This window comes from Erysipelatoclostridium sp. An15 (assembly GCF_002160675.1).
Taxonomy (GTDB): Bacteria; Bacillota_I; Bacilli_A; order Erysipelotrichales; family Coprobacillaceae; genus Thomasclavelia; species Thomasclavelia merdavium.
Window position 1 is genome coordinate 1 of the sequence record NZ_NFLA01000014.1, and the last position, 57,671, is coordinate 57,671.

At 28.6% G+C, this 57,671-nt stretch carries 49 protein-coding genes (1 of these 49 running past the window's edge); 10 read left to right on the plus strand and 39 right to left on the minus strand.

Annotated features, from left to right (window positions below; translation table 11 throughout):
• The 6 genes from B5E92_RS06170 to B5E92_RS06195 form a co-directional block, all read right to left on the minus strand.
• Positions 1–1,088 (minus strand): relaxase/mobilization nuclease domain-containing protein (locus B5E92_RS06170; protein ID WP_239406414.1); only part of this gene is annotated, 1,088 nt, incomplete at its 3' end.
• On the minus strand, positions 1,081–1,395 hold the full coding sequence (locus B5E92_RS06175) for a plasmid mobilization protein (protein WP_087300257.1): 315 nt from the start codon (positions 1,393–1,395) through the stop codon (positions 1,081–1,083). The genes B5E92_RS06170 and B5E92_RS06175, both read right to left, overlap by 8 nt.
• A gap of 344 nt (positions 1,396–1,739) precedes the next feature.
• Entirely contained in the window at positions 1,740–3,506 is a 1,767-nt protein-coding gene (locus B5E92_RS06180) for a bifunctional DNA primase/polymerase (protein WP_087300259.1), read from the minus strand.
• An 8-nt stretch (positions 3,507–3,514) separates the two neighbouring features.
• The gene (locus B5E92_RS06185) at positions 3,515–3,892 is read right to left on the minus strand and encodes a plasmid mobilization protein (RefSeq protein ID WP_087300261.1); all 378 of its coding nucleotides are present in this window, start codon (positions 3,890–3,892) and stop codon (positions 3,515–3,517) included.
• Between the two features lies 1 nt (position 3,893).
• Positions 3,894–4,961 carry a site-specific integrase gene (locus B5E92_RS06190; protein ID WP_087300263.1) on the minus strand — a complete coding sequence of 356 codons (1,068 nt, stop codon included), beginning with the start codon at positions 4,959–4,961 and terminating at the stop codon, positions 3,894–3,896.
• 20 nt (positions 4,962–4,981) lie between these two features.
• Positions 4,982–5,170 carry a helix-turn-helix domain-containing protein gene (locus B5E92_RS06195; RefSeq protein ID WP_087300265.1) on the minus strand — a complete coding sequence of 63 codons (189 nt, stop codon included), beginning with the start codon at positions 5,168–5,170 and terminating at the stop codon, positions 4,982–4,984.
• A gap of 222 nt (positions 5,171–5,392) precedes the next feature.
• On the opposite strand from B5E92_RS06195, the gene B5E92_RS06200 reads away from it, so the two are divergent.
• Entirely contained in the window at positions 5,393–5,989 is a 597-nt protein-coding gene (locus B5E92_RS06200; RefSeq protein ID WP_087300266.1) for a helix-turn-helix domain-containing protein, read from the plus strand.
• Positions 5,990–6,116: 127 nt separating this feature from the next.
• On the opposite strand, the gene guaA is transcribed toward B5E92_RS06200, so the two are convergent.
• From guaA to B5E92_RS06240, 8 genes are all read right to left on the minus strand, one after another.
• Positions 6,117–7,664, minus strand: coding sequence for a glutamine-hydrolyzing GMP synthase (guaA, locus tag B5E92_RS06205; RefSeq protein WP_087300268.1), 1,548 nt, complete (start codon positions 7,662–7,664; stop codon positions 6,117–6,119).
• A 12-nt stretch (positions 7,665–7,676) separates the two neighbouring features.
• Complete coding sequence (locus B5E92_RS06210) at positions 7,677–8,954, minus strand: adenylosuccinate synthase (RefSeq protein ID WP_087300270.1); 1,278 nt, start codon at positions 8,952–8,954, stop codon at positions 7,677–7,679.
• 233 nt (positions 8,955–9,187) lie between these two features.
• Positions 9,188–9,697 carry a signal peptidase I gene (locus B5E92_RS06215; protein WP_087300272.1) on the minus strand — a complete coding sequence of 170 codons (510 nt, stop codon included), beginning with the start codon at positions 9,695–9,697 and terminating at the stop codon, positions 9,188–9,190.
• Complete coding sequence (locus B5E92_RS06220) at positions 9,690–10,619, minus strand: hypothetical protein (protein ID WP_087300274.1); 930 nt, start codon at positions 10,617–10,619, stop codon at positions 9,690–9,692. Before B5E92_RS06220 ends, B5E92_RS06215 begins: the two co-directional genes overlap by 8 nt.
• Positions 10,612–11,394: a hypothetical protein gene (locus B5E92_RS06225; protein WP_087300276.1), complete on the minus strand. Its 783-nt coding sequence runs from the start codon at positions 11,392–11,394 to the stop codon at positions 10,612–10,614. Before B5E92_RS06225 ends, B5E92_RS06220 begins: the two co-directional genes overlap by 8 nt.
• A complete protein-coding gene (locus tag B5E92_RS06230; RefSeq protein WP_087300278.1) occupies positions 11,394–12,182 on the minus strand; it encodes a hypothetical protein in 789 nt (262 codons plus the stop codon). Before B5E92_RS06230 ends, B5E92_RS06225 begins: the two co-directional genes overlap by 1 nt.
• A complete protein-coding gene (locus B5E92_RS06235; protein WP_087300280.1) occupies positions 12,182–12,715 on the minus strand; it encodes a hypothetical protein in 534 nt (177 codons plus the stop codon). Before B5E92_RS06235 ends, B5E92_RS06230 begins: the two co-directional genes overlap by 1 nt.
• Positions 12,712–17,571, minus strand: coding sequence for a SpaA isopeptide-forming pilin-related protein (locus B5E92_RS06240; protein ID WP_087300282.1), 4,860 nt, complete (start codon positions 17,569–17,571; stop codon positions 12,712–12,714). Before B5E92_RS06240 ends, B5E92_RS06235 begins: the two co-directional genes overlap by 4 nt.
• A 265-nt stretch (positions 17,572–17,836) precedes the next feature.
• Between B5E92_RS06240 and B5E92_RS06245 the strand changes: the two genes are divergently transcribed.
• From B5E92_RS06245 to B5E92_RS06255, 3 genes are all read left to right on the plus strand, one after another.
• Positions 17,837–18,730: a LysR family transcriptional regulator gene (locus B5E92_RS06245; protein WP_087300284.1), complete on the plus strand. Its 894-nt coding sequence runs from the start codon at positions 17,837–17,839 to the stop codon at positions 18,728–18,730.
• A 70-nt stretch (positions 18,731–18,800) separates the two neighbouring features.
• Complete coding sequence (locus tag B5E92_RS06250) at positions 18,801–20,594, plus strand: flavin reductase (protein ID WP_087300286.1); 1,794 nt, start codon at positions 18,801–18,803, stop codon at positions 20,592–20,594.
• Positions 20,595–20,726: 132 nt separating this feature from the next.
• On the plus strand, positions 20,727–21,626 hold the full coding sequence (locus tag B5E92_RS06255; RefSeq protein ID WP_087300288.1) for a restriction endonuclease: 900 nt from the start codon (positions 20,727–20,729) through the stop codon (positions 21,624–21,626).
• A 520-nt stretch (positions 21,627–22,146) separates the two neighbouring features.
• Here the strand turns inward: B5E92_RS06255 and B5E92_RS06260 are convergent.
• From B5E92_RS06260 to pyrF, 10 genes are all read right to left on the minus strand, one after another.
• The gene (locus B5E92_RS06260) at positions 22,147–23,214 is read right to left on the minus strand and encodes a molybdopterin-binding protein (protein ID WP_087300289.1); all 1,068 of its coding nucleotides are present in this window, start codon (positions 23,212–23,214) and stop codon (positions 22,147–22,149) included.
• A gap of 103 nt (positions 23,215–23,317) precedes the next feature.
• The gene (locus B5E92_RS06265) at positions 23,318–24,157 is read right to left on the minus strand and encodes a DUF368 domain-containing protein (RefSeq protein ID WP_087300291.1); all 840 of its coding nucleotides are present in this window, start codon (positions 24,155–24,157) and stop codon (positions 23,318–23,320) included.
• A gap of 78 nt (positions 24,158–24,235) precedes the next feature.
• Positions 24,236–25,558 carry a replication-associated recombination protein A gene (locus tag B5E92_RS06270; protein ID WP_087300293.1) on the minus strand — a complete coding sequence of 441 codons (1,323 nt, stop codon included), beginning with the start codon at positions 25,556–25,558 and terminating at the stop codon, positions 24,236–24,238.
• 79 nt (positions 25,559–25,637) lie between these two features.
• Positions 25,638–27,482, minus strand: a complete 1,845-nt coding sequence (locus tag B5E92_RS06275) for an ABC transporter ATP-binding protein (RefSeq protein WP_087300295.1) — start codon at positions 27,480–27,482, stop codon at positions 25,638–25,640.
• Complete coding sequence (locus B5E92_RS06280) at positions 27,475–29,703, minus strand: ABC transporter ATP-binding protein (protein WP_087300297.1); 2,229 nt, start codon at positions 29,701–29,703, stop codon at positions 27,475–27,477. The genes B5E92_RS06275 and B5E92_RS06280 overlap by 8 nt, the downstream gene beginning before the upstream one ends.
• Positions 29,703–30,155 carry a MarR family winged helix-turn-helix transcriptional regulator gene (locus B5E92_RS06285; RefSeq protein ID WP_087300299.1) on the minus strand — a complete coding sequence of 151 codons (453 nt, stop codon included), beginning with the start codon at positions 30,153–30,155 and terminating at the stop codon, positions 29,703–29,705. The genes B5E92_RS06280 and B5E92_RS06285 overlap by 1 nt, the downstream gene beginning before the upstream one ends.
• 157 nt (positions 30,156–30,312) lie before the next feature.
• Positions 30,313–31,539, minus strand: a complete 1,227-nt coding sequence (locus tag B5E92_RS06290) for a glutamate-5-semialdehyde dehydrogenase (RefSeq protein ID WP_087300301.1) — start codon at positions 31,537–31,539, stop codon at positions 30,313–30,315.
• Positions 31,539–32,672, minus strand: a complete 1,134-nt coding sequence (gene proB / locus B5E92_RS06295; protein WP_087300303.1) for a glutamate 5-kinase — start codon at positions 32,670–32,672, stop codon at positions 31,539–31,541. The genes B5E92_RS06290 and proB overlap by 1 nt, the downstream gene beginning before the upstream one ends.
• Before the next feature lie 109 nt (positions 32,673–32,781).
• Positions 32,782–33,414 carry an orotate phosphoribosyltransferase gene (pyrE, locus tag B5E92_RS06300; protein WP_087300352.1) on the minus strand — a complete coding sequence of 211 codons (633 nt, stop codon included), beginning with the start codon at positions 33,412–33,414 and terminating at the stop codon, positions 32,782–32,784.
• Between the two features lie 16 nt (positions 33,415–33,430).
• The gene (pyrF, locus tag B5E92_RS06305; protein WP_087300305.1) at positions 33,431–34,138 is read right to left on the minus strand and encodes an orotidine-5'-phosphate decarboxylase; all 708 of its coding nucleotides are present in this window, start codon (positions 34,136–34,138) and stop codon (positions 33,431–33,433) included.
• 176 nt (positions 34,139–34,314) lie between these two features.
• On the opposite strand from pyrF, the gene B5E92_RS06310 reads away from it, so the two are divergent.
• Entirely contained in the window at positions 34,315–36,078 is a 1,764-nt protein-coding gene (locus B5E92_RS06310; protein ID WP_087300307.1) for a glycoside hydrolase family 2 protein, read from the plus strand.
• A gap of 547 nt (positions 36,079–36,625) precedes the next feature.
• Here B5E92_RS06310 and rpsD read toward each other — a convergent pair.
• The 6 genes from rpsD to B5E92_RS06340 all read right to left on the minus strand — a co-directional run bounded on the left by rpsD (position 36,626) and on the right by B5E92_RS06340 (position 44,706).
• Positions 36,626–37,231, minus strand: coding sequence for a 30S ribosomal protein S4 (rpsD, locus tag B5E92_RS06315; protein ID WP_087300309.1), 606 nt, complete (start codon positions 37,229–37,231; stop codon positions 36,626–36,628).
• Positions 37,232–37,424: 193 nt separating this feature from the next.
• Positions 37,425–38,633: a Wadjet anti-phage system protein JetD domain-containing protein gene (locus B5E92_RS06320; RefSeq protein ID WP_087300311.1), complete on the minus strand. Its 1,209-nt coding sequence runs from the start codon at positions 38,631–38,633 to the stop codon at positions 37,425–37,427.
• Positions 38,626–41,835 carry an ATP-binding protein gene (locus B5E92_RS06325; RefSeq protein ID WP_087300313.1) on the minus strand — a complete coding sequence of 1,070 codons (3,210 nt, stop codon included), beginning with the start codon at positions 41,833–41,835 and terminating at the stop codon, positions 38,626–38,628. Before B5E92_RS06325 ends, B5E92_RS06320 begins: the two co-directional genes overlap by 8 nt.
• Positions 41,813–42,445, minus strand: coding sequence for a DUF4194 domain-containing protein (locus B5E92_RS06330; protein ID WP_087300315.1), 633 nt, complete (start codon positions 42,443–42,445; stop codon positions 41,813–41,815). Before B5E92_RS06330 ends, B5E92_RS06325 begins: the two co-directional genes overlap by 23 nt.
• Positions 42,438–43,796 carry a Wadjet anti-phage system protein JetA family protein gene (locus B5E92_RS06335; RefSeq protein ID WP_087300317.1) on the minus strand — a complete coding sequence of 453 codons (1,359 nt, stop codon included), beginning with the start codon at positions 43,794–43,796 and terminating at the stop codon, positions 42,438–42,440. The genes B5E92_RS06330 and B5E92_RS06335 overlap by 8 nt, the downstream gene beginning before the upstream one ends.
• A gap of 490 nt (positions 43,797–44,286) precedes the next feature.
• Entirely contained in the window at positions 44,287–44,706 is a 420-nt protein-coding gene (locus tag B5E92_RS06340; protein WP_087300319.1) for a very short patch repair endonuclease, read from the minus strand.
• Positions 44,707–44,805: 99 nt separating this feature from the next.
• Between B5E92_RS06340 and B5E92_RS06345 the strand changes: the two genes are divergently transcribed.
• The 3 genes from B5E92_RS06345 to B5E92_RS06355 all read left to right on the plus strand — a co-directional run bounded on the left by B5E92_RS06345 (position 44,806) and on the right by B5E92_RS06355 (position 49,928).
• Entirely contained in the window at positions 44,806–47,637 is a 2,832-nt protein-coding gene (locus B5E92_RS06345; protein WP_087300321.1) for a DEAD/DEAH box helicase, read from the plus strand.
• An 81-nt stretch (positions 47,638–47,718) separates the two neighbouring features.
• Positions 47,719–49,449: a M3 family oligoendopeptidase gene (locus B5E92_RS06350; RefSeq protein WP_087300323.1), complete on the plus strand. Its 1,731-nt coding sequence runs from the start codon at positions 47,719–47,721 to the stop codon at positions 49,447–49,449.
• 95 nt (positions 49,450–49,544) lie between these two features.
• Positions 49,545–49,928 carry a CoA-binding protein gene (locus B5E92_RS06355; protein ID WP_087300325.1) on the plus strand — a complete coding sequence of 128 codons (384 nt, stop codon included), beginning with the start codon at positions 49,545–49,547 and terminating at the stop codon, positions 49,926–49,928.
• 255 nt (positions 49,929–50,183) lie between these two features.
• Here the strand turns inward: B5E92_RS06355 and B5E92_RS06360 are convergent, their stop codons facing one another.
• On the minus strand, positions 50,184–50,939 hold the full coding sequence (locus B5E92_RS06360) for an exodeoxyribonuclease III (RefSeq protein WP_087300327.1): 756 nt from the start codon (positions 50,937–50,939) through the stop codon (positions 50,184–50,186).
• A 140-nt stretch (positions 50,940–51,079) separates the two neighbouring features.
• Here B5E92_RS06360 and B5E92_RS06365 point away from each other — a divergent pair, with 140 nt between their 5' ends.
• Positions 51,080–51,550, plus strand: a complete 471-nt coding sequence (locus tag B5E92_RS06365) for a TspO/MBR family protein (protein ID WP_204215253.1) — start codon at positions 51,080–51,082, stop codon at positions 51,548–51,550.
• 34 nt (positions 51,551–51,584) lie between these two features.
• Here B5E92_RS06365 and B5E92_RS06370 read toward each other — a convergent pair whose 3' ends face one another.
• From B5E92_RS06370 to B5E92_RS06395, 6 genes are all read right to left on the minus strand, one after another.
• A complete protein-coding gene (locus tag B5E92_RS06370; RefSeq protein WP_087300331.1) occupies positions 51,585–51,992 on the minus strand; it encodes an MG284/MPN403 family protein in 408 nt (135 codons plus the stop codon).
• 105 nt (positions 51,993–52,097) lie between these two features.
• On the minus strand, positions 52,098–52,832 hold the full coding sequence (locus B5E92_RS06375; protein ID WP_087300333.1) for a tyrosine-protein phosphatase: 735 nt from the start codon (positions 52,830–52,832) through the stop codon (positions 52,098–52,100).
• Positions 52,833–52,888: 56 nt separating this feature from the next.
• Positions 52,889–53,533, minus strand: coding sequence for a TatD family nuclease-associated radical SAM protein (locus B5E92_RS06380; RefSeq protein ID WP_087300335.1), 645 nt, complete (start codon positions 53,531–53,533; stop codon positions 52,889–52,891).
• 14 nt (positions 53,534–53,547) lie between these two features.
• The gene (locus B5E92_RS06385) at positions 53,548–54,360 is read right to left on the minus strand and encodes a pyridoxamine kinase (protein ID WP_087300337.1); all 813 of its coding nucleotides are present in this window, start codon (positions 54,358–54,360) and stop codon (positions 53,548–53,550) included.
• 195 nt (positions 54,361–54,555) lie between these two features.
• Complete coding sequence (locus tag B5E92_RS06390; protein WP_087300339.1) at positions 54,556–55,041, minus strand: hypothetical protein; 486 nt, start codon at positions 55,039–55,041, stop codon at positions 54,556–54,558.
• 5 nt (positions 55,042–55,046) lie between these two features.
• Positions 55,047–55,535 (minus strand): Panacea domain-containing protein, encoded by a 489-nt coding sequence (locus B5E92_RS06395; protein WP_239404276.1) that lies wholly within the window; start codon positions 55,533–55,535, stop codon positions 55,047–55,049.
• A gap of 467 nt (positions 55,536–56,002) precedes the next feature.
• On the opposite strand from B5E92_RS06395, the gene B5E92_RS06400 reads away from it, so the two are divergent.
• Positions 56,003–56,626, plus strand: coding sequence for a peptidylprolyl isomerase (locus B5E92_RS06400; RefSeq protein WP_087300343.1), 624 nt, complete (start codon positions 56,003–56,005; stop codon positions 56,624–56,626).
• Positions 56,627–56,673: 47 nt separating this feature from the next.
• Here the strand turns inward: B5E92_RS06400 and B5E92_RS06405 are convergent, their stop codons facing one another.
• The gene (locus B5E92_RS06405; protein ID WP_087300345.1) at positions 56,674–57,567 is read right to left on the minus strand and encodes a PEP phosphonomutase; all 894 of its coding nucleotides are present in this window, start codon (positions 57,565–57,567) and stop codon (positions 56,674–56,676) included.
• 69 nt (positions 57,568–57,636) lie between these two features.
• Positions 57,637–57,671 carry the final stretch of an MATE family efflux transporter gene (locus B5E92_RS06410; RefSeq protein ID WP_087300347.1) on the minus strand. The gene runs 1,306 nt beyond the window's last position, so the window shows 35 of its 1,341 coding nt (coding positions 1,307–1,341); its start codon lies beyond the right edge, outside the window; it ends in the stop codon at positions 57,637–57,639.

The window sequence follows — 57,671 nt, forward strand, 5'->3', positions numbered from 1 at the left end:
CGATAATAACAGTATTTTCTTTCTTTGATTAGTTTATCTAATTCATTCTGTTTTACTTGTTGATAGTCATCCAATTGGTTTATATCTTCAATTTTGTTATGATATAACAATTCAATTTCTTTCACAAACATATCCAGTTTTCTTAATGCTTGCCTTGCTTCCTTTGATAATTTTTGTTTACGAGTTGGTAAAACATTTAATGAAATAAGATAAGCTACTCTTATTCCTGCAGGTCCAGTGAGTTGTTTTTTCTTATACTTTTTATAATATTCTTTGCACTGATAATAACTTTTTGTATGTTCAGTTTCTTGTGGAAGTATTCTTTTATCGATTAATCTGTCTTCAATATTTTCATAATGGTATTGTTCCCCTAACGTTTTTAGAAAGATTGGTTCTGAATAATACGGATGATAAATGGCATATTCTTCTCCAATTCTTTCGAGAGCATATCCTTTTTTCTTCATGTTATCCCAAAACACATCCACAAAACTACTTTGTTCAACTAGAATATCCATATCTTTTTTGATGTCCTTCATATAAGAATTTAATACATGATAGTTGACTTTTTTTGACTTGTACTGAGGATTTTTAATGACAAATAAACCATATTCCAAGCATAATTTATCAGAGGTTTCCTGCATTTTTCTGTAATCTTTTTTCGTATTACAGAAGCGTTTCCCATCAACAAATGATGTTGAGTTTAAGAGAATATGATTATGAACATGCTTCTTATCTAGGTGTGTAGCAACGATAACTTCAAATCGATCTGCATATAATTCCTGAGCTAACCTTACACCAATTTCGTGTGCAACATCAGCAGTCACCTCTCCAATTTTGAAAGACTGGTAACCATGATATGCAACAATTGGTTTTGTATCATCGAACATTTTCTTTGTAGTGCTCATAGATTTTTGTGGTTGAAATGCATCACAATTGAGATAAGTTGCATATTTTTGGCCATCTGTTTTCTCATCATTGCTGATATAGTCAAAGGCTTTTTCAATTGTCTTTTCATCATCTTCTACATACTTAATGGCATTATCCAAACGATCTCTTATCGCCCAAATTGCAGTTACTGCTTTAATCACCCCTTACCTTTTCATCCAAATTTTTAATCATATTTCTTAATTCTTCAATCGTAACCTCAACAAGAAATGATGAATTATCCTGTCTACTATTTAAAGATTTAGCGATTTGATTGAGATTATTTCCTATATGATTGAACTCATTTAATAACTTATAATAATCCAAATGAGGTGGTTCTTTGACTGATTTTTTCAAAATACATTGACGAATAAACTTCTCTCTGCTGAGTTTTGATTTACGAACTTTTTCCGTCAGCTGTTCAAATTCTTTTTCGTTAAATCGAATCTTGATTTCATGATTTCGTTTCATTATTCCACATCCTTTCGTTGTTGGCACCGTCCAACTTGATTGTATTTTGGGGACAAAATACGTTGCTTGCTAATACATATATCGTGAATTTTAAATACCTTTAATTCACTAATTATGCTCCAGCAAATTGCATAGCAAATTTGCATATTTCATTTTGCTTAAAGCTCTTATTTACAAGGACATTTGAAGCAAAATAGCAAATTTCATTAAAATACGTGACCTTCGTAATTCTCTACAAAAATTTATGGTTCGTGATGTTTCATCCATTTTGCTATTTTGCTCATTAATCCCTTTATTTATCTTAGGATAAGCAAATTGTATTTTTATAGTTTACTTACTGTTTGCTAACAATTTTCTGTTAGATAATAAATCGTTTCTTGTTTATCACCATCTCTATTTGATCCATCTTTTCTAAAATCAATCAGTTTCTCTTTTCTTAATTCTCGTCGAGCACGGTCTATGACACTTGGTGTATATCCAACTCCTCTTAATACATTTTCAATGTCCTTACTTCGTTGCTCTCCATTCTTTAATAGACTTAGGATATCTTCTTTAGCTAATGACAACGAAGACTCATTACGTTGATTTTTCAACTTCTCATTTTGAAAATCAAAATCTCTTTTATCACTAACTCCCTTAAATTCAATTTTATTTTTCCCAACACTAAAGAGATATGTTTTTTGAAGTTCTGCATAATTGTTTTTTTCATTTGATAGATAGCGTAGATCATCTTTCAACACACCGACAAAGATGAAGCTTCTTGCAATATCCCATATATCAGCACTATCTGCTGCCCTTTCTCTTGGTCCAGCATTTGGTTTCTTATTTGTATGACAAGTAACGAGAAAACTAACTTGATATTTTCTGCCTAGGTATAATAAGTTTCCTAATGCATCACGCATCTGATTACGTGCAGACATATTTGTATGTGCCGGAAGAAAACTTTGTAAAGGATCAAAGATGATAACATCTGGTCGATTATCTTGAATGATATTTTCGAGAAAACGACTACCAAAACGTACATGACTTAAGCGTTCATCGCCCAATTCAATTGTACGGATTCTTTTCATATCTCCTTCACTCTCAAGAATTTTTTTCTTAAGAACAACATCAGTTGGATCTTCTCCAGAAAAATAAACAATATTCATTGGTTTACGGCCTGTTTCTTTTTCAAAGAATAATGGTTGCCCTGTGCTAAGCCTTGCGGCAATATGCGCCCACACTGAAGTTTTTCCTACACCACCATCACCAGCTAGGATTGTAATTTGATTTTTTGGTATCAATCCTTCAATAACCCATTCCATTTCCTGTTGTTTAATTTCATCGACAGATTTTAAAACTGTACTGATTTCATCATCAGGATGTCGATTCAAGGATTTATCTCTACAAGCAAATCGTTTCTCAACACTGGAGCATATCGTTAACACTTCCTTTTCATCTAATGGTGGAATGCATTTTAGTTGGTTTTCTTCCTTCATTGCCGCAACTATAGAAAGATAATTCAAACCTTTAGCTTTTAATGCTGTAGCTTCTTTAAAGATACGATCATTTCTTTCTCCTTCATAAATATAATCACTAGATTGGGTATCTTCGTGTCCGTATTCTTTCTCTAATTTATATCCACCTTCCAAGAAGCGATAAACTGCTTCATTAGCTTCAGCAATACGGGCTCCACCATCCATCTTGTATTCTTTTCCATTAATGACACTCCCTACTCCTACAACATAACCTCCATCTCCTCTTATATCTATTCCTTCATATAAATTTACTTTGCATCGAATTTCCCTATCAACTTTATAATAAATGTGTATACCATCATTCGGTGTTCTTACAATTCTAGTTTTGGGAAATTCATCTAAAAATTTTTCAATCACTTTATTACCATTTTTACCATTTTTGTTATCAACATCAATGACTATATAGCCATTCCCTGTTTTTACTCCTAAATTATAGTTTGGATTTTTATGCCACCATAAAGCTACTTGTTCTTTATCTCTTGTAGCTTCATTAATCCAAGAAGAGACCACTTGACCATCTTTTGTATTTTCCTTTAGTGGAAAAACTGAAAAGCCTAAATAGATATAGTTATTTGCAGCTTGGACAATAAACATGCAAACCTCTATATAATTTCTTCATCCATAAAGAAGTCATCAAACTCAATAGGCTCTTCTTCTTTTTCTTGTTTTTCAGGCAAAGGGAAAAATGGTTTCAATTCTTCTAATAATGTTTTGCATTCATTTAAAGCATCGTTAATATCTTCATGATCTTCCATGTTTTCTAGTAAATTTCTTAGACGTTTGAATTCTAAACTTAAACGATCGCTTTCAAACTTTCCAAGTGATACATATATTTTCTGCTTTTGAAATGTTTGAATGAAGTATTTTCCCCTTGGAAGTCCACTAATTTTAATTCTTTCATTGATGTGATTGGCTTCGGCTTGTGATACACGAAACGCAAGTGTAATAGGTCTTTTTCTATTTTTATTTAATCCTGGCATTTTATGATTCCTCCCCAAACTTTTCATTTAATTTATCAGCAATTAATTGTTGTTTATTTGGATATAAATGTCCGTATGTTTGTAATGTCGTTTGAATTTTCTCATGTCCCAAGCGATTAGAAATAGCTAAAATAGGAAATCCCATTTCAATAAGAAGTGCTACATGAGAATGGCGTAAATCATGAATACGAATTTGTTCAAGTCCAGCCGCTTTGGCTCCTCTAGCTATTTCTTTTTCCAAAAATGACTTGGTAACTCTAAATAATCTCTTATGAGGATCTGGATTATACAGCGAATCCATATATGCTTTTATATCTTTCAGTAAAAAATCAGGAACAGTAATTTCTCGTTTACTCTTAGGAGTTTTCGGATCAGTAATGATATCTTCCCCATCTAAGAATTGATAGGATTTATTGACTATGATACATTTCTTATCAAAATCAATATCAGAAGGAGTTAATGCTAATAACTCCCCCAATCTCATTCCTGTCCAAAAGAAAATCTTAAATATAGTATAAGAAACCTGTTTGTTCATTAATTGATCAGCAAACTGAGTAAATTCATCCTTAGTCCAAAATTTCATTTCTTCAGAATGACTTTTCCCCATACTACCAGCTTTTTTACAAGGATTATCCTTTAAGCCATGAAATTGTACTGCATAGTTAAAAATAGCACTTAATTGATTGTTCATGGTCTTTAAATAAGTAGGTTTATAATCCTTCTTTATCATTTCATTTTGCCATTTACGTATAGTTGCAGGCGTAATTTCATTCATCTTCATATTTCCAAAATAAGGTAATAACTTTTTATTTATTGTAATTTTCTTTGTTTTCATCGTATTCAATTTCAATCGATGACTAGCATCTTCCATATAAATCTCAACAAATTCAGAAAATTTCATATTAAAATTCATCTCTTGTTGAAGTCTAAAATCTAGAGCAGCTTGCTCTGCTTCTTTCTTCGTATTAAATCCTCGGCGAGTAGTTTTTTTACTATTGCCAAATGAATCTTTATAACGAATTTGTATATCCCATTTATTTGTTACTGGATTTTTCTTAGGTACCGCCATAATTCATCTCTCCTTTCTAATTAACCGTTGTTCTTACTGGAATAGAATATATCATTGAAGTATTCTACGGGCAGTTTTCCAGCAATCGTTAGCTTATGCATCTTTTGCAAGTTTTCATTGCCTTCTTTAATAATCTTATATGCCTTGCTTTTAGATACACCTAGAATCTCAGCAATATCACTTGCACTTAATAAGACTTTCTTTTCCATTGATAATCACCACACTTTCTATGTAAATCTCTTTTCTGCCTCTTTAATGTGATTATCATTTTATATATTTATATGAAATTCTTATATTTCATATTTTAGAGAGTATTGTAAGAATTGTCAATATTTATTTCATATATTTATATAATTTACTTATATTTTTAATATTTGCTTATTTTTATATGAAATCATGATATAATAAAATAAAAAAAGGTGGAAATAGATATGAGTTTTGGTACAAGACTACAACAATTAAGAAAAGATATGAATATGACACAAAAGGAGTTTGCTGAATTATTGGAAATACCTCAACCTTCCGTATCTGCTTACGAAAATAATAAGAATACACCAACCATGGATATCCTTGTTACGATTGCTAATAGATGTAATGTATCTTTAGATTGGCTTTGCGAGGTATCTTATAACAAACAAAGAATTACTTCTATGGATGATGTCATAGATGTATTGTTTGAATTATTTGAAACGAATGAATTTGGATTTGATGTAGAAATACATAGAAGAGCTGAACAGGATACGGAAACCGAGAACGATCGTGCTTATGCACGTCTAACAGTATTTGCTACTGATCCGTATAGCGATAATGAAACTTTATGCGATGTTATATGGAAAGTTCATGACATCTATGAAAAGCATTTAAATTACTTTACGGATGATAGTTATTATCAGAATCAAAAACAGGCACTAAAAGAGAGTTATCAATTAAAATTGACAAAAGAAAAGCTTCCTGAATTGTCTTTAGAAGAACAATCCAAGAAGCAATTAGAATACTTACAAAACGTTATAAAAAAGAACAAAATGTAATAAAAAACAAGGAATACACAACTCCTACAGAGTAGTATACTACAATTCAAATGTACTCAAAATGTACTCATCATAAATAAAACATCAAAAAAACGCCCTATTTAAGGGCGTAATTTGTTATTGTACACTATTCGAACTCAATTGTTCCTGGTGGTTTTGAAGTAATATCATACATTACTCTGTTTACCCCACGAACTTCATTAATGATTCGAGACATAACTTTATTTAATACTTCATATGGGATTTGAGCAGCTTCAGCTGTCATGAAATCAATTGTGTTTACTGCACGTAAAGCAATTGCATAATCATATGTTCTTTCATCACCCATAACCCCTACTGAACGCATATTTGTAAGAGCTGCAAAGTATTGACCAATTGTTTTATCAAGACCGGCATTTGCAATTTCTTCACGATAGATTGCATCAGCATCCTGAACAATTTCAACTTTTTCTTCAGTAACCTCACCAATAATTCTGATACCTAAACCTGGTCCAGGGAATGGTTGTCTAAATACTAAGTATTCAGGAATTCCAAGTTCTAAACCAACTTTACGTACTTCATCTTTGAATAAATCACGTAATGGTTCAATGATTTCTTTAAAATCAACAGCATCTGGTAAACCACCAACATTATGATGAGATTTAATAACTGCAGATTCTCCACCTAATCCACTTTCAACAACATCTGGATAGATAGTTCCTTGAACTAAGAAATCAACAGCACCGATTTTTTTCGCTTCTTCTTCAAAAACACGAATAAATTCTTCACCAATGATTTTACGTTTAGCTTCTGGTTCAGTTACTCCTTTTAATTTATTATAATATCTTTGTTGCGCATTTACTCTAATGAAGTTTAATTCATAATGTCCTTCAGGACCAAATACCGCTTCAACTTCATCACCTTCATTTTTACGAAGTAACCCATGATCAACAAATACACAAGTTAATTGATTACCAATTGCTTTTGAAAGTAAAACTGCAGCAACTGATGAATCAACCCCACCAGATAAAGCACATAATACTTTACCATTTCCAACTTTTTCTCTAATTGCTTTAATTTGTTCTTCAACAAATGAATCCATACGCCAATCACCAGAACAGTTACATACATCCATTACGAAATTAGATAAAATATTTTTACCATATTCAGTATGTAATACTTCTGGATGGAATTGAATTGCATATAATTTTTGCTCTTCATTTTCACAAGATGCCACTGGACAATCTTTAGTATAAGATGTAATTTCAAAACCTGGAGCAATCTTCGAAATATAATCAAAATGACTCATCCAGCAAATACTTTCTTTTGGCACATCTTTAAATAATTTAGATTCAGGTTTGCTAATAATAAGATTAGATTTACCATACTCTCTTACATCAGCACGTTCTACTTTACCACCTAAAACATGTTGCATTAACTGAGCACCATAGCATAATCCAAGTACTGGAATACCTAATTCAAATAATTCTTTTTGATATGTAGGAGAATCTTCTAAATAACAACTATTAGGACCACCAGTTAAAATGATACCTTTAGGGTTCATTTTTTTTATTGTTTCTAAATCAGTTTTATATGAATAAATTTCACAATAAACATTACATTCACGAACTCTTCGAGCTACTAATTGATTGTATTGTCCACCAAAGTCAATAACAATAACTAACTCTCTTTTCACACACTAACCTCCTTAAAATTTAATATCTTTTAATACTACTGTTTGTTCACGATCAGGACCAACTGAGAACATTACAATTGGACAATGAATTAATTCTTCAATTCTTCTAATATAATTTTGACAATTAACAGGTAATTCATCAAAAGATTTTACATTAGTAATATCTTCTTCCCATCCTGGCATTTCTTCATAAACAGGTTCTACTTCTTCAATACCTTTAATAGTTGAAGGTAATCCATGAATAATTTCACCTTTATATTTATAAGCAGTACAAATCTTTAAAGTTTCAAAACCACTTAAAACATCTAATAACATCAAACTAATCCCTGTCAAAGATGACATTCTTCTAGATTGATTAACTACAACAGCATCAAACCATCCAGTTCTTCTAGCACGCTTAGTAACGGTACCATATTCATGACCTCTTTCACGAATTAAATCTCCAATTTCATCATGTAATTCAGTTGGGAAAGGTCCAGCACCTACTCTAGTTGTATATGATTTAATGATACCAATTGCTTCTTTAATATATAAAGGTCCAATTCCTGTTCCTTCACTTACACCATTAGCACCTGGATGTGAACTTGTTACGAAAGGATATGTACCATAATCAATATCTAACATTGCTCCTTGAGCACCTTCAAATAATACTTTTTTATCTTCTTGTAAATATTGATCTAATAACATTCCTGTATCACATACTAAAGGTTTAATTTCTTTGGCATATTCTTTATATTCATTATAAATACTTTCTACTGTAAATTTACCTTCTAATTCAGGATATTCTAATAATTTCATTGGGAAAGTTTCTTTTAATCTTTCTAAGAATAATTCTTCATCAATAAACTCACCCATTCTAATACCAATACGGCTATATTTATCAGTATAACAAGGCCCAATTCCTTTTTTAGTTGTTCCAATACTATTAGCACCTTTACGCTCTTCTTGAATAGCATCAATTTCTAAATGATATGGTAAAATAACATGACAACGATCACTTACTTTAATTTTGCTTGTATCAATTCCCGCATCATTTAAATACTTAACTTCTTCTAAAAATGCTTTTGGATTAACAACCATTCCATTAGCCATAATTACTTCATGGCCACTAAAAATACCTGAAGGAATCAATTTCAATGCAAATTTCTTTCCATCATAAACAATCGTATGTCCAGCATTATTTCCACCAGCATAACGAACTACTACATCAGCTTTTTGGGCAAGGTAATCAGTTACTTTTCCTTTACCTTCATCGCCCCACATACTTCCAACTACGACTACTCCAGCCATTAAATTCACACCTCTCTTATTTACTCTTACATTATATACAATAAACAAATAAATTGCATTAAAAATTAATCATAATCTAAGAGTTTATCTACTTTACTAACTAATTATATTATAGTCTTAGCTATTAGTAAAATTAATATATCATATTTATGATATAAGTAATGCTTATGTATGTGTTACTAGCTATTACAATAACAAACTCTTTCAATCTAAAAATTATTTTATTAAAAATATCATTTAACTATTTCTCTTATAATAAAACAAAAAACAACAATTATAATTACTAAAATCTTACCAAACAAACTACTTATAAAACTAACATAATATCCTAAATATGGTATTGTAAAAAATACCTTACCAATAATATTACGATAAGCCACCGGTTGTAAATCAACCTGAACATTATTATCACCTTTAGTAATTATCTCTTGAGCATTAATATCATTTCTTACAACACGATGAGTGATAATACCTTTATTACTTGTATAAGTAATTATATCACCTGCTACTAAATCCTGCGGTTTTGTTTCTTGAACATAAATTAAACTATTAACTTTAATTGCTGGTTCCATCGAACCACTAATAACATCAAAAACCTGATAGCTAAAAATTGGAGGAACAAATATAATCATATTTATTATAATTATTATTACAATCATTAAAGTAGTAACCTTTGACAATATAAATGGTAAAACTCTAATCTTTCGATTAGAGTTATTAGTCTTAAAAATCTTTTTATTCATAATTACCAGCTTTTCTCTTACGATATAATAAAGCAATTATTATAACTATTAAAAATACTATTCCTGCACCAATAGTTGTATAACTAATTGTCTGATTAGCAGCTTCTTGACTTTCATTACCAGCTAATGGAGTTTGTTCCTCATCTAAATCAATAATTTCTTCAGGCTCAGATACTTCTTGATTTAAAGTTTGATCTTCTTGATTAGTTACTTCATTATCTTCATTTATTGGCTGTGAGTTTTGATTACTAGTTTCATTATCATCAGTAACACTTGTTCCTGGAATAACGGTAACTTCACCATTTTCACTTGTTAAACTTGAAATCGGACTATAAACAAACGTATAAATATTTTCACTAGCATTATCAGTTAAAGTTTTTCCTAAATTATAGGCTTGTGGTAAATAACCATCAACATATTTATAACCTGCAATCGTGTATTCACCAATTGTTCCATAATATGTTTCTGGGTCCTTTAGCTGATTACCATCTTGATCTACATAATAAGTTGTATATTCAATTTGATCACCTGGAATACCATAAGCAACAACATAGTTATTATCTTTAGTTACCGAATACCATCTTTGAATATATTCATTTTCATTATCACGCCCACCAGTTTTGATTCCTTTAGCATAATATTTTTCATTTGTTACAGTTATTTGGCTTGTTTCAATAGCAATACGATCATTTGCTTTTAGATTTGTAACTACCAATTGTCTTTGATCTTCACTTAACATAATATTTGGGGATGAATTAGTGTCACTAGAATCAATTATTACTGCATCAACGCTATTAAATAAACCATAACTGCCAGCATAAATTGTAACTTGATAATTATATAATTCAACAGCATTTATTTTAGAAATCGAGAAAGTAAGCATTAAAGCAATTATTAATCCATGTAATGATTTTTTAACCATTGTTTTTACTTCCCCTTTCATTTTTTTGTTGATGATATAAATACAGTAAACCCATTAACAAGACAAACGATACTCCTGTCATTACACCATAAAATAGTGGATTACTATCATCACCTGTTTTAGTTGTTGCTGTAACACTAGAAGTAATCGGTTCATCATTTGTAATATTACGATCTTCACAGGCAAAATTCATCTGAACAACAGCTGAGGTATTTTGATAATCATTATTTAACGTTTCACCATCAAGGGTAATCTCTAATACTAGTAAACCTGATTCACCAGGTGCAAAACTATCTAAATAGAAATAATTTTCTAAAGCACTTGTAGCTTGATGTAATCCATCGGTTTGATCACCACCAACTAATTCACTATCATAAATCACTCTTGCATTAGTTTCATTCATCCAGTTTTCATTATCATAATAATATAACTTATAAGTATAACCACCATTATCAGCATTAGTTAAACCAGGATTTTGATCTCTGCCATCATCTCGTTTAGTTTCATAAGTTTTTAAAACTTCATTAGTCATATACCAGTCTTCATTTCCAGTTGTATTGATAACCTGCAAACGAATTGTCCAGGTATCTCCTGGCTGTAAATCTTTACCAACTTCATCAATATCTTCTTGGCTAAAGTTTTGGATCATCTCTTGATCTTTAAATTCAACATACCAGCCATCAGTAACATAGTCCTCACCATTTACACCAGTAACAGTGTTAACAAAGATAGAAATAACTAAGATCATTGATAATAATAATTTAGTGATTTTCATTATTTACCACCTCCTAAAGATAATGTTTTATCTTCATTGATCGTAACGTCAACACCCCAGGCACTTAAAATTGCATCTTTTGCATTATGAGTTTGAACAGCATCAACTTCTACATATATTTCAAATTTATAATCATCATATAGATAAGTTGTTATAATTGTTCCATCATCTGCTTCTGTTGTTTCAGTTTTAACTTCTTTAACTATCGCTGGATCGATTCTAATTGTATTAGCGAATAACTCACTTTCTTCATTGGCTTTTAAAATATGATGATAATAGAAAACTCGCTGTTCTTTAGTAGCTTGACTAGTATCTTCAATCCAGTAATCATCATTGATATTAACAAAATTTAAATCAATAAAATCAGGATTTAATGTTGTATCTGCCAGTTCACTAACGCTACCATCTTCATCTACTTTTAACCAGCGTTTATGAACAATAACTCGAACATATTGATCAATTCCAGCATTTTGATCACTTAAATTACCACCACAGTTTTTAACCTTAAGCTCTTCTTTATATGTTTTCCCTAACTGTAAATCGTTTTCAGGAATTTCTGGAATAAATAATGTAACTTGATCATCATCATAACGAGATACTTCAACATCATTTTCAATTAAAGATACCCCAATTTGATACATTTCAGTTCCAGAAACATAGCTGTCACTATAATATGTCAACATCGCTCTTGTAAAATTAACACCACTAAATACAATTACAACTAAACAAACTACAATTAATACTTTTATCATTCTAGTTGATGAGGTGAGTTTTTTGATTAATTTCATTACTCATTACCTCCCTGCAATCCATATTCCCAGCTTAAATCCATATTGCCACTGCCATCTTCATTATAAAGAGCAGTAACATATTCATGAATAACAATAACTTCTAAAGAACTAGTCATACCTTCTTCAATTTCAGCTTCAACATTAGCTTTTAATATCTCAGTTGATTCTTGTGGAGATAATGGTTTAGTATAATACCAATATTCATCACTTTCATTGTAAGACCAGTAATTATCTGTTCCTAAATCTTCAACAGATACTGTTAAACGAGGATCATCTGCAAAAAATATTTTAACTCTAGTATAAATATCAATAGCTTCACTAGTGTTCTTGATTGAAATTTCTTTGTTGTTATCAACTATGTCCTCGTTTAATTCAGTAGTTCTGCTTAATGAAAGTGTTTTACTACCCCAAGCATCACAATAAGCGGTAAAATATGCTAATGATTGATTAATGGTAATTCCAAAAATCATTATTACAAGTAACGTAAGAATCGCTAAACTAGTTTTCTTTTTTAAAATCTTTTTAATCATTGATCTGTACCTCTATTTCTATAAAAAATCTGTTCAACTGATTCTACGCCATAAATATTGATAACACCGCCACCACCAGTTGTAGTACCATCATAATCATTTTCAAATGCTGCTGTTAAAACAATTTCACCATTAGCAATTTTATAAGCTTCGATATCTTCCATTGTATTTAATGAGATAACAACAGTATCCTGGACTGGTCGATAAGCACTACCGCTATAAATTTCTTTAACTGTATATGTTATACCAGGTTCAATTGGTAAATCGGTTAAACGATTAGTAGTAAAAGTGCCACTATTATTGACAACCATACCTATAACACCATTATAAATTTCTATTGTTTCACCACTGCTATTTACTTTAGTACTAGTAACATCAAATACAAAAGTACCACCATTTAAAGTTTGATTATAGTTTTTTAGAATTTTAGTAATCGACATTGATCCAGTTTGGTTATAGTATTCATATGAGTTAGTAATTGTAATCATATTAACCTGTCCATTTGTAAGCTCTATTAACTGGTCATCTTCATCGCCACTATCATCTTGATAATCAGTAGTTAAACGATAACCTTCTACCGTTGCTTCTGTTTCTTCAACTATATATTTACCGGCTGGTAAACTTGTAAATGTTATCTCACTTTCACCTTTAAGAGTTAATACTGCCTCACCATTATTAAATGTTATCGTTGTTATACCGTCATTAGCAACATAACTACTTCCATCAGGTATCTTCTTATTAGTTATTTTAAATGTATAAAGCTTATTAACCGCTTCTTCATATTGATTAGTATTTTCATCAATATCTTTTTTGATTGTTAAAGCAGTATCTTCAAGGGTTAGATTATTAATAAATTTAGCAATATTAGCATCATTATAATTATCTAAATTAAGTTCAATTACAATTCCTTGACCACCTTGAGTTATTGAGATATTTCGATCAGATAAACCTTCACTATTTTCAGTAATTGTATAAGTTCCTAACTGTAAATCTGTTAATTTAATACTATTTAATGCTTTGCCATCTAGTATTTCAATTGTTTTAACTTCTTGATAACCATTAGGCCCTATAATAGTAAATGAATATACCCCATCTACTAACTGACTACTTTCAGGATCATTACCATTAATTGTTACATCTTTAGTAATTTCTAAACTACCAGTAACAATCTTATTATTGGTAAAAGATACTAGCGAAACCTCAGCATCCTTACCACCAGCAACATAAACATTTTTAACAAAGGATTCACTTTCATTAAGTACTAAAGTCATGTCATCAGGTAGATTGATTTCTTCAATTGCATATTCACCTGGCTCTAAATCAGTTAATACTACATTATTACTAACGCCATCTTTAATTTTAATACTTACTTCTTTACTATAATCATTTGGTCCAGTTACTTTAAAATTATAAGTACCATCTGCTATATCAGTTGTCGTTGTCTCTCCATTAACTAAAACATTTTTAGTAATTTTTAAACTACCAAGATTTTTATTATTAGTAAAATCTACGGTTTCAATTTGGATATCACCACTAGTATTTTCATCAATCACAATTGTTGCAGTATTTTCATTTACACTACCACTACTAGTAACATCGATTAACTGTAAACCATTGTTTTCAACTTCTTCAATTGTATAAGTTCCCGGTTTTAATCCTGATACTGTAACACTATTAGATTTTCCATCTTCAATAGTAATTTCTTTAGTGGTTACAAGATTACCAGTGCTATCTTTTATTGCAAATTTATAAGTACCATCGGCTTTTGTTGTAGTTGTTTTTTCTTGGTTTACTAAAACATGTTTAGTAATTTTTAATTTTCCTTCGGTTACATTATTAGTAAATACTGCTGAAGGGATATCAGTTGTATTATTTGCTTTAACTTCTACTTTAGTATTTTTACTATCTACTAAAGTAGCATCGTTATTTGGTATTTCTTCAACTGTATAAATCCCTGGTTTTAAATTTTCTACGATTACATTATTACTTTGACCATTAGTAATCTTAATGCTTCTAGTAGCTACCGTTGTATTAGAAGCATCTTTTACTACAAATGTATATAAGCCATCTGCTTTTGTTGAAGATGTTTGTTTACCATTATAAGTTACATTTTTTTCAATTTTTAAGCTTCCTGTTTTAATTTCGACATTGTTAGTAAACTCAGCAGTTTGGATTGTTGTAACATTATTGGCAGTTATTTTTATTTTCGTATTTTTTGAACTTAATAATTTGGCATCTTCATTAGTAGAACCAATTTCTTCAATAGTATATGTTCCTGGTAATAACCCTTCAACTCTTACTGTATTGCTATTACCATTAGTAATGGTTATTTCTTTTGTCGCAATAATATCATTATCACCATTTTTTACTGCAAATTGATATGTTCCATCAGCTAAAGTACTACCTACTGCAGATTTTTCATTTACAGTAACCTTTTTAGTAATATCTAAACTTCCTCTTACAATACTATTAGTAAACTCTGCTGTTTGAATGCCATTTATATCATTTGGTGATACAATAACCTGAACATTATTAGCAGTTAATAATTTCATATTATCAGGAATATCTACCTCTTCAACTGTATAAGTTCCTGGCTTTAATCCATCGACAGTTACTATTTCACTTTGACCGTTAGTAATATTTACTATTACTTGTTTAATAACATTATTAGCTGAATCTTTGATATTAAATTTATAATCACCATCACCAAGATTACTTGTAATGGCCTCGCCATTATCAACAACATTCTTTTTAATAATCAAGCTGCCAGTAGTATCTTTATTATTAGTAAATGAAACAACTGGAATTGAACTAATGTTATTAGCACTTATTGTTATTTCTTGATTATTTTCAACAACTGAAAGATTGTTTTCTATAAAACCTTCTGTATTTTCAGTTACAATGTATGTGCCAGGAATAATATTATCGATTTGTACTGTTTTAGACTTACCATTTTCAATTACTATTTCTTCATTATAGACAATTGTACTATCCTCTTTATTAGTTAAAGTAAATTGGTAAATACCATCAAGTTCATTAGAATTAGTTACATCACCATTTAATGTAACATTCTTTTTAATAATTACACTTCCTACATCAATATTATTTACAAATTTAGCTACTGGTAAATCTTCTGTATTATTAGCTTTAACAACCACTTTAATATCATTACTTCCAGTCAATGACATTCCCTTTGGTAAATTATCAGTTTTTTCACTAACAAGATAAGTTCCTGCTTCTAAACCACTAACTGTTACTTCATTACTTTTACCATTAGAAATAACTACTTCAACATTTGATCTTACAAGATTAGTTTTACTTTCATCATAAATATCAAACACATATGTTCCATCTACAAGACTTGTATTATCTTTTGATGGTTCGCTGCCATTTACTGTTACATCTTTTTTGATTTTTAAACCGCCAATATTACTAGGATCATTAATAACATCAACACTCATATTTGTTTCTTCAGTAACAGTTGTTTCTGATAATTTGATATGATGGATTTCACAACTTGGATGATCAACAGTATTACCAATTACAGAACCGTTTGTAGAAGCAGTACATGAAACTGTAGCTTTAGGTGCTAGTAAAGTTCCTAGTCCACCTTCATATATTATTTTTCCATCAAAACTTGAATAATTATTGCCATCACTAGTATAAAAATTCCAAATAACTCTATTTGCAATCTTATTCCAATTCATAGCATCATTATTATCAATTTTACAACCCCTTAATGAAAACTGATTGTTATTATTACTAGCATTAGTACAATCAACATTAATAACTAAAAACTTACCGTCAGTAGTTAAACCATAATTATTCCAGTCATTAAAATCTTTAATATTAGAAACTTGTGTGCCACCAGAAGTAATTTGACTATAATCAATTCCTTGACCATTATCAGTTAACTTAATATTTATTACCTTTACTGTATCTGTATTAGCTGTTGTTGCTAGTTTGGAAGAAATATTAGCTAAATTAGTTAATTCACTATCAAAATCAATTGGAAACTGTCCATTAACTAGATTTACATTGACATTCGGTCCTAATTTATAATTTGTACCATCTACACCGGTAATAATATTTTGATTATTATTTACTGATGAATATTGATTATCTTTACCAGCAATTACACTAGCTTTTTCCTTATTATTTGATTGAAATAATTCAATTCCTTCATTACCATTATAAAAATTTTCTATATATGATACGTTACTTACTCCAGATGAAGGTGTTTCAATGACATTTGAATCTATGGACGTAGTAACACTAACTGTATACTCTTGTCCATTAATTATTCCCGTATTTGAAGTAATGGGTTGACCATTATCATCAATTTCAAAGAAATAATATTCCATCCCTGGTATCAATCCAGTTGTATCTAAAACAGCTGATCCATTCCCTGATAAATCAGTTGTAATATCGACTGTTTTAATCAAAGTATAACTACCATCACTATTTTTTAAATAAGCCCCTATCTTAAATGTCTGTGCAGTCGTGATTTGACCACCTAAAGTTTTGGTAATTTTTATATTAAACACTGATTGTTCGGTATATATATAAACATTATCCGTATTTCCCAAATTACTAGAAGCACCTAATAGATTTTCTACAGCAATGCTTCCTTCCATATGATTATTATTAGTGAAATTTTTTGCAAAAACCGCAAAATTATTTGCTTGCCCTAATGATTTAATAATTTCATCCTGGCTATAAGTTTTTACATTTCCACTACTGCCATGTGTTGCATGTGTAAGTCCAGCACCGGCAAAAATAGCAAAGAGTAAAATAAACACTGCAATTTGTTTTACATACTTTGTCATTTTTAATGACTTAAATATTTTTTTCATCTCCTTTTTTCCTTTCGATAAATACTATATTTTTTGTTTAATACTACAATAATTAAATAATGATAGTTACACCATATTATTAATTACACCGCAATTATAACAGAGTTTTGTCACAACAACATCACATATGCTTAAAAAATAATTGAGTAGTTGCTTTTTCTTTAAAAAAGATAAAATTTATAAAAATTGGCATTTTAATTTATAATATGTAAAATAATAATGTAGATCATTAAATATTAACACATCGTTATTAAGGAGAACTAAAATGTATATCAAATTAGAACAGTATAAAATTTTTAACGAAGCTGCTACTACCCTATCATTTTCCATTGCCGCTAGAAATCTATTCATTTCACAATCTGCTGTCTCGCAAACTATCAGCAGTATCGAAAAAGAATTACAAACCCAATTATTTATCAGGCATTCTAAAGGAGTTAGTTTAACCAAAGAAGGTAAGCTGCTTCATCAACAGATCGATAAAGCACTAGCGATTATTACTGGCGTTGAAAATCAGATATCTAATTTTCATGAGTTAAAAGATGGTCAATTAACAATCGGTGCTGGAGATACTTTTAGTGAATATTTCTTAACTGATTATATTGTAAAATTTAAACAGCTATATCCCGGAGTTAAAATTAAAGTTATAAATCGGACTAGTTTAGAAACACGGGAATTATTAAAAACAGACCAAATCGATCTAGGTTTTTTAAATCTACCAATCAAAGATGATGCATTGATCATTAAAGAGTGTTTTCAAGTTCAAGATATCTTTGTTTCCAATCAAAAAGATCCGCATATATATACATTTGAAGAACTTGCGAAAAAATCACTAATTCTTTTTGAAAAATCATCAAATACTAGAAACCGGATTGATAACTTCTTTGCGAAAAAAGGAATATTATTAAACCCTTCTATTGAATTAGGTGCTCATAACTTATTATTAGATTTTGCTAAAGCTGGCTTAGGAATTTCTTGTGTTATAAAAGAATTTTCTCAAGAATATTTAAATCAAAATATTCTTCATGAAGTTAAAACAATTTCCAGCTTACCAAGACGATCAATTGGTTATGCATATTTAAAAAGAAGGACTCAATCAGTTGCGACCAATAAGTTCATTGAACTTATTGCAAATGATAATCAAAACAATATTAATTACTAATATTATTTATTTGATTTAAATATACTAATATACTATAATTTTATTGACGGAAAAAGAAAGGAAGTTGAATATGGAAATTACAAAGGATATTCGTTATGTAGGTGTTAATGACCATCAGGTCGATTTATTTGAGGGACAATATGTTGTTCCTAATGGAATGGCTTATAATTCGTATGTTATTATGGATGAAAAAATTGCAGTTATGGATACTGTAGATATTCATTTTACTCATGAATGGTTAGATAATTTAGCTGATGTTTTAGGTGATAGAAAACCTGATTATTTAATCGTACAACATATGGAACCAGATCATTCTGCAAATATTCAAAATTTCATCAAAACGTATCCAGAAACAACTATTGTTGCTAATGCTAAAACTTTTACAATGATGGATCAATTTTTTGATTTAGATCCTAATGTAAAGAAATTACAAGTAAAAAATGGTGAATCTTTAACTTTAGGTTCACATACTTTAACATTTGTTTTTGCACCAATGGTTCATTGGCCAGAAGTTATGGTAACTTATGATAATAAAGATAAAGTTTTATTTTCAGCTGACGGTTTTGGAAAATTTGGTGCTAATGATGTTGAAGAAGATTGGGCTTGCGAAGCTAGACGTTATTATATCGGAATTGTTGGTAAATACGGTGCTCAAGTTCAAGCTTTATTAAAGAAAGCTGCTGGTTTAGATATCGAAATCATCTGTCCTTTACATGGACCAGTATTAAAAGAAAATTTAGGATACTATATTAATTTGTATGATATCTGGTCTTCTTACAGTGTTGAAAGCGAAGGAATTGTTATTGCTTATACATCAGTTTATGGAAATACCAAAAAAGCTGTTGAGTTATTAGCTAATAAATTAACTGAAAGAGGATGCCCAAAAGTATCAGTATTTGATTTAGCTCGTTGTGATATGGCAGAAGCTGTAGAAGATGCTTTCCGTTATGGAAAGTTAGTTTTAGCAACTACAACATATAATGCTGATGTTTTCCCATTCATGAAAGAATTCATCAATCACTTAACTGAAAGAAATTACCAAAAACGTACTATAGCTTTAATTGAAAATGGAACATGGTCTCCACTAGCTGCTAAAGTAATGAAAGAAATGCTTTCTGGATGTAAAAATTTAACATTTACTGACACAACAGTAACTATCAAATCAGCAGTAAAAAGCGACACTATTGAAGCACTAGATAATTTAGCTGATGAATTATGTCGTGATTATATTGCTCAATCTGATGACAAAGCTAACAAACATGATATGTCAGCATTGTTTAAAATCGGTTATGGTTTATATGTAGTAACAAGTAATGATGGTAAAAAAGATAATGGTTTAATTGTTAATACAGTAACTCAAGTTAGTGACTCACCTAATCGAATTGCAGTAAATATAAATAAACAAAACTATTCACATCACGTAATTAAACAAACAGGTAAGTTGAATGTTAACTGTCTTTCTGTTGAAGCACCATTCAGTATTTTTGAACGTTTTGGTTTCCAAAGCGGAAGAACAGCAGATAAATTTGCTGATTTCAAACCATTACATTCAGATAACGGTCTAGCATTCTTACCACGTTACATTAATGCATTTATTTCATTAGAAGTAGAAAATTATGTTGATTTAGGTTCTCATGGTATGTTTATTTGTAAAGTAACTGAAGCTAGAGTAATGTCAGATAAAGAAACAATGACATATACATATTATCAAGATCATGTAAAACCAAAACCTAATACAGAAGGTAAAAAAGGATGGGTATGTAAAATCTGTGGTTATATCTACGAAGGTGATACATTACCAGATGATTATATTTGCCCACTTTGTAAACATGGTGTTGCTGATTTTGAACCAATTGAAAATTAAGTATTATAGTACCTACTAGAATCCAATTCTAGTAGGTTTTCTTATTTTATAAATAATTTGTGATAATTTTATAACAACTCTTCTTATTTTTAAGATATAATAATAGTAAACTATATTATAAGGAGACTTACTATGATACCTAAATATAACGAAATGTACAATGAAGTTCTAAAGGTTTTAAATAATCATAATGAAATGCGCTTAAAAGATATTGTTAGCGAAGTATCTGATGTATTAAATTTATCAATTGAAGATAGAAATTTAATGTTAGATAATAACAAATCAACAATTATATACTATCGTTTAGGATGGACTAAAACATATTTAGTCAAAGCAGGTTTATTAGAAACAATAAAAAGAGGAGTTTTCAAAATCACTCCTGAAGGTAAGTCAGTTTTACAATCCGGAATAAAAATAACTGATGAATACCTAATGAAATATGATAATTTTGTTGAATTTTTTCAACGGTATAAAGAAATGTCTGAGCGAAATTCTAATAAAGAGAATATCACCCCACTTGAAAATATTGACATGTCACTAAAAATGATATCATCTCGTTTAAGTGACGAATTATTAGAACTAATTTTTTCTAAAGAACCAATTTTCTTTGAAAAACTTGTCTTAGATTTATTAGAAAAAATGGGATATGCTTTTGATACCGAATCAATAATACGCACTAGATATGGTAACGATGAAGGAATTGATGGAATTGTAAAGGAAGATAAATTTGGATTTAGAAATATTTATGTCCAAGCTAAACGTTGGAATAATAGTGTTGGAAGACCAGAAATACAAAAGTTTTTAGGAGCTGTCGCTGGTCAAGGTGGTACTAAAGGGTTGTTTATAACTACTTCTACATTTACTAACGAAGCTTTAGAATATGCAAAAAAGCAACTTCAAGTTAAACTTGTTTTAGTTGATGGAAAAATGTTAACCAATCTAATGATCCAATACAATTTAGGAGTAAGTGTTGTTAAAACATATGAAATAAAACAAATAGATGTTGATTATTTTAATAATGATCTTGTCTAATTATCTACTATTATTTTAAGATTCCAACTTAATACTATTAAATTATAAAAAACCTATGATCTATAGTTATACAACTAATTATCATAGGTTTCATTTACTTTAAACTAAGATTTAATTATTTTTCCCAAATCTAAACCTGCAATTTGTTATTAATTTACATTTCATATAATAATTAAATTTATAACATCTTTCTCTATGTCGTTTTCATCAAAAACTATAACATTTACATTTCATCAAATGATCAGATTAATAACCCGTTTTTTCCTAACAGCTTTAATGAAGTTTAATAAGAATTTACAAATAAATATATTTATTCTATCATCATTTAGCAATAACCATAATAGTATTTGTATTATTTCATAGTACACACAGTCGAACTCCGGCTTTATTTACATAATAGACATCGACAAATAGTTTTTGATATATTAATATTTTAACATATAAATATTATTAAAGAAAATTTTTGTAAATAATATAGTAAAATTATTTAATAAGTATCTTTAAACAATCTAAAAATATATTAATTTAATTTTTGTGTTAATAAACAATAAACACGTTCAATTATTTTAGATTCTAATTTATTGTATGATAATGTCGGATCATTTAATAATGGTACTTTAAAGTAATCAACTTGATCATGATATTCTAATTTGATTTTAATAATAGTTCCTAATTGATGTTTATCAGTGTCAATATAAATATTCATCAAATCATTTCTAGCACCATGACCCAAACTAAATCCATCACGTAATTTAAAATCATCACAATCATAATATATAAAATATGTTGGCATAATCTTAGCTAATGCTTCTTTTAAATTCTTTTCTTTAATAATGAAATTACCAAGCGCCTTTTCTATTTCAATTTTGATTGGTTCCATCTTTTTATCAGCATTCTCTTGATTACTAGCCTTACATCCCAAACGAATTCTTACTGTTTCTTCTGAAGCATATAATGCGATACTTACATCACTTTGATGATCTATTAAATCTGCTAGTATTTCATCAACTTTGCTTTCACCAATTCCCATAGTTAAAATATCTACAGTATAAATAATATCTTGTTTATATTTGCTTAAATAATCTTTTAAAACATGATCAACAACAAACTTCATCTCTTTTGGTGGCCCTGGCAAATTGATAATCATTTTTTTATCTTTTGACATGACACAACCATTAGCAGTTCCAACTTCATTTTCTAAGACAAAGCAATTTTCAGGAAAATAAGCTTGTTTAAAATTATTGTCTGGTACATCATCATTTCCATTAACAAAGCGACATTTTTCATAAACTTTGCTTGCTTCATCTTCTAAATATATTAACTCTAATCCTAAATATTCAGCTGACAATTCCTTAGTTAAGTCATCTTGGGTTGGTCCTAATCCACCTGTTGTGATTACACAATCAGCACCTCTTTTAAAAGCAATATCTAAGCATTCTTTAAAACGATCATGATTATCACCAACTGTAGTTTGAAAATATACATTAAAACCAAGCTCCTTACACATTTTTTGAATATAAGTAGCATTTGTATTAACAATTTCTCCTAATAAAAGTTCTGTTCCGACATTAATTATTTCTACGTTCATTTGCTAACCTCCTGGAATAACAATTATATTATAATTCTTTTTATATATTTTTCCACCATTAATCATTATAAAACAAAAGATTGCTACGAGTAGCAATCTTTCATTATTGAATTTTTGATAAACCAAATACAATTATACCACCAAAAAGTGCTGCTAATAATGATGTTAAAATCAAATTAAAATCATAACTAACATCAAAAGGAATCAATACCAATGAAGAAGCAATAATTAAACCTAAAATTAAACTTAAGAATCCTGCTTTATGTGTTCTAGTAAAATATTGACATAATTTAGCACTAACAACAATTCCAAAAGCAATTCCAATTGCCATAAAACCTAACGGCATAATTACATCAAGACTAAAACTTGTTACATGAGCTAAATATGACTTAAATAAATAGTATTCACCTAAAATCAATAACACCATACTACCACTAACACCAGGCATAATCATTGTTGCTCCTGATATTGCTCCAATAATTACCATTTTAATAAAAAGTCCAGAACTAAGTGGTGGAAAATCAGGATTAACAACTGTATTTCCTTCACCAGGATTTAAAAATTCTAATCCAAAAATTATTGCTAGACCGCAAACAAAAGGAACAATAGCCAGTTTTTCACCTTTCATTTCTCCTTTTACAAATAATGGGATACTAAAAGCAATTAAACCAATAAACCAATAAATTGTTTGGGTAGGATAGTATTCGAATAATATTTCTAATATTTTTGCAAAACCAACAATCCCGATTGCTGCTCCAACTAATACTTGAAATATAAAGATAATATCATCCTTACGATTAGGATTTACTCGTTTAAAAATTCCACTTATCGCTTCCATCATTCGATTAAAGATTCCTAATATTACCATCATTGTTCCCCCACTGACACCAGGGATGACATTGGCAATACCAATAGCAATACCACCAATAATATTTTTTATCATTTTAACCTTCCCTTCTCGATACCTGCTTAATTATAATAAAATAATGGCTTTATCACAAGTTATTTTTAAGAAATTAAACTATCTATCTTTAAAATGTTTTTTTAAATAAGCAATCTGTTCCAATCTTTTTATTACTTTAGCTTCAGTTCCCTGATTGGTTGGATAATAGTAGCGATGAGTTTTTATATTATCTGGCAAACATTGCATATCAGTAATTTTATTACTATAATCATGAGCATACTGATAGCCTTTTCCATAATTTAATTCCTTCATTAATTTTGTTGGAGCATTACGAATATGCAAAGGTACTGGATCTGCAATTGTTTTTAAAGCATCTTGTTTAGCTTTTTCATAAGCAATATATAAGGCATTTGATTTTGGTGCTAAAGCTAAATAAGTAACACAATGTGCTAAATTTACATTACATTCAGGCATACCAATGTAATGACATGCTTGATAAGTAGCGACCGCAATTTCTAAAGCCCGACTATCCGCCATTCCAATATCTTCTGAAGCAAATCGAATTAATCTGCGGGCAACATATAAAGGATCCTCTCCTGCTTCAATCATTCTTGACATCCAATAAATTGAAGCATCTACATCACTATTACGCATTGATTTATGTAATGCGCTTATTATATTGTAGTGTTCTTCTCCTTTTTTATCATATAATAATGATTTTTGATTAATGCATTGTTCAATAATTTCTTTATTTATAAATGTTTGATTATCTTCAAATGTTCCATTAAAAACTGCCATCTCTAATGTATTTAAAGCTACTCTAGCATCGCCATTGGCAAAACCAGCAATCATATATAATAGATCATCATCAATATTTACATTCAATGATTTTAATCCTTTAGGACTAATCAATGCATATTTTAGTAACTTCATAATATCATCAACATTTAATGATTTTAAAACAAATACTTTACATCTAGATAGTAACGCTGAATTAACTTCAAATGAAGGATTTTCAGTCGTTGCCCCAATTAGAATAATACTACCTCTTTCTACATAAGGTAAAAAGGCATCTTGTTGAGCTTTATTGAAACGATGAATTTCATCAACAAAGACAATTGTTTTTTGTCCAGTATCTTGCAATTCCTGAGCCTCTTTCATTACTTTTCTAATATCTTTGATACCACTTGTTACAGCACTAAAATTAATAAACTTTGCCTTGGTTTGATTGGCAATAATCCTTGCCAATGTTGTTTTCCCAACTCCCGGTGGACCCCAGAAAATCATTGAGGGAACAATATCACTATTTATTAATTGATATAATATTTTTCCTTTACCAATTAAATGTTGTTGACCAACATATTCTTCTAGGGTTTCTGGTCGTAATCGATTAGCTAAAGGTTCTTTTGACATATCTTCAAATAACGATTTTTGTTTCACATTTTTCACTTCCATTCAACAATATTATAACCAATATAATTATCAATGGCAAAAAAAGAAACAGCTTAATAGCCGTTTCTTATTGTGATACACCTTCAAATTGAGAACGATATAATGAAGCATAGAAGCCGTTTTTAGCAATTAAATCATCGTGATTTCCAAGTTCAACGATATCGCCATCTTTCATAACGATAATTGTATCAGCATCTCTGATTGTTGATAAACGATGGGCAATAACGAAGCTTGTTCTTCCTTCCATTAATTTTTCCATTCCTTTTTGAATCAAGACTTCTGTTCTAGTATCAACTGAAGATGTTGCTTCATCAAGAATTAAAATTTTCGGATTTTTTAAAAATGCTCTAGCAATTGTTAAAAGCTGTTTTTGTCCTTGAGAAATATTAGATGATTCTTCATCAATAATTGTTTCATAACCATTTTCCAATGTCTGAACAAAATGATCAACATAAGCTATCTTACATGCTTCTTGAATTTCTTCATCGCTAGCATCTAATTTACCATAAACTAAATTTTCTTTAATTGTTCCATTAAATAACCATGTATCTTGCAATACCATACCAAATAAAGAACGTAAATCATGGCGGCTAAAATCACGAATATCTTTACCATCAATCATTATGCTACCTTTATTTAATTCATAGAATCGCATTAATAATTTTACAATTGTTGTTTTACCAGCACCAGTAGGTCCAACAATCGCAACAGTTTGTCCAGAATGAACATGTAAACTAAAATTATGAATAATTGTTTGATCTTTTAAATAACCAAAGTTTACATCAGCAAAAGTTACTGAACCTTCAATATTACTAACTTCTTCACTAGTAATTTTAGGTGTTTCTTGTGCTAATTCTTCTTCATCTAAGAATTCAAAAACACGTTCAGCAGCTGCTGCTGTACTTTGTAACATATTCATTGTTTGTGCTAATTGAGTAATTGGTTGGTTAAATTGTCTTACATATTGGATAAATGCTTGAATATCACCAATAGTAATCGTATTTCCACCAGCTAACATTCCACCTAGTAAACATACTGCAACATAACCAACATTTCCGACAAATCCTGTAATTGGCTGCATTAAACCAGAGAAAAATTGTGATTTCCAGGCACTTTCATATAAAACATCATTATATTCATTAAACTGTTTAACTGATGCTTCTTCACCATTAAACGCTTTAACGACATTATGGCCACCATACATTTCTTCAATATGACCATTAACATCACCTAAAGCAGCTTGCTGTCTAGCAAAATATTTTTGTGAATGTTTCATTACAAAACCAATCAAGATTATTGATACTGGTAAAACACATACTGCAATTAATGTCATAATTGGCGAAATGGTTAACATCATTATAAAAATACCAACAACTGTAACTGATGAAGTAATTACTTGTGACATACTTTGGTTTAATGATTGAGCAATTGTATCAATATCATTTGTAACCCTACTTAAAATATCACCACTTGTATGTCGATCAAAATAACTTAATGGCATGCGATCCATTTTCTTTGATATAGATGTTCTTAAGTCAAAAGCAACCCGCTGTGATACTGTTGAAGTTATAAATCCTTGGATATAACTAAATAAAGCACTTACCAAATACAAACATACTAATATAAAAATGATATGTCCAATATATTCAAAATCAATACCGCCAGTACCAGCAACTTTAGCTAAAACACCTTCACTTAACTTATCAGTAGCTTTAGCTAATATTTTAGGACCAACAATAGAAAATACGGTTGAAGCTGCTGCAAATAAAATTACAACAACTAATTTAAAATAATATGGTCTTAGATATTTAAATAATTTTGTTAAAGTACCCTTAAAATCTTTAGCTTTTTCATTATTACCACGCATACCTCCGTGTCCGAATTTAGGGCCATTTCTTTTTTGATTACTCATGTCCTAATTCCTCCTTTGATAATTGTGAATAAGCAATTTCTTGATATACTTCACATGTATTCATTAACTCTTCGTGAGTTCCTTTCCCAACAATTTTTCCTTCATCTAAAACAATGATTTGTTGAGCATTCATAATTGAAGCAATTCGTTGTCCAACAATTAAAACAGTATTTTTAGTCTTTTTGATCATTTCATTTAATTCCTGTCTTAATTTTGCATCAGTTTTAAAGTCTAAGGCTGAAAAACTATCATCAAAAATAAAGATTTCTGGGTTTTTAGCAATCGCTCTTGCAATCGCTAAACGTTGTTTTTGACCACCTGAAACGTTAGTTCCACCTTGAGAGATTTCACTATCAACACCGTCTTCTTTTTGATCGATAAATTCTTTAGCTTGAGCAACTCTAATTGCTTCTTCTAATTGCTCATCACTAATATCAGGAGCACCATATTTTAAATTAGATTTGATTGTTCCTGAAAATAATAATCCTTTTTGTGGTACTAAACCAATTTTTTCTCTTAAATCATGTTGTTTAACATCACGGATGTCAACACCATCAACTTTAATACTTCCTTCAGTCACTTCATAGAAACGAGGAATTAGATTAATTAAAGTACTTTTTCCAGAACCAGTTGAACCAATAAAGGCTGTTGTTTCTCCTGGCTTAGCTGTAAAACTAATATTTTCTAATACCGCTTCATTAGCTCCAGGATATTTAAAAGAAACATTATTAAACTCTACTAATCCTTTTTTAGTTTCATCAAAAGATTTTGGATTTTCTGGATCTAAAATTCTTGGTTTCATTGATAAAACTTCGTAAATACGATCAGCAGCTACACTAGCACGTGGTAACATGATTGCAATCATTGCAATCATTAAAAATGACATAATTATTTGCATTGCATATTGCATAAATGCCATCATTTGTCCAATTGCAATATTACCTAAATCTACTTGTTTAGCACCATAGTATACGATTAATAGTGTAACAACATTAAAAATAAACATCATAATTGGCATTAAAGCTGACATAGTTCTATTAACAAATAAATTAACTCGTGTTAAATCACGATTAGCTTTTTCAAATCTTTTTTCACTGTGTTCTTCATTACCAAACGCTCTAATTACTAACATTCCTGATAAGTTTTCACGCATTGTTAGATTTAAGCGGTCAATTAAAGATTGCACAATTTTGAATTTTGGCATTACGATTGCAAAAGCAACCCCAATAATACCAAAAATAACAATTAAAACTAGTCCAATAATCCATGTCATTGATGGAGTATTACTAAATGCTTTAATCAATGCTCCAATACCCATCATAGGCGCAAAACAAACTATTCTAATGAACATTACTACTACCATTTGAACTTGAGTAATATCATTAGTCGTTCTTGTAATTAATGATGCAGTTGAAAATTTATTAAATTCCTCATTAGAGAAACTTTCTACCTTTTTAAAGACTTCACTTCTTAGAATTCTTGATACCCCTGCACCAACTTTACTAGCTAAAAAACCACATGCAACAGCACAGATAGTACCCGCTAAAGCTACTCCTAGCATCTTAACACCAGTTTGTAAAATATATTCATTTTGAACTGTAGCACTATCACAGCCAAGTTTTTCATATTCTGCTTTAACACCATTTCCAGCTGCAATCTTTAAAGTAGATTCACCCATTGTTTCCATTTGGGCATCAATTTGACTAAACATCTGCTCTTTAGTAGCTTCATCCATTATTGCAATTGCATCATAAGGTGTCATTCCTGCAGGCAATGAACCAAACTGTTTTTGATATTCTTCACTGTTTACATCCATACTATCAATTGAAGTTACCATCAACATTGGTTTTACCATAATATCTTCTAAGTCTTCAAACTCATCTGAATCTAAATCTTTTAATTCATAGATGCCTTGTTTTTGAGCTTGAGGAAATTTTTCTTTAGTATCTTCATCTAAATCAGCACTTTCAACAAAACGATAAGCATCCTCAAATTCCTTTTGATCATCTTCATCCATCATTACATATAAATGATTATAAGTTTCAATACTTAAAACATCACTTACAGCACTATCAAATCCACCAGCCTGGATTCCTACTGAAACAATATCAGACATATAATCTGGCAATGCTAATTCTGATTGTGACTGTAAAAATAATAATCCAACACAAAGTAAAATTGGAGCCCAAAACTTTTTAAAATAATGTTTTAATTTTAGCATTATTGTTCTCCTTTACATCTTTCAATATTTTTTTTCATGATGTCAATAACATCATTAATAACCATTATTTGTTCTTTAGAAACGCCATCAAAAATACTCATAGCTTTTTTCTGCATTACTTTTGTTGCTGCTTGAAAAAAGATTTCTCCATTTTCAGTAATATTTATAATATAGTTTCGTTTATCTTTTTTATCTTGAGTTTTGCTTACATAACCCATCTTTTCAAGTCTTTGTAAACGCACTGATAACGTTGCTTTAGTAATATTTAATTTTTTCGCTAGAACTTTTTGTGTTATGTTTTGATGACTTTTTAAAATCAATAATAATCTTGTTTGTTCAGGTGACATTCCAAATTCTTCAGTTTCTTTCATTAAAGTATAATGTATAGTTTTATTTAAACTTTTAAACTTTACTATTATTGCTTGAATATCATCAAAACTCAAATCAGTCATAACTCTCCTCCTTTCTCCTACACCACTAACAATTAGTTAGTATACTAATGATTATAGTTAGTGTACTAACTATTGTCAACACTAATTATTTACCATATTTTTACATAAATATTAAATAAAAATAAGATCCGCTAAAAAAAGCAGATCTTATCAAAATTTATCTAATTTGGCCATTTCCAAAAATCAAATATTTTGTTGATGTCATTTCTGGTAATCCAATTGGTCCTCGAGCATGAAGTTTTTGAGTACTAATCCCCACTTCAGCTCCAAAACCAAATTCACCACCATCAGTAAAACGAGTTGAAGCATTATGATAAACACAAGCTGAATCTAATGATTCCATAAAATATTTTGCAGTATCATTATTTGTAGTAATAATACTTTCAGAATGTTTTGTTGAATAATTATAAATGTGTTCGATTGCTTCATCAATATTTTTTACAACTTTAATATTACAGATGTAGTCATCATATTCAGTTGCATAATTCTTTTCATTAGCAATAGTACCATCAATATATTTTAAAGATTCCTCATCACCAAATACTTTAATTTGCTTAAACCGTGGTTTTAATGCTGTTAAAAATTCACCTGCTACATCTTGATGAACCAAAATTGTTTCAATAGCATTACATACAGAAGGACGCGAAATTTTAGCATTAACTGCAATATCTACAGCCATCTTTAAATCAGCCTGACTATCGACATATAAATGACAAATGCCCGCTCCTGTTTCAATAACAGGTACTGTAGCATTTTTAACTACATGTTGAATTAATCCTGCCCCACCTCGTGGAATAATAACATCAACATAATCATTAGCACATATTAATTCAGTTACTACTTGACGATCATTATTTTCAATCAAATTAACAACATGATCAGGTAAAATATCTTCGATTGCTTCATTAATAACTTTTATTAAAGCAATATTAGAATTAATAGCTTCTTTACCACCCTTTAAAACACATACATTATTTGTTTTAATGCAAATAGAAGCAATATCAACTGTTACATTTGGTCTTGATTCATATACTACAGCCACTACCCCAATTGGGATTCTAACCTGTTTAATTAATAGACCATTAGGGCGTTTAATCTCCCGAATTACTTCACCAATACAATCATCTAAATCAGCAATTTTTAAAACATCCCTAGCAATACTTTCAATTCTTTCTTTAGTTAATAATAAACGATCAACCATTGCATCACTAATACCATTTTCTTTAGCATTAGCAATATCTTTTTTATTTTCATTTATAATATAATCAACATTACTTAATAAATTACTACTTATTTTTTGTAATGCCTTTATCTTAATTTGACTATCAATATTTTGCATTTTTAAACAAGCTCTTTTAGCCTGTTTTAATTGTTTTTCAATCATTATTTATTCACCTCTTTTACTAAAACTAAATTATTAGCATGAACCACTTCATCATAATCTTTATAATGAAGAACTGTTTCAATTTCACTACTATTTAAGCCCTTGATTAATCTAATTTCATCACTAGAATAATTAGCAATACCACGAGCAATTAAATCATTATTACAATCAACAATATCAACAATCTGTGACATTAAAAAATTTCCTTCTACATTAACTATCCCTTTAGGTAACAGACTAGTATGCTTATTAACTAAAGCTAATCGAGCACCATCATCAACAATAATTTTACCTTTAGGCATGCTTCGATACATAATCCAATGTTGTCTTGAACTTAAATGACGTACTGGAGTGCTATCAAAATAAGTCCCTACTTCCTTACCTTCTAACAAATCAATTAATACATTAGACTGGTTACCATTAACGATTGCTAGATCACAGCCAAATTCGTTACATATTTTCGCTGCTTTAATTTTAGTAATCATGCCACCAGTTCCTACTTTACTAGAAGCATCTTTAGCCATATTTTCAATTGTTTTGGTTATACCAGCAACATTAGATATCAATTTAGCATCTTTATTTGTATGAGGATTGTCATCATATAATCCATCAATATCACTTACGATAATAACTAAATCAGCATTAACAGCAGGAACGATCATCGATGCTAATGTATCGTTATCTCCAACTTTAATTTCATCTACTGCTAAAGTATCATTTTCATTAATAATTGGAACAACATCATAATCAATTATCGCCTGCATTGCGTTATTAAAATTCATTAATCGTTTTCGATCATCGAAATCATCATGATTTAATAATATCTGGGCACATTTTAATTTAAATAAACTAAATAAATCCTCATATATTTGCATCAACGAAGCTTGACCAATAGCTGCTAAAGCCTGTTTTTGGGGTATTGTATCGGGTCGTTGTTTTAAATTCATAATATGGACACCAGCATTAATGGCACCACTACTAACTAATGTAATTTTTATGTTCTTTCTTTTAATATATGCTATTTGTTGAATCAAATTTAAAATCTTTTCTTTATCAATATTTCCGTTTTGATCACATAAAGAAGATGACCCAATTTTAACAATTATATTTTTTACTTTTTCTAAATTTCGCAATTTACATACCCCCGTAATTATTTTCTTAATTATACTAGGTTTAACATTTCATCTCAATAAAAAAACACCGAAAAGGAACATTTCCGGTGTTTATTAGTAAATAAAATTATTATTTTTCCATCCAGCTTTCATCATTTGGATCTTTTTTCCAAGCTTTTAATTTTTCCATATCAGCTTCTTTAATATAATCATGTTCTTTAGCAACTTCGATCAATGTATCATAATCAGTGATTGTTGCAAATTTGCAATTTGCTGCTTCAAAGTTTGTTGTTGCTTTTGGTAATCCATAAGTAAAGATAGCTACTAAACCGATTACTTCGCATCCAGCTTCACGTAAAGCTTCAACACATTCTAATGAACTTCCACCAGTTGAAATTAAATCTTCAACTACTACTACTTTCATTCCAGGTTCAATTTTACCTTCAATACGGTTATTACGTCCATGGCTTTTAGCACCACCACGAACATATCCCATTGGTAAATCTAAAATTTCAGCTGTTAATGCTGCATGAGCAATTCCTGCAGTAGCAGTTCCCATTAAGCATTGTGCATCAGGGAAGTTTTCTTGAATTAATTTTGCAAGTCCGTTTTCTACATCTTTACGAACTTTTGGATATGATAATGTTAAACGATTATCACAATAAATTGGTGATTTGATTCCACTTGCCCAAGTAAATGGTTCATTTGGTCTTAAAAAAACTGCTTTAATATCTAATAAATCTTTAGCAATTAACTTTTTCATTATTAATAAATCTCCTTTACCCTTGAAAATCTTGATATACTTTTTTGTATGTTGCATATGGATCACTTGATCTAGTGATTGTTCTTCCTACAACGATATAGCTTGATGTAAGTTCTCTAGCCATTGCTGGTGTAGTAACTCGTTTTTGATCATTAACACTATCATCAGCTAAACGAATACCAGGAGTGACTGTTAAAAAATCTGTTCCTAAATTTTCGTGAATAATTTTTGATTCTAATGGTGAACAAACTACACCATCTAAACCAGCAGCTTTAGCATTAGTTGCCCATTTTAAAACAACATTTTCTAATTTTTCATTAATTAATAATTCATTATCTAAAACATCTTGATCTAATGATGTTAAGCAAGTAACCGCGATACAAAGTGGTCTTTTATCACCAGTTTTCCCTTCTTCTAAACCTTCTAGTGCTGCTTTCATCATTGCAATACTTCCAGATGCATGAACATTAATCATATCAACATCTAATTTAGCTAATTGTTTCATAGCACTTTTTACAGTGTTAGGAATATCATGTAATTTTAAATCTAAGAAAATGTTATGACCCATTTCTTTGATCATCTTTACCATTTCAATTCCTTCGCCATAGAATAATTCCATCCCGATTTTTACATATAGTTTTTCATCACCGAATTTTTCTAAAAATTCTTTTACTTCTTCTTTAGTTTGAAAATCTAAAGCAATACATATTCTACTATCTGTCATAATTACCTCCATGTTATTATGATTATAACAAATTATTTGAATTAATCCATTATTTTTGTATAAATTTCTAGTATTTCCTTTATCTTAGATAAAATTTAACAATCTAAAAAATAATTATCTTTCAATATTAATAAATCTCATTGTATAATATAAATAGAATATTAAGGAGGTATTTTATGAAATTACTCAATGCAATTAAAACTATTAACATATTTCAAAAAAAAGAACCTCTAATACCGCTCTATACAAAATGGGGAAAAGAAATCGATTATCGTCATGTTCTTGAAGAATATCCCCGTCCCTATTTAAAAAGAGACAATTATTTAAATTTAAATGGTTTTTGGCAATACTCGATTACAACAACAAAATGTTATCCACAATATTTTCACAATAAAATATTAGTACCATTTTCTCCAGAATCATTATTATCACAAGTAAATAAACAATTAAAGCCTGATGAATACTTATGGTATCAACGATTCGTTATTTTAGAGAAAAAGCCTAATACCCGTCTTATTTTGCATTTTGGAGCAGTTGATCAAATTGCAGAAATATATGTTAATCATGAAAAAATATATTGTCACGTTGGTGGTTATCTACCCTTTGAAGTAGATATAACTAAATATATTAATAATGGTATAAATGATTTTACTGTTTGTGTCCAAGATAAATCAGATCATAGTTACCATGCTAAAGGAAAACAACGTCTTAAACGTGGTGGGATGTATTACACTGCTCAAAGCGGTATATGGCAAACAGTATGGTTAGAAGAAGTACCAGAAGTATATATTAAAGATGTAAAAATTGTACCTGATTTTGATAATGATGAAATTTCAATGACTATTATTTTTAATCAAGCAAGTGATCAATTGATAAAGGTAAAAATTGAAGATGAAGAAGAAATCTCTTTTTCTTCAACCGGAAAAATAATTGATAAAAAAATTAAAATCACTAATAAAAAACCATGGTCACCAGATACCCCTTATCTTTATACTTTAACAATCACTACCAATAATGATAAAGTAGATAGTTATTTTGCAATGCGAACATTCACAATTGAAAATGACAAAGATAATATTCCTAGAGTCTGTTTAAATCACAAACCTATTTTTATGCATGGTGTATTAGATCAAGGTTATTGGTCTGACGGTCTTTATACAGCACCAAGTGATAAAGCCTTAGTTTATGATATTGAAACTATCAAAAAACTTGGATTCAATACAATTAGAAAACATATAAAAATAGAAACAGCCCGCTGGTATTATCACTGTGATCGTTTAGGAATAATCGTCTGGCAAGATATGGTAAATAGCGGTTCTCCTTATCATCCATTGATTGTTACTTATTTGCCAACTTTGTTCAAAAGTCTTAGAAAACGTACTTCTGATAAACATCACTATCTGCTTGCAAGAAACGATAAAACCAATCGGCAAGAGTTTATTAATGAATGCAAAGAGACTATCAATTATTTATCTCATTTTCCATGTATATCAACATGGGTTTTATTCAATGAAGGCTGGGGTCAATTTGATACAGTTGAATTAACAAAGTATCTTCGCACGCTAGATCCAACACGACTAATTGATTCAGCTAGTGGCTGGTTTGATCAAAATTGTGGCGATTTTAGAAGTGAACATTATTATTTTGATAAACCAAAAATAATTCCTGATAAGCGGGCATTTGTAATCTCTGAATATGGCGGATACGCTTATCAAGTTAAAGATCATGTTAGTACCAAAAATATTTATGGTTATCAAAACTATGATTCTAAAGAACAATTTCAAAAAGAATATCAAGAACTTTTAAACTCTACAATTTTCCCACTAATCGAAAAAGGTTTGTGTGGAGCTATCTATACTCAACTATCTGATATTGAAGATGAAATCAATGGTTTATTAACATATGATCGCGAAGTTTGTAAACTAGATATTGATAAATAGATATTATAATATATTGAAATATACAAAAAAGGTATATCATAGCTACAATGTTATGATATACCTTTTAATATTTAATTTATTACGCCTTACGGTTGTGTGCCATACCTTTAACTCCATACTCTAGAGCCATTTTTTTAATGATAAAACATTTTTGGCACTTTATAATATCTTCTAATTCATTTTATCTTATTTTTATAAAAAAGCGTTACGAGTTCTTGACCTAGACCTACTCGAAACGCTACTAATTAAATTAATATCCGTAATTGGTTGGATATTAATACTAATCCATGTATTGAAAGGGTAATACCTCTCTCTACATAAAATATTATAAATCTACTTTTCAAAAATTACAATGAAAAAGATATTATTAAAAATTATTGAAATCATTGGATTAATTACATTCTTAATTGCTATGATTCAATTATTCTAATGAAAACACTCTTTATAATATAATAAAAAGCCTACATTAGTTGTGATTTTTTAGATAATAACAAAAAAGGTATACCATAGCTGCAATGTTATGATATACCTTTTAATATTTAATTCATTACCCTTTACGGTTGTAATATTCAACGATTAATGATTCGTTAACTTCTTGATTTAATTCAGATCTTTCTGGTAAACGAGTAAGTTTTCCAGTTAATTTAGTATCATCTACTTCAACGAAAGCAGGTGTGAAAGTTCTACCTTCTAATGTTGATTTAATAATAGCTAAGTTTTTAGATTTTTCTTTAACTTCAATTACATCACCAACTTTTACAGTGAATGATGGGATATCAGTTTTAACTCCATTTACTAAGAAATGTCCGTGGTTTACTAATTGTCTTGCAGCACGTCTAGTTGGTGCAAAACCTAATCTGTAAACTACGTTATCTAATCTACTTTCTAATAAGCATAAGAAATTGTAACCATGGATACCATCCATTTTACCAGCTTTTTTGAAAGTGTTATGGAATTGTTTTTCATTTACTCCATACATATGTCTTACTTTTTGTTTTTCAGCTAATTGTAATCCATATTCTGTTTGTTTTTTTCTTTTTTGACCATGTTGACCTGGTGCATATGGTCTTTTGTTTAATTCTTTACCATTTTCTAATGTAGAAAATCCTAAACGACGAGAGATTTTCCATTGTGGTCCTGTGTAACGTGACATTAATTTTCCTCCATTTATTGTTTTATTTGCATAAAACAATAACATTGCATAGATTAATTGAACTGTGTTTATATTAAGTATTTCACTTTGCAGCTAGCTACTTTACAAACAAAAGTTATAAACGCAACTTTCAAAACTCTATGTGCTGCTATCATTCGTTGCCTATTAAATATACACTTTTTTTGCCTATTAGTCAATCTTTTTTTGTAATATAATCAATTTCAACAATCTCTTGTTCAAGTTTACAATCATTTTTAAGCATATAGTCTATCACTGGTAAATTTAATTTTTCTTTTAAATTATTCAATCTTTTTCTATCGTTTTGAGTCAACTTCTTTGTATAAATCTGATATTTTTGTATTGTTTCTATATCCATTGCAACCGTCTGAAATGGTATCTTTGTTTTTTCTGTTAAATGCAAATAGATATAGAAGCCTCCTGCATCAATATCACCGAAATGAAAATAATCTAACTTCGGTGCAAAATTATAGATTTTTAATAAAATTTTACGTCTTAAACTGTTATGATAACCACCTAAATAAATAACTAAAGTATCTTTTAAAATAGTATCATAAAATGATGTTAAATTTTCAATGGTAAGAACATTTATGTCATCTATTTTTAGTATTTCTAACTTAGCAATATTTTCAGTAGTTAAAGAAAACGGACTATTCAATTTACCAATATCTATAATTTGATCATTAATCTTAATTACTATTTTTCCTGATAAATAGACAAAACCAGGATTTTTTAACACATTGAAAAAAGCAAATAATTCATCTTCACTAGTAAAAATATCAGGATAAAACTCAGTAATAATATTAAATATCTTCCCTTTAATAGTTTCAAGCTTTTTAGAATCTTTTAAGACCTTCAAAGAAAATTTACGAAAAGATATTTCTTGCTTTTGATTTTCCAAAGCTATTAAAACAGCAAAAATATCTTGTAATTCAGATAAATTTTTGACATCAAAATAACGATTAACACTACGATAATTATTTAATAGTTCAATCATTTTCCATCTAAACTCATCAATCCAAGCAATAGTAATAGATAAATTTTTTATATATTCTAACACTTTAGCCCGATAATCTGGCAAATAAGATCTTTTAGTCATTTGATAAGTTCTTTGAATAGCATTTTTTTCTAAATTTAATTTAAAATCAATAATATTATCTTCTTCATCTGTTTTTAAAAAAATCAAATTCATTTCTTGCAATTCAAAAGAAACTGTATCAATTAAGATTCTTTCTTGATAATAATCACTATGATTATATTTTGGAAAAATTTTCATTATTGATGTTTTAATTTGTAAATTCAAATTAGAGCCTTGCTTTGATAGCACGCTTCTTTCATATTTATCTAATAAAATATTCAATATTTTAATCCCATATTTATTCATGAATTACGCTCTCCACAAATGAATAATCATTATCCTTAATAATTGCTAATGTAGTATCAACATAAGGCATAATAGTTGCTGCTCTTGTTGGAGGAACAGCTAAAATTATTTGGACATTTAGTTCGCTATAAAATTTCATCATTGCTTCAATTCGAGGTTCATCCATGTTATTAAAAGCTTCATCAAATAAGACTACACAACCAGAATCTTCATCAACCCTATTTTTGATTAATTGTTCAAAACTTGAGGCAATTACCACATAAAACGGTGTTTGTGTCTCACCACCAGATTTTTCACGATTTACTTTTGAAAATTTAGTAAAATCACCATTTTCATGTGTTATCTTGATATCATAATCTAAATACTCACGATAATCAGTATATTTTTGTAATAATTTTTCACCACTTTCATCTTCGTCTAATAGAGCAATTTGATTAAATAATTCATCCATAATTAAACGATTTTCATTTGATAAAGTGGTAACAAATAAATCATCGCTATTATACTGTTGATTTGAAGTGATAATATCATAATAACGACGATATTCTTTTCGCCGACTTGGATTAACTTCAAATTCATAACTATCGCCATTGAAGTTTTTTCCTTGTAAGCCCTTATTTAAATCCTTAATATCTTTTTTTGCTTGATTAATTTTTTCGTTCAACCTAGAAATGAATGACTCTTGAAAAGACTGCTCGCATTTTCGACGAGCATTACGAACATCATCTTGTCTTTTAACAATCTCAATATCTCTTAACTTATAATAAAGTTGTAAATACATCTCAATACTATCAATCGTTTCTCCAAAACCAACTTTAAATTCATGATTAAAAGATTTCATCGCCCATTCTAATTTACCATTTTCTCTATCAACATCTTTTTCTAAATCACGAATTCTAATTAATAAATTATTCTGCATTGTTTCATATTTTTTATTATATTTCTTTAAATAGCGTTGTCTAATTTTTTCAATATTATCATCAATTACTTCTGGTATTGGAGGTAATTGTTGTAACAATATTATTATTTCATCAACTCTTTCTTGACATTTAGTTAAATCATTATCAAGATTAAGTAATTGTCGTTGTTTTAAATCATAATCATTTTGTGCTTTTTGATATCTGGCTGTAACTTTATCTAACTGTTCCATTAAAGAAATAATCGAATCATCTTGGATAATGTCTTCTAATCTGATTTTTGTTTCTTGGATATCATTATCTAGATTATGATATTCATCAACAATGTTCGCAAATGAAATTAGTGATTCAATTTGTGATTGGTTAATAATTTTTATATTATGATCAACATCATCATATTTGCGTTTTTCATTTTTTATTTCAACATCCAATTTATTTAATTTAGTTTCAACTATTTCTTTTTGAATCTTCATTGCCTCTAAACCAATATATGGTTTAAGATAAACTCTAGGATTTATTGCTCTAACAGTAAAATTATTATAAACCATACAAGTTCTAGTAATTGCAGTGCGATAATTTCTTAAATCCTCTATTTTATCAACACAAATCACCCTATTTAAAAGCATATTAGCGTAATTTTTAGCATAACTATTATAACTTGTAACATAATTAGCCAAACTATCCAAATTAGTTTCTTGATATTTTTCTAATTTAGCAACATCAACAATCCCAACTCCAAAAATGCCGTGACTTTCTTTAAATTGTTCATAAATTTCCACTGCTTTAACAAAATATTCTGGTTCGATTATAATATCAAAACGTTGTGTATTTAAATATCCTTCAATTGCATCTCGCCAAGATTCATCAGTAATTTCTAAATACTCGCACATTGGCTTAACATCAATATTTTGATGATAATAATTATGTAATTCCTGCTTTAAAACATTTATTAATTCTTTTATCTCTTGGCGATAAACAAAACGATTTTGCCTTAACAACTCATGCTGATCAACTAACCCATTATACTCTTGTCGTAATGATTTTAATTTTTGCTTCAAAACAATCTTTTGTTCACTTAAATCATTTCTTCGATTGGCTAAATCATTTCTAATATCATATAAATTTTCATTTAAATAATTACTATCATAATTATTCTCTTTAATAGTATTTACAAATGATTCCTTAACTCGTAATTGTTTTAATAATTTTGCTTCTTGCTTTAATTTCTTTTGATAATCATCAAAGCGAATTTTCTTTTGTCTGTGTTCTGATTGTTTTATTTCTAAAGTATTCTCTAGCTGTCTTTTTAAACGATACCCTTCATTATTTTCTAAAATATTTTCTAAATTAACAACTTCTTTTTGCCATCTTTCACTTTCTTCTTTAGCTACTATTAGCAACTGTCTCAAATCACTTACAGAATGTTTTACCTTATCAATCTTTACCGTAAGTTTATCTTTTTCATAATTCAAACTATCAATATATAATAAATCTTTAGCAATTTGATGATTTTGACAATTAATTTTTGCTTTTTGATAACTTAGATAAAAGTTTTCTACTTTTTCCAAAGATTCTAAACGATTTTGCTGATCTTTTAAAATATTTCCTAAATTGCGATAGGCACGAATATTATTTCGCAAATCATCAATTTTAACCGGGTCCTCATTTAACAAAAAATCGAATATAAAATTATATACATGATTAATCGGCTTAAAAGCTAAAGCTCTAGGAATTAGTTGGAAATATTTTTGACTTACTCCTAATGCTTGACGATATAAACTAGGAACATTACTTTTTTTATCAATAAAATTAGAAATAATATTCATTTTTTTTGTATTTCTTCTAAATTCATTACGATTATAAATATGATTTCCATCAAAAAACAGTTTATCATTTATTTTCTGATCAATCAGCTGGAAAAATAGTTCTTTTTTTATATTTGATTTATTTAGTTCAAATATTACTCCTAGCAATTGACTCCGTTTAGATGTTTCATCAAAATATTCTAAAACAATATAAGAAACAACATCGCCATTTCGTAAAAATTCTTTCCCCTCACGTCCTAATTTACCACGAATATAACCCTCTAAAGTTCGTTTCCCTGAATCATTAGCTGCACTATTAAACTTAGCCTTCCCAGCTGTTAACACATATTGCAAAGCATCAAGTAAAGTCGATTTACCAGTTCCATTTTCACCAGTAATCACAGTATTGTTTTTTATCTCGATTGTCTCATTAGCAAATAAATGCCAATTTATGATTTTAATCTTCACCAGTTTCTTCAATCATCTCACCTCGCTTTTGATAATCATCAAGAATATTATCAATTTCTTCTATTCTTTCAATTGGCAATACATATAATATTGTTGGATAAATAATTATTATAGTATTATCTTCAAGACTATTACTGCTTAAATCAATAATATTATATCTTTTTAAAACTCTAAATATTTCTTTTAGTTCTCCTTTATTAAGTCGACGATCTACAATACCAGTCTCGCTAATAGCATCATGCAACTCCTCTAACGTAATAGTAATATTATCTAACAGTGAAATTTCTTGCATTTTTTGATAATAGCACCGTCTTAAAAGCAATAATACTAGTGATTCATTTTTCTTAAACATATAACGATTATAATTTTGATTATTATATAGATTAAGTACTTTATCTATACTGTGATGTTCTAAAACATAATCCATCAATAAAAAGTAATTAATATAAACATCGAGGTCAGCTACAACTTTATAATAATCCTCACGATCTCGAGGCCGATTAGCACAAAGGTAGTTTACACTCAATAATTTATTAGTTAATCTAGAGAATTCTTCTTTTTTAGTATCAGTTAATCGGATAAACTGATTATAAAAACTAGTCGCAACCCGATATTTATCCATTCAATTTCTCCTTTACTTTAAAATCTTTAAACCGATAATTATTAACATTAACTTCTTCATTTAAAGGTTCAATTTCATATTTAGTATTATATGTATAACCATACATGAAAATTAAAATTAAAGTGGCTAAATCATCATTATTATTTATTGGTAATGACGATCCAAAAAAAGGGCCATTTGTCTTTAATAATTTTAAAACTTTTTCTTCAATAAACTTATGAGAATATTTTTGCTTACTAATCAAACTTTCAATTTTTTCATTTTTTAAACTTTTATCTATTTTTGCTTCACTAATAAGATTAATTTCTAATGGTTTTGAAAAATTACGTGGTACATACAAAGAATCTTTAGAAATAAAAGAATTCAAATAAATATTTCCTAACTCCATTGCTTCTTCATTAAATATCAATGATTTAATAATATTATTAATCCTTCCTTCAATATCGTTTTGATTATTCAACAAAAAAGTAATTCGGTTAATCGCCGACTCAATAAATTTATTATTTTTACTATCAATTTCCTGCATAATATCTTCAATATGTTCAAATGAATCAACAATATAATCTTTTTGCATCATCAATAATTGCATAGCTTCTTTATAACCGATGTCTTTACGTTCCATAATATTTCGCACAATTAAATCAAAATAATGTTCATCTTCAATAATCTCTTCAATTTTATTAATTATTTTTTGACGATATTTAGAAGGATTATCATAAGTTGTTAAATTATAATAAGCACGATCAACTATTTTAGTTTGATAATCTTGAAGCAATGAATTCAATAAAGCCTCTAAATCATCTTTTATACCTTCGTTTAAAAGATTTTGAATATATTTTTTGATATTTGAATTTAAATTCTTTAATTTAGTAGCTAGTTCTTTAGTATTTTCATATGCTGTTTCAAACACTAAATCACCACGATTAACATCAAAACTATTAAAAGACATATAAATATTATAAATCAATCCTGAGTATTCACTATTGTCATTAGTCATATCTAAACTAAACAAATTTTCTAATACTTTGATGCTATAATCTTCAAAAGTAATAAAAATTTCATAATTTTCGCCAGTTTCCTCATTAACCCAACCACATTCTCTTAATCTTTTTAAAATATATAAAGCTTTATCCCGTGAATTATCAAGCTGTTCATCACTTTGTAAATCAGTAACATGATTTTCAAAATAATCTTGAAATATCAATAATACTTGCTCTCTAGAACAAGTAAAAGACAAATCGCTTTTAAACGAACTGTATACCAAATACAAACAGTCTGAAATAATTCGTTTATTCTCACCGATAAAAACGTTAAAGAAATTATTTGGCAAAATATCAAAAATATTATACATGCTTCTTATCCTTTCACTATTTTAGCTATATAAAACATCTTACTATTAGAAACAAATTATTACAACATTTAAAATAATCAGTATGAATGATAAATGTTATCCTTTAAATGAACAACATCTAATTTATCAGTTACAAATTCCATCACATCTTTATTACATTCTATTCAGTGATTAAATTAATAACCTCTGCTTTGTACTACAACAGATTCTCCGCTAATAGGATTTACATTTCATCCAATGATTAGATTAATAACATAATTATGATAACGGTTTGACCCGTTTTACATTTCACCAAATTGATAAATTATAAACTCTTGTTGTAATTGGGTGAACTGACAGGAATATTTACTTATATCTATAAATTAGATAACTTATAACCCTTGTCAGTCCTCCAGTTAATACCAAGAAACTAACATCTACATTTTATCACGAAATAATTTTAGAGATATATTGAAAATTATGATAACTATTTTTTACCCTAAACAAAATTTTATAGGATACCCCGTATTTCTTCTACTAGTTTTTCCATACGATATTCAAAACATTCCTTAATTTCGCATTCCCAAACTATAATCACCTTATAATCCAGCTGTTTTAATTCATTATAATGCTTTATATCATTTTCCACATTTTTCTTAATTTTTGTTAACCAATAGTCTTGTCTCGTTTTAGGAAGAGTAGCATATTTACAATTATAATGATGATGCCAAAAACAGCCGTTTACAAAAATTGCAGTGCGATATTTAGAAATAACTATATCCGGCTTCCCTGGTAAAGATTTTACATTTTTACGATAACGAAAGCCATGATGATACAAATATTTACGAACTTTTATCTCGATTGAAGTATCTTTTCCTCTAATATGTGACATATTCTTAGAACGTTGTTCCTTTGTCATTACATCTGCCATTTTACCACTTCCTATTTACTTAATTCTATCACCTAAATGAAATATTAACTAGTCTTCGTCTACAAAATCTATTATACTAATGCATAAAGGAGCAATATAATGAATACTTTAAACCACATAACAGCTGATAATATTACTAACTCTGCAAAATTATTAACAAATAATTACCAAGAAGGAATCAAGCTATCTCATGAATTGATTTATCAATTCAATTCATGTAATGCTTTTTATCTATCTGTCGCTTTTATCAATAAATCTGGATTAGCCGTTTTAAAGCAAACATTAATTGATTTAAAAAACAAAGGCATAAAAGGAAAAATAATCACATCGTCTTATCTAAATTTTAATCATCCTGATATGTTTAATGAATTACTTAAATTTGATAATATAGAAGTTAGAATTTTCGATAAACCTAATATTGGTTTTCATCCTAAGGGATACATTTTCAAAAACATAGATTCATATAACATCATTATTGGTAGTACCAATTTAACCCAATCTGCATTATCTACTAATCAAGAATGGAATATTCTAGTATCTGGTAATAAAAATAATGAACTGATTTTTAAAGTTTTAGAAGAATTTAAATTACAATGGAATCATTCCATACCTCTTACAACAGATTGGATTAAAAAATATGAAACTATATATACTTCTATTCCAACGTTAAAAGAGAAAAAGAATTTATATATTGAACCAAATCTAATGCAGCAAGAAGCATTAAATTCCTTAAATGCATTAAGAAATGAAAACAAAAATAAAGCTTTGATCATTTCTGCTACTGGAACTGGTAAAACATATCTAAGCGCTTTTGATGTTAAAAACTATAACCCTAAAAGAATGCTATTTGTCGTTCATCGTGAAAATATTGCTTTAGCTGCAATGAATTCTTTTAAAAAAATCATTAAGAATCATAGTTTAGGTTTGTTCTCTGGTAATAAAAAAGAGTTAGAAGCTGATTATATTTTTGCAACAATACAAACAATTCATAAAAAGGAATATCGCGAGATGTTTTCTCCCGATACTTTTGACTATATTATTATTGATGAAGTTCATCGTGCTGGAGCATCCTCTTATCAAGAATTAGTTGAATATTTTAAACCGGATTTTTTACTTGGAATGTCTGCAACACCTGAACGTAGTGATGATTTTGATATTTATAAGATGTTTGATTATAATATCGCCTATGAAATCAGATTACAGCAGGCAATGGAATATGATTTATTATGTCCTTTTCATTATTATGGTATAACAGACGTTCAAGTTAATGGCGTGTCTTTAAACGACAAAACGGATTTTAACAACCTGGTTTCTAGTAATCGTGTTGATCATATCATTGATCAAATAAATATTTATGGTTATTCTGGTAATCGAGTTCGTGGATTAGTGTTTTGTAGTCGTAAAGATGAAACCAAAGAACTATCTAAACTATTCAATGAACGCGGTTATAAAACTACTGCTCTAACTGGAGAAGATAGTGAAGAAAAAAGACGATTAGCGATGGATAAATTAGAAACAGATAATCCTAATGATTATCTTGATTATATATTTACTGTCGATATATTTAATGAAGGTATTGATATTCCAAAAGTTAATCAGATCGTTATGTTGCGCCCTACTCAATCAGCAATTATTTTTGTACAACAATTAGGACGTGGATTACGTAAACATAATTCTAAAGATTATGTAGTTATTATTGATTTTATTGGCAATTATGAAAAAAACTTCTTAATTCCGATTGCACTAAGTGGTAATCTTAGTTACAACAAAGATAATTTAAGAAGATTTGTAAGTGAAGGCTCTTTAATAATTCCTGGTGAATCAACTGTTTCTTTTGACCAGATTTCTAAAAAAAGAATTTTCGAATCTATTGATAAAGCTAATTTTAGTGATGTCAAAATTATAAAAGAAGCTTATTTTAAACTAAAACAAAAATTAGGACGTATCCCTAGATTACAAGATTTTGATACTTATGAATCAATTGATGTTTTACGTATTTTCCAAAATAAAAGTTTAGGCTCTTATCATAAATTTTTATCAAAATATGAAAAAGATTATAATGTAAAATTCAATAATGTCCAAGAACAGTATTTAACTTATATTTCTACTAAATTAGCTTCCGGAAAAAGAATTCATGAATTATTGGCAATTAAATTATGTATTGAAAACAATCAAAATATTATTAGTCTTTTAAAACAAGAACTAAAAAATAAATATCGTATCGATTTCAAAGAAGTAAATTATTTATCAATTGTAAACCAGCTAAGACAAGAATTTGCTACTGGTGGTGCTAAAGCAACCTATAGAAATGCTATCTTCATAGATGAAAATCTAAATACAGAAAAACAATTGATTGATTTGCTTAAAGATAATAATTTCAAAAAACAGCTAATAGAAATAATTAATTTTGGCACCAACAGATATAAATCATTTTACAGTAATAATTATAAAAATACTGATTTTTGTCTGTATCAAAAATATACATATGAAGACGTATGTCGTTTATTAAACTGGGAAGTAAATGCTGTTCCATTAAATATTGGTGGTTATAAATATGATCAACGCACAAATACAATGCCTGTATTTATTAATCACGATCTTGATGCAAATCATGGCGGTAAATATCAACATCAATTTGTCGATTCTAAAACATTAATATGTTTTTCAAAACCAAATCGAAGTATTGATTCTGATGAAATACAACGAATATATCATGAACAAGAAAATCATATTCAAATTCATTTATTCGTAAGAAAAAACAAAAACGATACTATTTCCAAAGAATTTTATTATATGGGACAAATACATACTATTGGTAACCCTATTAAAGTTCAATTACCTGATAATAAAAATTCTGCAATTCAATTTACATATCAATTAGAAAATGAAATTAGAAAAGATATTTTTGATTATATCACCAATAACGATTAAGGATAGTTAACGCTATCCTTTTTTATTAAATTAGTTAATATTTAAATTTTTTATTGGTATAATATTATTCGAGGTGATTTTATGAATAAATGGAATTTAGATAATTTATATTTATCTTTTAAAGATGAAAATTTCTTAGCAGACTTTAAAAAACTGGAAAAAATACACCAGCAAATAAATGAATATCGTAACTATCACGATGAAAAATCTCTAGAAAAATATTTAATTAATTCAATTGAATTAAATCAATTAATTGAAAAACTATCTTGTTTTATTAGTTTAACATTATCGGTAGATACAACTAATGAATCAGCCTTAAAATATAGTGATCAATTAGATAACTTAATCGCTAGTTTTGTAGAAGATGATGTTGCCACTCAAGAATGGATTGCTTCATTTGACTTAAATAATATTTCTAGTGATCTTATTAAAGAACATCAATATATTTTAACCGAAATACAAAACAAACAAAAACACACGCTTGATAAAAATAGCGAAAGTATTATAGCTCACATGCAAAACACTGGTAGCAATGCTTTTGAAAAATTAAAAGATCAAGTTGTTTCAAGTATTAAAGTTACAATTGATAATAAAACCTATCCTTTAACTGAAGTTTTAAATATGGCTTATGATAAAGATAAAGAAGTTAGAAAAAAAGCATACTTAGCTGAAATAGAGTCATATCATGAAAAAGAACAAACTATTGCTGCTTGTTTAAATGGTATTAAAGGCGAAGTATTATATACTACAAAATTACATGGTTATCAAGATGAACTACAGAGAACTTTAATAAATTCAAGAATGTCTAAAAAAACTTTAGATGTTTTATTAGAAACTATGAAAGAAAATCTTGATATTTTCAAAGATTACTTAAAAACTAAAGCTAAACATCTAGGCCATGAAAATGGATTGCCTTGGTATGATTTATATGCTCCTGTTATTGAAGATAAAAGCAATTATTCTTATGAAAAAGGCTGTGAATTTGTTGTAAAACAATTCTATACTTTTTCTAAACACTTAGGAGATTTTGCTTTAAAAGCCATTCAAAACAATTGGATCGATGTTTATCCTGCTAATGGAAAAGTCGGTGGTGCTTTTTGTTGTAACCTTCACAGCATCAAAGAAAGCCGTTTTTTACTAAATTATGGTAATAGCTTCTCTGATGTGATTACTATGGCTCATGAATTAGGTCATGGTTTTCATGGCGAATGTTTAAATGATGAAACAATTTTAAATAGTGAATATCCAATGCCAATTGCTGAAACAGCTTCAACATTTTGCGAAACAATAGTTACAAAAGCCGCTTTAAAAGATGCCGACGATAAAACAAAACTAGCTTTATTAGAAGATGAATTATCAGGAGCAACACAAGTAATCGTAGATATTTATTCTCGCTATTTATTTGAATCCAACTTTTTTGAAAACAGAAAATCGGGAGCTTTATCCGTTGAAGAAATTAAACAATTAATGTTACAGGCTCAAAAAGATGCTTATGGCGATGGACTTGATAATAATTATTTACACCCATATATGTGGACTTGGAAACCTCATTATTATGATGCTAGTTATTCATATTATAATTTTCCATATGCTTTTGGTTTATTATTAGCCAAAGGTTTATATGCCCTTTATTTAAAACAAGGCCCTAAATTTAGCGAAACTTATGAAAAACTATTATCGTTAACAGGTAAAATGGACTTAGAAGATATTTGTATGAGTGTTGGTATCGATTTAACTGATAAAACTTTTTGGCAAAGTTCTATTGATACTTTTAAAGAAGATATTAAACTATATAAACAATTACTTGGCTAGCTGTATTTTTACAGCTAGTTTATTTATTATTAAGCATATTTGTTGTAATTTTCTTATTTCTCCGTTACAGTAATATTATACAAGGAGAAAATAATATGGAAGCAAAAGATGTTTTAAAAAATTATCAAAATTTCGCAGTAATTGGTGTCACTACTAATCATGAAAAATATGGGTATAAAATTTTTAAATGTTTAAAAGAATTAGGAAAAACTGTTTATGGTGTTTCTCCAATCTATAAAGAAATTGATGGTGAAGCCACTTTTCCTAATCTAAGTGCTATTAAAAATCCAGTAGATGTTGCTGTATTTGTTGTTAGTCCTAAATTTGGCAGTGATTATGTTAAAGAATGCAGTTCTTTAAATATTGAAAAAATCTGGTTACAGCCAGGAACATATGATGATAATTTGATGCAAGAAATAAAAGACTTGAAATTAGAATATTATCAAAATTGTGTTTTAGTAGAAAGCGAAAATCTTTAGGTTAGTTTAATGACTAACCTTTTATTATATAATAAACAAAAATAATATTTCATTTCAAAATACAAACAGCCAATTTTATTGTTATTATAGAAATTAATTTCAATAAAAAATGCAATCATTTCGATTGCATCTTCACTGTTTATTTTTAATTTTTTGATATGCGACACATATAAAGAAAAAAATAACTAATCCTAATAAAATATAAAATGATAATAATGTTATTGGTGTCATAGACACGATCTCCTTTAATTCACATTATAAATTTATTTCTAAACCAACTGGGCAATGATCACTTCCCATTATCTCTGTACAAATAAAAGCATCTTTAATTTTATCTTTTAAAGAATCAGAAACAATAAAGTAATCAATCCGCCATCCTGCATTATTTTTACGAGCATTAAAGCGATAAGACCACCAAGAATAAATACCAGTTTGATCAGGATATAAATAACGATAAGTATCAATATATCCACTTTCTAATAATCTTGTCATTTTTGCTCGTTCTTCATCTGTAAAACCAGCATTTTTACGATTGGTTTTAGGATTTTTTAAATCAATTTCTTTATGTGCTACGTTTAAATCACCACAAAGAATTACCGGTTTATGTTGATTTAAAGTATTTAGATAATTTAAAAAATCATCTTCCCATTGCATTCGATAATCAAGTCGTTTTAATTCAGTTTGACTATTTGGTGTATAACAATTGACTAAATAAAAATTATCAAATTCCAAAGTCACTACACGACCTTCTTGATCATGTTCTTCTATACCAATACCATAGCTATAATTTAAAGGTTTAACTTTAGTAAAAACTAATGTTCCACTATATCCTTTCTTTTTAGCACTATTCATATAAGTATAATAACCATGCTTTTCAATTTCTATTTGACCTTCTTGCATCTTTGTCTCCTGGATACAAAAAATATCAGCTTGACTATCCTTTAATACATCATAGAACCCTTTATTAATACAGGCTCTAATTCCATTTACATTCCACGATACTAATTTCATTTTTTTACCTCTGCTACCATTATACATGAAAGCGCTTTTATATAGAAGCGTTTTTTTCTATTTCAGAAAATATTTTATCATTATTTATCATTTTCTTAAGATTTCTCATATTTTTTTAAATATTGTCTATAATAAATTAGGTGATAAAATTGAAAAAATACAAGTATATAATTTTAAATATTGCTATTTCTTTAGGAATTGGTGGGTTAAGTGCATTTTTTACTATGAACTCAATGGATATCTACCAAAATATCAATCGTCCAAAACTAGCCCCACCAGGATATATTTTCCCTATCGTTTGGACAATTCTTTATGTTTTAATGGGAATATCAAGTTATCTGATTCATCGTAGTAACCACAAAAACAAAGAAACTGCATTAATAATTTACTATTTTCAACTATTAATTAATTTTAGCTGGCCGATCTTTTTTTTCAATTATCAAAACTTTCTTCTTGCTTTAGCAATTTTATTTATACTAAATATTTTAGTAATTATCCTAATAAAAGTAACATATTCTATAAACCACTTAGCTAGTTATTTACTCATTCCTTATCTAATTTGGATTTTATTTGCATTATATTTAAATTTTTGGATTTTTATCCATAATTAATATTATAAAAACTTTCATCAGAAAGTTTTTATTTCTATGAAATATTTACATAAAATAATATTTCTTCTAATGCCCTGGTTTTCATTCGATAATATGTCGCACGACTATAATATTCATTCCACCAGTCACTATCTTTTTTTAAAATAAATTCATTATTAATAATAACCTGACTTTCTGGAGATAATGCATTAATAACAATTTCAAAAGCAGAAATTAATTTTTTCAAATCATCTTTATCATCGATCCTTTGATTTAAACGAGCTGCAATTGAATTTTTTCCATAAGTATGTTTTCTTTCTTTTACTAAACTTGTACTTATTTCAGGATAGAACGATGTATTTTCTAAGCAATATAATTTTAGTTTTGCACGATGATATTGTCTAAATAATTTTTCTACCGCATCTTGTTTTTGCTTAAATGTCAATTTACTTTTTTCTTTCATAAAAAAACCTCCTATTTACTTATACATCTTTAAATAGGAGAATTTCTTTTTTATTTTATTAAATTTAATGATATTGACCAATCAATGTATTAACGTAATATATAACTATATAGTAAAATTTTCAATTATCTCTTCAATCTTTTCAATTTCCAAACCACATTGCACTAAATATTCTTTAGCACTACCATAATGTTCTCTTAAATAATCTAAAAATTTCATCATCATCTTAGGTGATGATTCCAAAAAAGCCCGATTATCTTCATCAACTAGTTCTTCAAGTTTAGCCATAACTTTAAGATTATTTTCATAAGACTCTGAATAATCTTTGACAATATCATATTCATGACATCCTGCTAAATCCATTAACAATGCCGCAATTACTCCAGTACGGTCTTTCCCGGCTGAACAATTGAACATAATTGCATTATAAGGATGCTGATAAAAAATTTCAAAGACTTGTCTAAATTGTTCTTTATTAGATTCTAACATAAACACATAGAACCCTGATAAATCATGATAATTTCTAACTTCACTTGGTAAAACATTTAAATTTTTAGACTGTAATAAATTTATATTATAATACTCAATATCTTTATAACCTTTTAAAGCACTTGGCTGCTGATCTACTTCAAAATCACTTCTTAGATCAACCTGTACTCTAATTCCATAATCATACAAATATTCTTTTTCATCTTTAGATAGATTACCCGGATTTGTTGAACGTACGAATTTATGACTTTTAGTATAGTAACCATTTTGAGTTTCATATCCACCCAAATCACGAACATTAGTCATACTTTCAACTTTTAATAATCTTTCTTCTCTACTTAATTGCATCATTTTTTATTACCTCACTGATTGTAATTTTATCATATTTAAACCAGTGATACAAATATTTACTCTTCAAAAGGTCTTACTCGTAATTTTACCCCAATATCATCAGCAATCTTTTTACATGCTGCTATTTTTTCTTCACCAATAATATCTACAACTGTCAATACCACGTTAGGAACATACTTTTTACATTTCTTAGCAAAATCTAACATATAATCAAAAGAATCTATTCCAAAACTAGCTCTTGTTAGTTGATAATATTCTTGTTTATCTGGTGCATTTAAACTAATAGAAACAGTATCTATTAAATCTTTAAAATCTGGCGTAATATCTCGTTTAGCACTAACTGAAGCTAAGCCATTAGTATTAATTCTAATCATTAAATCAGAACGTTTGTTTTTCAAATAACGCGCTACTTCCATTAAGTCATCATGACGAAGTAACGGTTCTCCAAAACCACAAAAAACAACTTCTTTAAAAGCATTCAAATCATATTTTTCAAATTCATCAATAATTCTTTTAACATCAGGTTCTTCTTTTAACCATAATGAATTAGACTCACTCATTTCTTTAGTATTTCTTAAACAAAATGTACAAGCACAATTACAACGATTAGTACTATTTACATAACAAGTAATCCCTTGATAATCATCTAAATCTTTAATATCAATATAACTATTACCAGCTAATGTATATAAGATTACCATTTTAATTTTCCTCCTTATAATTCTTTTAAAAACGGTTCAAAACATAAACCTAAGTGATTATGAGCCCCTATTTTTTGACTATAATCAATACATTTACAAGCAAAATCAGCTGCTTTTTGTACGCATTGATAAAAATCCATACCATTAGCGTAACTTCCCGCAATAATACCACTTATTAAATCTCCAGTACCACTACGATCTTCACCAATTCGCTTAACTTTAATTAATTTAGCTCCCCTATTTTTTTCATATGCGAAATTAACTATTTTATCTTCCACATTAATTCCTGTAACAACAATCTTCTCTGGTCCTAATTGAGACAGTCTTTGACACATTTGTTCTATTTTATCAAAATCAATATTATTTCCTAAATATTCTTCTTCCAACAATGCACATAACTCTGTCAAATTAGGAGTAATTATTGTTGCATATGGGATTAATTCCCGCATTTTATCCTGCATTTTCTTTGTATAAGTAGGATAAAGTTTTCCATGATCTCCCATTACTGGATCTACTAATACAAAAGTATTTTTCTTCTTAAAAGTTTTAAAAAAGTCTATTACAATATCAATCTGTTTATCAGAACCTAAAAATCCTGTTACTATTCCATCGAATTCTACATTCATTTTCTTATATGTCAAAATATAATCAGCCATTCGATCAGTATAATCATCAAAATAATATTCTGGATGATATGTATTAACCGATAATATTGCAGTTGGCACAAAAACACATTCAACTCCTAAAGCAGATATTAAAGGCAATTGAATAGCAACTGAACAACGGCTATATCCGGTCACATCATTTATTAAAGCTACCCTTTTCATCATAACCTCCTTGATTGTCTTATATTTTATCACAAAAATAGCAATTTTAATCATGACAGTTTTTAATATTTTTATATGGACAAGATATTAACACTATAATACGGACTTTAATCGATTTGTTACTTATTTAGTACGTTTTATTGAACTTTTCTACATAAAAAAACCTAGGGCATTAAGCCTTAGGATTCTATGATTTTAAAATTTATTAAATTCATGACCTGGATCAAATGCTAACACATAAAACACACTATCATAATTAACTCCAAATATTACAAATTTACCATTTCCATGTCTTTTTAAATGTAAATGAATAATATTACTCTCAAGCAATCCTTTTTCATCAGGGTATGCAGTTTCAAATTCTTTTTTAATACGTTTTATATATTTATTATTATTATCAATTTTACTTCCATTTTTTGAAGTATATTGTGTTATCAATTCTTCTAAATTAGAACATTTATCAATTTCATATAAAAATTTTTGTAGCTGATCAAAAACTCCTTCTTCAGTATGATTTTTATGATATTTATTTAGCCCCTTAAAACAACATACATTACATTTATATAAATATTTAAAATTTATCTCGGGATGCTCTTTTTTATTAATTACTGAATCTGTAAGAATTATCTTTTTATCATCTGGTATTCCTATTTTAGCTAATTTCTTTCTATTTCTACTCATAATTATTAGATTGCAATAGATTTATAATATCTTTTCATTGTTTCTTTAGAAATCTTTCTTGTACTACTTTGAAATTTTCCTAACCCTTTTCTTTGTTCTAACCACGGTTTTTCAGTATGGGTTAATGCCTCTAATTGATCAGCTCCATATTCACCATAAGTATCCCAAACAGATTCTAAAACTTCAATTTGTTCTTTTGTAAAAAGTTCATCTAATCTTTTTTTAACAACTACAGGATTAGTAATAGTTAATTCCTGCCATCCAAATCCTTTAAATTCGTTATATAAAGTCTTGCTTACAGGGCCATGAACCCAAGCTTCAAAATCACTATTTTGAGAGATATCTTGATCTAATAAAACCAAACTCCACGCTTCAGCATAATAACATAATTTTTGGATTTTTTTATTTGACATATTTTCCTTTAACAAAAACCAGTCAGCTACATCTTTTATATCAGCTTTAATTGGTATATTTACCGCTTTAATTTCCCCCATTTTATTTGCCTCCGATTCATTGTCCGTATTATCTATTTTTCTAAACCTAATATATTTGTAACATTTCCTGGTAAAAATTACAATAAATGTAAAGAAAATAATCAAAATAATATAATACAACATATTTTTCTCCTTTTAAAATCTCTTACTATTATATACATTTAAAATATTATGATTACTTCTATTATTACCAAAAAATCCTAAGATTGTTCTATATATTTATTGTTAATATAGCACTATTAAATATATATTCTTTCTATTTTTTAGTATACTATGTTAATTTTTACTATATTTTCAATAAATCAATCAATTAAAAAAATAAATCTACTTTGTGAATTTAAGATCGACTATTATGTAAATTAGGATAGAACTTAGTTTTACGATTAATGTTTTACTTAGAAAAAACAATTAATGTAGACAACTAATAGTAATATTCGCTATAATTAAATTTATGAAAGGAAGATATTATGAAGAAATTTTTTAAGTTTACAGCTATTATGGCTTTAGCTATTTGTTTGGTTGGATGTGGAAATAGTGGTGACAGTGATACTGATACATCAAGCAATAATGAAACTAATACTGAAGATTTATTAAGCGGTAATCATCATATTGAAATTGATGTTCAAAATTATGGGACTATCAAAGTAGAATTGCAAGCTGATGAGGCTCCTATCACAGTTACTAATTTCATCAATCTAGCAAAAGATGGTTTTTATGATGGATTAACATTCCATCGAATTATTGATGGATTTATGATTCAAGGTGGCGATCCTAATGGTGATGGTACTGGTGGATCTGATGAAACTATCAAAGGTGAATTTAGTGCTAACGGTGTTGATAATCCGTTAAAACATACTCGTGGTGCTATTTCAATGGCTCGTTCTAGCGATTATGATAGTGCTAGTTCCCAATTTTTCATTGTTCATCAAACAACTGAATCATTAGATGGACAATATGCCGTTTTTGGTTATGTATACGAAGGAATGGAAGTTGTTGATCAGATTGCTACAACTGTTCCAGTTACTGATAATAATGGTACTGTTGAAAAAGCAAATCAACCGGTTATCAATACAATTAAAGTAATCGATTAAAAAAACTACTTAGATTTTAAATCTAAGTAGTTTTTATATTAACATTATTAACGATTGATTGAAGAAGCAATTTTATGATATGTCCAACGTTTACCACGAATAGCAATTGATAATGCCATAATGTTTTCTGGAATTGCCATACCACACCATCCAGCATCACCAATATGTTGAATATCAACACCACAGCGTTTATTAATTAAAGCAATTTCTCTAATTGTTTGTTCATCAGCACCTTCTTGGCTTGTACCAATAGCACTTAATGATAATGCTCCATGTTCTTTAATAAATTTACATGCTTCAGTTAATGTTTGTTCGCTTAATCCTGGCACAGTGTTAACTGCTGGCATTAAAATAACATCAGCTCCAGCTTCAATAAATTCTTTAATGCTATCTAAATCAACTAATGGTTCATCAACACCTGCAGCATGCATTTTTCCAGCAATAATTAAACCACTAAAGTTTTCTTTAGCTACTTTAATACATTTTGCAATTGATTTGTTTGTTACTCCAGTTCCTGGATTACCTGTTAAACAGATAAAATCAAACCCTAATTCTTCAGCTTTTTGAATAGTTTCTTTAGTTGCTTGTCTACCAGCAGCAATTACATGACGAGTTTCCATCATTTTTGCATCTGGATCAACTGGTTCCAAGTTACATCCAACTGGACGGCCAACTAATCTTTTTAATTCTTTAACTGGTTCATCAGTTCCTTCGATTCCATTAATAACAGGATTATTGCAATCAAATACGTTTAATAAAACCATATCTGATCCAAAAGAAACTGCTAATTCAGCATTAGTTAAATCTCCTAATAAAGGTGGGATAGCAACAACAGTTTCTGTCATTACTGTTCTTCCTTCACAAGCTAAAATTGATTGTTTCAATTCTTCACCGTTCATTGCTAGAGCTTCACTTGTTGTACAATTTAAAAGTCTTTTCATTTCATTTCCTCCATCAAAAATTAACCTATTTATATTATACGCCTTTTATTTGATAAAGAAAGCGTTTTACTAATTAATTTTAATTTTCCTGATTGATTTAATAA

Coding starts and splice junctions, on each gene's coding strand:
- B5E92_RS06220 (WP_087300274.1), bottom strand. CDS start 10,619: ATGGTTAAAAAATCATTACATGGATTAATAATTGCTTTAATGCTTACT.
- B5E92_RS06395 (WP_239404276.1), bottom strand. CDS start 55,535: ATGGGGGAAATTAAAGCGGTAAATATACCAATTAAAGCTGATATAAAA.
- B5E92_RS06285 (WP_087300299.1), bottom strand. CDS start 30,155: ATGACTGATTTGAGTTTTGATGATATTCAAGCAATAATAGTAAAGTTT.
- B5E92_RS06390 (WP_087300339.1), bottom strand. CDS start 55,041: ATGAGTAGAAATAGAAAGAAATTAGCTAAAATAGGAATACCAGATGAT.
- B5E92_RS06255 (WP_087300288.1), top strand. CDS start 20,727: ATGATACCTAAATATAACGAAATGTACAATGAAGTTCTAAAGGTTTTA.
- B5E92_RS06240 (WP_087300282.1), bottom strand. CDS start 17,571: ATGAAAAAAATATTTAAGTCATTAAAAATGACAAAGTATGTAAAACAA.
- B5E92_RS06340 (WP_087300319.1), bottom strand. CDS start 44,706: ATGGCAGATGTAATGACAAAGGAACAACGTTCTAAGAATATGTCACAT.
- B5E92_RS06375 (WP_087300333.1), bottom strand. CDS start 52,832: ATGATGCAATTAAGTAGAGAAGAAAGATTATTAAAAGTTGAAAGTATG.
- B5E92_RS06345 (WP_087300321.1), top strand. CDS start 44,806: ATGAATACTTTAAACCACATAACAGCTGATAATATTACTAACTCTGCA.
- B5E92_RS06210 (WP_087300270.1), bottom strand. CDS start 8,954: ATGGCTGGAGTAGTCGTAGTTGGAAGTATGTGGGGCGATGAAGGTAAA.
- B5E92_RS06400 (WP_087300343.1), top strand. CDS start 56,003: ATGAAGAAATTTTTTAAGTTTACAGCTATTATGGCTTTAGCTATTTGT.
- pyrE (WP_087300352.1), bottom strand. CDS start 33,414: ATGAAAAAGTTAATTGCTAAAGATTTATTAGATATTAAAGCAGTTTTT.
- B5E92_RS06330 (WP_087300315.1), bottom strand. CDS start 42,445: ATGGATAAATATCGGGTTGCGACTAGTTTTTATAATCAGTTTATCCGA.
- B5E92_RS06250 (WP_087300286.1), top strand. CDS start 18,801: ATGGAAATTACAAAGGATATTCGTTATGTAGGTGTTAATGACCATCAG.
- B5E92_RS06370 (WP_087300331.1), bottom strand. CDS start 51,992: ATGAAAGAAAAAAGTAAATTGACATTTAAGCAAAAACAAGATGCGGTA.
- B5E92_RS06280 (WP_087300297.1), bottom strand. CDS start 29,703: ATGCTAAAATTAAAACATTATTTTAAAAAGTTTTGGGCTCCAATTTTA.
- B5E92_RS06260 (WP_087300289.1), bottom strand. CDS start 23,214: ATGAACGTAGAAATAATTAATGTCGGAACAGAACTTTTATTAGGAGAA.
- B5E92_RS06405 (WP_087300345.1), bottom strand. CDS start 57,567: ATGAAAAGACTTTTAAATTGTACAACAAGTGAAGCTCTAGCAATGAAC.
- B5E92_RS06310 (WP_087300307.1), top strand. CDS start 34,315: ATGAAATTACTCAATGCAATTAAAACTATTAACATATTTCAAAAAAAA.
- rpsD (WP_087300309.1), bottom strand. CDS start 37,231: ATGTCACGTTACACAGGACCACAATGGAAAATCTCTCGTCGTTTAGGA.
- B5E92_RS06185 (WP_087300261.1), bottom strand. CDS start 3,892: ATGCCAGGATTAAATAAAAATAGAAAAAGACCTATTACACTTGCGTTT.
- B5E92_RS06245 (WP_087300284.1), top strand. CDS start 17,837: ATGTATATCAAATTAGAACAGTATAAAATTTTTAACGAAGCTGCTACT.
- B5E92_RS06385 (WP_087300337.1), bottom strand. CDS start 54,360: ATGAAAAGGGTAGCTTTAATAAATGATGTGACCGGATATAGCCGTTGT.
- B5E92_RS06355 (WP_087300325.1), top strand. CDS start 49,545: ATGGAAGCAAAAGATGTTTTAAAAAATTATCAAAATTTCGCAGTAATT.
- B5E92_RS06230 (WP_087300278.1), bottom strand. CDS start 12,182: ATGAAATTAATCAAAAAACTCACCTCATCAACTAGAATGATAAAAGTA.
- B5E92_RS06360 (WP_087300327.1), bottom strand. CDS start 50,939: ATGAAATTAGTATCGTGGAATGTAAATGGAATTAGAGCCTGTATTAAT.
- B5E92_RS06335 (WP_087300317.1), bottom strand. CDS start 43,796: ATGTATAATATTTTTGATATTTTGCCAAATAATTTCTTTAACGTTTTT.
- B5E92_RS06275 (WP_087300295.1), bottom strand. CDS start 27,482: ATGAGTAATCAAAAAAGAAATGGCCCTAAATTCGGACACGGAGGTATG.
- B5E92_RS06380 (WP_087300335.1), bottom strand. CDS start 53,533: ATGGTAATCTTATATACATTAGCTGGTAATAGTTATATTGATATTAAA.
- B5E92_RS06235 (WP_087300280.1), bottom strand. CDS start 12,715: ATGATTAAAAAGATTTTAAAAAAGAAAACTAGTTTAGCGATTCTTACG.
- B5E92_RS06225 (WP_087300276.1), bottom strand. CDS start 11,394: ATGAAAATCACTAAATTATTATTATCAATGATCTTAGTTATTTCTATC.
- B5E92_RS06290 (WP_087300301.1), bottom strand. CDS start 31,539: ATGATTGAAAAACAATTAAAACAGGCTAAAAGAGCTTGTTTAAAAATG.
- pyrF (WP_087300305.1), bottom strand. CDS start 34,138: ATGACAGATAGTAGAATATGTATTGCTTTAGATTTTCAAACTAAAGAA.
- B5E92_RS06320 (WP_087300311.1), bottom strand. CDS start 38,633: ATGAATAAATATGGGATTAAAATATTGAATATTTTATTAGATAAATAT.
- B5E92_RS06265 (WP_087300291.1), bottom strand. CDS start 24,157: ATGATAAAAAATATTATTGGTGGTATTGCTATTGGTATTGCCAATGTC.
- B5E92_RS06195 (WP_087300265.1), bottom strand. CDS start 5,170: ATGGAAAAGAAAGTCTTATTAAGTGCAAGTGATATTGCTGAGATTCTA.
- B5E92_RS06175 (WP_087300257.1), bottom strand. CDS start 1,395: ATGAAACGAAATCATGAAATCAAGATTCGATTTAACGAAAAAGAATTT.
- B5E92_RS06200 (WP_087300266.1), top strand. CDS start 5,393: ATGAGTTTTGGTACAAGACTACAACAATTAAGAAAAGATATGAATATG.
- B5E92_RS06180 (WP_087300259.1), bottom strand. CDS start 3,506: ATGTTTATTGTCCAAGCTGCAAATAACTATATCTATTTAGGCTTTTCA.
- B5E92_RS06190 (WP_087300263.1), bottom strand. CDS start 4,961: ATGGCGGTACCTAAGAAAAATCCAGTAACAAATAAATGGGATATACAA.
- B5E92_RS06350 (WP_087300323.1), top strand. CDS start 47,719: ATGAATAAATGGAATTTAGATAATTTATATTTATCTTTTAAAGATGAA.
- B5E92_RS06215 (WP_087300272.1), bottom strand. CDS start 9,697: ATGAATAAAAAGATTTTTAAGACTAATAACTCTAATCGAAAGATTAGA.